The 57671-nt window shown below is 39.3% G+C and carries 50 protein-coding genes and 1 tRNA gene (1 of these 51 running past the window's edge); 27 read left to right on the top strand and 24 right to left on the bottom strand.

Annotated elements, in window-relative coordinates; all coding sequences use genetic code 11:
- Positions 1-139: 139 nt before the first annotated feature.
- Both ahcY and ACFFIP_RS06080 read right to left on the bottom strand, forming a co-directional pair.
- Positions 140-1459, bottom strand: a complete 1320-nt coding sequence (gene ahcY, locus ACFFIP_RS06075) for an adenosylhomocysteinase (protein ID WP_382386688.1) — start codon at positions 1457-1459, stop codon at positions 140-142.
- Between the two features lie 79 nt (positions 1460-1538).
- Positions 1539-2294: a biotin--[acetyl-CoA-carboxylase] ligase gene (locus ACFFIP_RS06080; RefSeq protein WP_382386689.1), complete on the bottom strand. Its 756-nt coding sequence runs from the start codon at positions 2292-2294 to the stop codon at positions 1539-1541.
- Positions 2295-2387: 93 nt separating this feature from the next.
- On the opposite strand from ACFFIP_RS06080, the gene rsfS reads away from it, so the two are divergent.
- From rsfS to ACFFIP_RS06100, 4 genes are all read left to right on the top strand, one after another.
- Positions 2388-2738 carry a ribosome silencing factor gene (gene rsfS, locus ACFFIP_RS06085; protein ID WP_382386690.1) on the top strand — a complete coding sequence of 117 codons (351 nt, stop codon included), beginning with the start codon at positions 2388-2390 and terminating at the stop codon, positions 2736-2738.
- Between the two features lie 63 nt (positions 2739-2801).
- On the top strand, positions 2802-4865 hold the full coding sequence (ftsH, locus tag ACFFIP_RS06090) for an ATP-dependent zinc metalloprotease FtsH (protein WP_382386691.1): 2064 nt from the start codon (positions 2802-2804) through the stop codon (positions 4863-4865).
- A 101-nt stretch (positions 4866-4966) separates the two neighbouring features.
- On the top strand, positions 4967-5728 hold the full coding sequence (locus tag ACFFIP_RS06095; RefSeq protein WP_382386692.1) for a UDP-2,3-diacylglucosamine diphosphatase: 762 nt from the start codon (positions 4967-4969) through the stop codon (positions 5726-5728).
- Positions 5725-6540 (top strand): hypothetical protein, encoded by an 816-nt coding sequence (locus ACFFIP_RS06100; protein WP_382386693.1) that lies wholly within the window; start codon positions 5725-5727, stop codon positions 6538-6540. Before ACFFIP_RS06095 ends, ACFFIP_RS06100 begins: the two co-directional genes overlap by 4 nt.
- A gap of 66 nt (positions 6541-6606) precedes the next feature.
- On the opposite strand, the gene ACFFIP_RS06105 is transcribed toward ACFFIP_RS06100, so the two are convergent.
- The gene (locus ACFFIP_RS06105) at positions 6607-7035 is read right to left on the bottom strand and encodes an FKBP-type peptidyl-prolyl cis-trans isomerase (RefSeq protein WP_382386694.1); all 429 of its coding nucleotides are present in this window, start codon (positions 7033-7035) and stop codon (positions 6607-6609) included.
- Between the two features lie 211 nt (positions 7036-7246).
- Between ACFFIP_RS06105 and ACFFIP_RS06110 the strand changes: the two genes are divergently transcribed.
- Together ACFFIP_RS06110 and ACFFIP_RS06115 are read left to right on the top strand one after the other, a co-directional pair.
- Entirely contained in the window at positions 7247-8629 is a 1383-nt protein-coding gene (locus ACFFIP_RS06110; RefSeq protein WP_382386695.1) for a sigma-54-dependent transcriptional regulator, read from the top strand.
- Entirely contained in the window at positions 8619-9962 is a 1344-nt protein-coding gene (locus ACFFIP_RS06115) for a sensor histidine kinase (RefSeq protein ID WP_382386696.1), read from the top strand. The genes ACFFIP_RS06110 and ACFFIP_RS06115 overlap by 11 nt, the downstream gene beginning before the upstream one ends.
- On the opposite strand, the gene ACFFIP_RS06120 is transcribed toward ACFFIP_RS06115, so the two are convergent.
- Positions 9952-10413 (bottom strand): hypothetical protein, encoded by a 462-nt coding sequence (locus tag ACFFIP_RS06120; RefSeq protein ID WP_382386697.1) that lies wholly within the window; start codon positions 10411-10413, stop codon positions 9952-9954. The two genes, ACFFIP_RS06115 and ACFFIP_RS06120, sit on opposite strands and share 11 nt — an antisense overlap.
- A gap of 228 nt (positions 10414-10641) precedes the next feature.
- Between ACFFIP_RS06120 and ACFFIP_RS06125 the strand changes: the two genes are divergently transcribed.
- The 4 genes from ACFFIP_RS06125 to rnhB all read left to right on the top strand — a co-directional run bounded on the left by ACFFIP_RS06125 (position 10642) and on the right by rnhB (position 16230).
- Complete coding sequence (locus tag ACFFIP_RS06125) at positions 10642-11493, top strand: UDP-2,3-diacylglucosamine diphosphatase (protein ID WP_382386698.1); 852 nt, start codon at positions 10642-10644, stop codon at positions 11491-11493.
- 2 nt (positions 11494-11495) lie between these two features.
- Positions 11496-12638 (top strand): glycosyltransferase family protein, encoded by a 1143-nt coding sequence (locus ACFFIP_RS06130; RefSeq protein ID WP_382386699.1) that lies wholly within the window; start codon positions 11496-11498, stop codon positions 12636-12638.
- Positions 12639-12983: 345 nt separating this feature from the next.
- Positions 12984-15656 (top strand): MGH1-like glycoside hydrolase domain-containing protein, encoded by a 2673-nt coding sequence (locus ACFFIP_RS06135; RefSeq protein WP_382386700.1) that lies wholly within the window; start codon positions 12984-12986, stop codon positions 15654-15656.
- Positions 15631-16230: a ribonuclease HII gene (gene rnhB / locus ACFFIP_RS06140; protein WP_382386701.1), complete on the top strand. Its 600-nt coding sequence runs from the start codon at positions 15631-15633 to the stop codon at positions 16228-16230. The genes ACFFIP_RS06135 and rnhB overlap by 26 nt, the downstream gene beginning before the upstream one ends.
- Here rnhB and ACFFIP_RS06145 read toward each other — a convergent pair.
- The 5 genes from ACFFIP_RS06145 to lepA all read right to left on the bottom strand — a co-directional run bounded on the left by ACFFIP_RS06145 (position 16227) and on the right by lepA (position 21398).
- Positions 16227-16766, bottom strand: a complete 540-nt coding sequence (locus ACFFIP_RS06145; RefSeq protein ID WP_382386702.1) for a DsrE family protein — start codon at positions 16764-16766, stop codon at positions 16227-16229. The genes rnhB and ACFFIP_RS06145 overlap by 4 nt on opposite strands.
- A gap of 40 nt (positions 16767-16806) precedes the next feature.
- Complete coding sequence (locus ACFFIP_RS06150; protein ID WP_382386703.1) at positions 16807-18153, bottom strand: hypothetical protein; 1347 nt, start codon at positions 18151-18153, stop codon at positions 16807-16809.
- Positions 18154-18378: 225 nt separating this feature from the next.
- Positions 18379-18461: transfer RNA gene (locus ACFFIP_RS06155), tRNA-Leu, on the bottom strand.
- 72 nt (positions 18462-18533) lie between these two features.
- Positions 18534-19418 (bottom strand): bifunctional 5,10-methylenetetrahydrofolate dehydrogenase/5,10-methenyltetrahydrofolate cyclohydrolase, encoded by an 885-nt coding sequence (locus tag ACFFIP_RS06160; RefSeq protein ID WP_382386704.1) that lies wholly within the window; start codon positions 19416-19418, stop codon positions 18534-18536.
- Positions 19419-19604: 186 nt separating this feature from the next.
- Positions 19605-21398 carry a translation elongation factor 4 gene (lepA, locus tag ACFFIP_RS06165; RefSeq protein WP_382386705.1) on the bottom strand — a complete coding sequence of 598 codons (1794 nt, stop codon included), beginning with the start codon at positions 21396-21398 and terminating at the stop codon, positions 19605-19607.
- A gap of 233 nt (positions 21399-21631) precedes the next feature.
- Here lepA and ACFFIP_RS06170 point away from each other — a divergent pair, with 233 nt between their 5' ends.
- A complete protein-coding gene (locus ACFFIP_RS06170) occupies positions 21632-22177 on the top strand; it encodes a DUF4924 family protein (RefSeq protein ID WP_382386706.1) in 546 nt (181 codons plus the stop codon).
- Position 22178: 1 nt separating this feature from the next.
- On the opposite strand, the gene ACFFIP_RS06175 is transcribed toward ACFFIP_RS06170, so the two are convergent.
- Positions 22179-24107, bottom strand: coding sequence for an AAA domain-containing protein (locus ACFFIP_RS06175; protein ID WP_382386707.1), 1929 nt, complete (start codon positions 24105-24107; stop codon positions 22179-22181).
- A 67-nt stretch (positions 24108-24174) separates the two neighbouring features.
- On the opposite strand from ACFFIP_RS06175, the gene ACFFIP_RS06180 reads away from it, so the two are divergent.
- Positions 24175-24768 (top strand): acyl carrier protein phosphodiesterase, encoded by a 594-nt coding sequence (locus tag ACFFIP_RS06180; protein ID WP_382386708.1) that lies wholly within the window; start codon positions 24175-24177, stop codon positions 24766-24768.
- Positions 24765-25250 carry a hypothetical protein gene (locus ACFFIP_RS06185; RefSeq protein ID WP_382386709.1) on the top strand — a complete coding sequence of 162 codons (486 nt, stop codon included), beginning with the start codon at positions 24765-24767 and terminating at the stop codon, positions 25248-25250. Before ACFFIP_RS06180 ends, ACFFIP_RS06185 begins: the two co-directional genes overlap by 4 nt.
- Here the strand turns inward: ACFFIP_RS06185 and ACFFIP_RS06190 are convergent.
- Positions 25222-26271: a porin gene (locus tag ACFFIP_RS06190; protein ID WP_382386710.1), complete on the bottom strand. Its 1050-nt coding sequence runs from the start codon at positions 26269-26271 to the stop codon at positions 25222-25224. The two genes, ACFFIP_RS06185 and ACFFIP_RS06190, sit on opposite strands and share 29 nt — an antisense overlap.
- Positions 26272-26322: 51 nt before the next feature.
- On the bottom strand, positions 26323-26862 hold the full coding sequence (locus ACFFIP_RS06195; RefSeq protein ID WP_382386711.1) for an inorganic diphosphatase: 540 nt from the start codon (positions 26860-26862) through the stop codon (positions 26323-26325).
- Positions 26863-27304: 442 nt separating this feature from the next.
- On the opposite strand from ACFFIP_RS06195, the gene ACFFIP_RS06200 reads away from it, so the two are divergent.
- Complete coding sequence (locus ACFFIP_RS06200; RefSeq protein ID WP_382386712.1) at positions 27305-27778, top strand: response regulator; 474 nt, start codon at positions 27305-27307, stop codon at positions 27776-27778.
- On the opposite strand, the gene ACFFIP_RS06205 is transcribed toward ACFFIP_RS06200, so the two are convergent.
- From ACFFIP_RS06205 to porX, 3 genes are read right to left on the bottom strand one after another with little or no spacing between them, the layout of a single operon-like run.
- Positions 27775-28977 carry an alanine dehydrogenase gene (locus ACFFIP_RS06205; protein WP_382386713.1) on the bottom strand — a complete coding sequence of 401 codons (1203 nt, stop codon included), beginning with the start codon at positions 28975-28977 and terminating at the stop codon, positions 27775-27777. The genes ACFFIP_RS06200 and ACFFIP_RS06205 overlap by 4 nt on opposite strands.
- Positions 28970-29413, bottom strand: a complete 444-nt coding sequence (gene tsaE, locus ACFFIP_RS06210) for a tRNA (adenosine(37)-N6)-threonylcarbamoyltransferase complex ATPase subunit type 1 TsaE (RefSeq protein ID WP_382386714.1) — start codon at positions 29411-29413, stop codon at positions 28970-28972. The genes ACFFIP_RS06205 and tsaE overlap by 8 nt, the downstream gene beginning before the upstream one ends.
- A 5-nt stretch (positions 29414-29418) precedes the next feature.
- Positions 29419-30978, bottom strand: a complete 1560-nt coding sequence (gene porX / locus ACFFIP_RS06215; protein WP_382386715.1) for a T9SS response regulator signal transducer PorX — start codon at positions 30976-30978, stop codon at positions 29419-29421.
- Between the two features lie 51 nt (positions 30979-31029).
- Here porX and ACFFIP_RS06220 point away from each other — a divergent pair, with 51 nt between their 5' ends.
- Genes ACFFIP_RS06220 through ACFFIP_RS06245 form a run of 6 tightly spaced genes read left to right on the top strand, consistent with a single transcriptional unit; the run spans position 31030 to position 36692 of the window.
- On the top strand, positions 31030-32268 hold the full coding sequence (locus ACFFIP_RS06220) for an HD domain-containing protein (protein WP_382386716.1): 1239 nt from the start codon (positions 31030-31032) through the stop codon (positions 32266-32268).
- 19 nt (positions 32269-32287) lie between these two features.
- Positions 32288-33310, top strand: coding sequence for a UDP-3-O-(3-hydroxymyristoyl)glucosamine N-acyltransferase (lpxD, locus tag ACFFIP_RS06225; RefSeq protein ID WP_382386717.1), 1023 nt, complete (start codon positions 32288-32290; stop codon positions 33308-33310).
- A gap of 39 nt (positions 33311-33349) precedes the next feature.
- Entirely contained in the window at positions 33350-34744 is a 1395-nt protein-coding gene (locus ACFFIP_RS06230; RefSeq protein WP_382386718.1) for a bifunctional UDP-3-O-[3-hydroxymyristoyl] N-acetylglucosamine deacetylase/3-hydroxyacyl-ACP dehydratase, read from the top strand.
- Entirely contained in the window at positions 34741-35520 is a 780-nt protein-coding gene (gene lpxA / locus ACFFIP_RS06235; RefSeq protein ID WP_382386719.1) for an acyl-ACP--UDP-N-acetylglucosamine O-acyltransferase, read from the top strand. The genes ACFFIP_RS06230 and lpxA overlap by 4 nt, the downstream gene beginning before the upstream one ends.
- A gap of 3 nt (positions 35521-35523) precedes the next feature.
- Positions 35524-36159 carry an ABC transporter ATP-binding protein gene (locus tag ACFFIP_RS06240; protein ID WP_382386720.1) on the top strand — a complete coding sequence of 212 codons (636 nt, stop codon included), beginning with the start codon at positions 35524-35526 and terminating at the stop codon, positions 36157-36159.
- 50 nt (positions 36160-36209) lie between these two features.
- On the top strand, positions 36210-36692 hold the full coding sequence (locus ACFFIP_RS06245; protein WP_382386721.1) for a hypothetical protein: 483 nt from the start codon (positions 36210-36212) through the stop codon (positions 36690-36692).
- 27 nt (positions 36693-36719) lie between these two features.
- Here the strand turns inward: ACFFIP_RS06245 and ACFFIP_RS06250 are convergent, their stop codons facing one another.
- Positions 36720-39107, bottom strand: coding sequence for an endonuclease MutS2 (locus ACFFIP_RS06250; RefSeq protein WP_382386757.1), 2388 nt, complete (start codon positions 39105-39107; stop codon positions 36720-36722).
- 6 nt (positions 39108-39113) lie between these two features.
- On the bottom strand, positions 39114-39452 hold the full coding sequence (locus ACFFIP_RS06255) for a DUF4296 domain-containing protein (RefSeq protein WP_382386722.1): 339 nt from the start codon (positions 39450-39452) through the stop codon (positions 39114-39116).
- A gap of 176 nt (positions 39453-39628) precedes the next feature.
- Here ACFFIP_RS06255 and ACFFIP_RS06260 point away from each other — a divergent pair, with 176 nt between their 5' ends.
- From ACFFIP_RS06260 to ACFFIP_RS06270, 3 genes are read left to right on the top strand one after another with little or no spacing between them, the layout of a single operon-like run.
- On the top strand, positions 39629-40507 hold the full coding sequence (locus ACFFIP_RS06260; protein ID WP_382386723.1) for a DUF58 domain-containing protein: 879 nt from the start codon (positions 39629-39631) through the stop codon (positions 40505-40507).
- 22 nt (positions 40508-40529) lie between these two features.
- Positions 40530-41402, top strand: coding sequence for a hypothetical protein (locus ACFFIP_RS06265; protein ID WP_382386724.1), 873 nt, complete (start codon positions 40530-40532; stop codon positions 41400-41402).
- Positions 41389-42435: a vWA domain-containing protein gene (locus ACFFIP_RS06270; RefSeq protein ID WP_382386725.1), complete on the top strand. Its 1047-nt coding sequence runs from the start codon at positions 41389-41391 to the stop codon at positions 42433-42435. Before ACFFIP_RS06265 ends, ACFFIP_RS06270 begins: the two co-directional genes overlap by 14 nt.
- Position 42436: 1 nt before the next feature.
- Here the strand turns inward: ACFFIP_RS06270 and ACFFIP_RS06275 are convergent, their stop codons facing one another.
- From ACFFIP_RS06275 to ACFFIP_RS06295, 5 genes are all read right to left on the bottom strand, one after another.
- Complete coding sequence (locus ACFFIP_RS06275) at positions 42437-43069, bottom strand: hypothetical protein (protein WP_382386726.1); 633 nt, start codon at positions 43067-43069, stop codon at positions 42437-42439.
- Between the two features lie 105 nt (positions 43070-43174).
- Positions 43175-44542, bottom strand: coding sequence for a cystathionine beta-synthase (locus ACFFIP_RS06280; protein ID WP_382386727.1), 1368 nt, complete (start codon positions 44540-44542; stop codon positions 43175-43177).
- A gap of 108 nt (positions 44543-44650) precedes the next feature.
- Positions 44651-45523: an ROK family protein gene (locus ACFFIP_RS06285; RefSeq protein WP_382386728.1), complete on the bottom strand. Its 873-nt coding sequence runs from the start codon at positions 45521-45523 to the stop codon at positions 44651-44653.
- An 88-nt stretch (positions 45524-45611) separates the two neighbouring features.
- Complete coding sequence (locus tag ACFFIP_RS06290; RefSeq protein WP_382386729.1) at positions 45612-47939, bottom strand: glucosamine-6-phosphate isomerase; 2328 nt, start codon at positions 47937-47939, stop codon at positions 45612-45614.
- Positions 47940-48198: 259 nt separating this feature from the next.
- Positions 48199-49659 (bottom strand): DUF294 nucleotidyltransferase-like domain-containing protein, encoded by a 1461-nt coding sequence (locus ACFFIP_RS06295; protein ID WP_382386730.1) that lies wholly within the window; start codon positions 49657-49659, stop codon positions 48199-48201.
- Between the two features lie 49 nt (positions 49660-49708).
- On the opposite strand from ACFFIP_RS06295, the gene gnd reads away from it, so the two are divergent.
- From gnd to katG, 3 genes are all read left to right on the top strand, one after another.
- Positions 49709-51622, top strand: coding sequence for an NADP-dependent phosphogluconate dehydrogenase (gene gnd / locus ACFFIP_RS06300; RefSeq protein ID WP_382386731.1), 1914 nt, complete (start codon positions 49709-49711; stop codon positions 51620-51622).
- Between the two features lie 23 nt (positions 51623-51645).
- On the top strand, positions 51646-53031 hold the full coding sequence (locus tag ACFFIP_RS06305; RefSeq protein WP_382386732.1) for an amidohydrolase family protein: 1386 nt from the start codon (positions 51646-51648) through the stop codon (positions 53029-53031).
- A gap of 534 nt (positions 53032-53565) precedes the next feature.
- A complete protein-coding gene (katG, locus tag ACFFIP_RS06310) occupies positions 53566-55788 on the top strand; it encodes a catalase/peroxidase HPI (RefSeq protein WP_382386733.1) in 2223 nt (740 codons plus the stop codon).
- Between the two features lie 260 nt (positions 55789-56048).
- Here katG and ACFFIP_RS06315 read toward each other — a convergent pair whose 3' ends face one another.
- Positions 56049-56243 (bottom strand): cold-shock protein, encoded by a 195-nt coding sequence (locus ACFFIP_RS06315; RefSeq protein WP_382386734.1) that lies wholly within the window; start codon positions 56241-56243, stop codon positions 56049-56051.
- Positions 56244-56332: 89 nt separating this feature from the next.
- Here ACFFIP_RS06315 and ACFFIP_RS06320 point away from each other — a divergent pair, with 89 nt between their 5' ends.
- Positions 56333-56827 (top strand): SixA phosphatase family protein, encoded by a 495-nt coding sequence (locus tag ACFFIP_RS06320; RefSeq protein ID WP_382386735.1) that lies wholly within the window; start codon positions 56333-56335, stop codon positions 56825-56827.
- Positions 56828-56898: 71 nt separating this feature from the next.
- Here the strand turns inward: ACFFIP_RS06320 and ACFFIP_RS06325 are convergent, their stop codons facing one another.
- On the bottom strand, positions 56899-57671 hold the 3' portion of the coding sequence (locus ACFFIP_RS06325) for an SDR family NAD(P)-dependent oxidoreductase (protein ID WP_382386736.1). It continues 4 nt past the right edge of the window; the window shows 773 of its 777 coding nt (coding positions 5-777); its start codon lies beyond the right edge, outside the window; it ends in the stop codon at positions 56899-56901.

Genomic DNA, 57671 nt, shown 5'->3' on the forward strand with positions numbered 1-57671 from the left:
TCGACCAGTATTATACGTGTCAAGGAAAAAATCTAATCAAAAATCCCCAATCATGACTTTAGATTTTCAAAATCAAAAAATTGCAGCATAAAAAAGGCTGCCCTTTTCGGACAGCCCCTTTTTTTTCAATTATTAAATCTTAGTATCTGTAATACTCAGGCTTAAATGGACCTTCCACTGTCACGCCAATGTATTGGGCTTGATCAGAAGTCAAAGTATCTAATTCAACTCCCAATTTAGCCAAATGCAAAGCAGCCACTTTTTCATCCAAGTGTTTAGGCAATACATAAACACCAGGCTCATATTGGCTTGTATTAGTCCAAAGCTCCAACTGTGCCAAAGTTTGGTTTGTGAAGGAATTGGACATCACGAAAGATGGATGACCAGTAGCACAACCCAAATTCACCAATCTACCCTCCGCCAATACAATGATCTGCTTGTCTTCAATGGTATACAGGTCAACCTGAGGTTTGATCACATCCTTTGTATGACCATAACTCTTATTTAACCATGCCATATCAATCTCGTTATCAAAGTGACCGATATTGCAGACAATCGCTTTGTCCTTCATTGCCCTGAAATGCTCTTCGGTAATGATATCTTTATTTCCGGTAGCAGTGACTACGATATCGGCTTCTTTTACGGCATCTACCATTTTTTTGACTGCAAAACCATCCATAGCGGCCTGAAGTGCACAGATTGGATCGATTTCGGTGACAATCACCCTGGCACCAGCTCCTCTTAGAGATGCGGCAGACCCCTTGCCCACATCACCATAACCTGCTACCACTGCCACTTTTCCTGCCATCATGACATCAGTAGCTCTTCGGATAGCATCCACTAGAGATTCTTTACAGCCGTATTTGTTATCAAATTTAGATTTGGTAACTGAATCATTCACATTGATCGCTGGCATCGGCAAAGTACCGTTTTTCATTCTTTCATAAAGCCTGTGCACACCTGTGGTAGTTTCTTCAGAAAGTCCTTTGATACCAGCAATCAATTCTGGATAATTATCCAAAACCATATTGGTAAGATCACCTCCGTCATCAAGAATCATATTCAAAGGCTCTTTTTCTTCTCCAAAGAAAAGCGTCTGCTCAATGCACCAGTCAAATTCTTCTGCTGTCATTCCCTTCCAGGCATATACTGAAATACCTGCTGCTGCAATAGCTGCTGCTGCATGATCCTGAGTAGAGAAAATATTACAAGAAGACCAGGTCACTTCAGCACCTAAAGCCACTAATGTTTCTATCAAAACAGCTGTTTGTATAGTCATGTGCAGACATCCTGCAATTCTGGCACCTTTCAAAGGCTGTGACGGACCATATTCTTCCCTCAAAGCCATCAAACCTGGCATTTCAGCTTCAGCCAACGTAATTTCTTTTCTTCCCCACTCAGCCAGGGAAATATCTTTCACCTTATATTTGATGAATTTGTCAGATTTAATTTCAGACATAAGTTATTTAATTAATGAATTGATTTTCAAAATAGAAGTACAAATTTAGCGCTTTTGCTTACAAAATAAAATTCGGAACTCACAAGTATTTAACCTCCTTGAACCCATAAAGGTTAAGTGATCCATCTCTTTTTTCCAGAATTAATTTACCTTCAGGGCTAATACCTTCTATTTTTCCATCAAAAACCTCTCCATCATCATACCTGGCCCATTCCCCGTACCTATATAAATTGGACAGATAGGATTCCCTAAGCCTTTTTCTATCCCCCTTCTTTAGTGAGACATAATATTTTTCAATTCGGGCAATCAATAATTTAAAAATTTCCCATTTATCCATTTGGCTTCCTGTAAGGGAAGAAAGTGATGTTGCAAATGGCAATTCTTTGATTTCCTGATTGATGTTTAATCCAATGCCCACTACCGAGAATTCAATTCCCTGATGGTTGATGATGTTTTCAATCAAAATCCCTCCAAGTTTTCCTTTCTCAATATGTAAAATATCATTGGGCCATTTAATGACAATACCGGGAACATATTCATCCAAAATTTCTTTTACAGCTAGTGAAACAACAATATTTAGGTCAAACTGCTCGGTAGCATTTAAAAAATACGGCTGTAAAACTAAGGAAAAAGTCAGATTTTTACCTGGCTCTGTCCACCATCGATTCCCCCTTTGTCCTCTACCTTTGGTTTGCGATTCTGTTAAGATAATACTGCCCTCCGCCACTTCTTTGGTTCTGATCTTTCCTAGTGCCAGATCATTGGTAGAGTGACACTCTGTCAGGAAATGAATATCTTTTCCAAGAAAAACCGTATTGGCAAGGATTTTATACATTCTTTTACTAGTTAATTTGTAAGGCAATAAAGATATTTAAAATCTGAATTGTCTTTAATCAATATAGAGGAAGTAAAATTAGTACATTATAATATGACAGCAGAAGAGCTGAGTAAAGTAATTATCAAAGGAATGGAAGAAAAAAAGGCTTCCGATATAATTTTGATGGATTTAAGGGGTGTAAAAAATGCATTTACGGATTTTTTCGTCATCTGTTCTGGTAATTCAGACACCCAATTAGAGGCAATTTCTGAATCTGTGGAGGAGGAAGTGATCAAAGCCAACCAAGGCCGGCCTTATAGGAGTGAAGGAAAAAACAACAACCAATGGATTCTCATGGACTATGTAGATGTCGTTGCCCATATCTTCCTTAAGGACAGAAGAACCTTTTATGGTTTAGAAGAGCTCTGGGGAGATGCCAAAATTACCCGAATCCAATCTTGAAACTTTGAACTTTCAGGATCAAAAATCGTTTTACATGTGAGTTTATGATATATAGAAATAGGAATGAGCGAAAATAACAAAAATAAAAAATTCATCCCCAAGACGCCTCAAAAACCTAATTTTCAACTTTGGTTGATTTTAACGGCAGTGATCGTTTTGGTGGGTATTACCTGGTTCAACCAGCGCAATACAGTAATCGACATCACTTTAAAGAAATTTGAGGACATGTACTTGGCCAATGATGTGGCTAAGGTAGTGGTGGTTTATAATCAAAATCTCGTTGAGGTTAGCTTAAAACCCGAATCTCTCGAAAATTCTAAATACAAAGATGAATTGGAGGCAAACAGTCCTTTCTTTACTCCAAGTGGTCCCCACTATCAGGTAAAGATTGCTTCTGTAGACAAGTTTATAGAGGATTTCCAAAAACTTGAAAATGCCAAACCTGACAGGGATAGGATTGGATATACTGCAAAAACTCAGGAATCTTGGACCAATTGGTTCTCAAGTTTCGGTTTTCTGATCCTCTTGTTCTTATTCTTCTGGATTATGATGAGAAGAATGGCAGGACCTAGTGGTCCAGGGGGCCAGATTTTCAATGTCGGAAAATCAAGGGCACAGCTGTTTGATGCAGAAAACAAAGTCAAAATCACTTTTGATAATGTAGCAGGTTTGGATGAGGCCAAGGAAGAAATTCAGGAAATTGTTGAATTCCTGAAAAACCCAGGAAAATTTACCAAGCTTGGTGGTAAAATCCCAAAAGGAGCTCTTCTAGTTGGCCCTCCAGGTACAGGTAAAACCTTATTGGCTAAAGCAGTGGCAGGCGAAGCTGGTGTTCCATTCTTTACCTTATCCGGTTCAGATTTCGTAGAAATGTTTGTCGGTGTAGGTGCGGCAAGGGTACGCGACCTCTTCAAACAAGCAAAAGAAAAAGCGCCTTGTATCATTTTCATTGACGAAATTGATGCCATTGGTAGATCCAGAGGTAAAGGCCAAATGCCAGGATCTAACGATGAAAGAGAGAACACACTTAACTCCCTATTGGTGGAAATGGATGGTTTCGGTACAGATTCAGGAGTTATTGTTCTGGCAGCAACCAACAGACCTGATGTATTGGACTCCGCACTATTAAGACCGGGACGTTTCGACAGGCAGATCAGTATTGACAAGCCGGACATTGTGGGAAGAGAAGCAATCTTCAAAGTGCACCTTCAACCCATCAAAATCAGTAATGATGTTGATGCTAAAAAATTAGCGGCCCAAACACCAGGTTTCGCGGGTGCTGAAATCGCAAACGTATGTAATGAAGCAGCTTTGATTGCTGCAAGAAGAAATAAAACCGCTGTAGATATGCAGGATTTCCAAGACGCTGTAGACAGGGTCATAGGTGGCTTGGAGAAGAAAAATAAAATTATTTCTCCTGAGGAAAAACAGATTGTAGCCTACCATGAAGCTGGACATGCAGTGGCTGGCTGGTTCTTGGAACATGCTGACCCATTGGTGAAAGTAAGTATTGTACCTAGAGGTGTAGCCGCATTGGGATATGCCCAATATCTTCCAAAAGAACAGTTCCTCTATCAGACTGAACAGCTCATTGATGAGATGTGTATGACCTTAGGTGGAAGAGCTGCAGAAGAAATTGTCTTTGGAAAAATATCAACCGGTGCATTGAGCGACCTGGAAAGAGTGACCAAAGTGGCCTATTCCATGGTTTCTGTATACGGCATGAATGATAAGATTGGTAATGTATCCTTCTATGACAGTAAAGGAAGTGAATACAAAATGACCAAACCTTATTCTGAAACTACGGCAGAAACCATTGATGAAGAGGTCAGAAAACTGATCAGCGAGGCATATCAAAGAACAAAAGATTTGCTTCAAACCAAGAGAGGTGAACTCGAAACCTTAGCCAAAGAATTGCTTGAAAAAGAAATCCTTTTCCAAACAGATCTTGAAAGGTTAATTGGAAAAAGACCATTTGCCAAGGAAACTACCTATGAAGCTTTCACCAGAAAAGTGGATGAAAAAGAATTGGCAGTATCCGAGGCCAAGAAAAAGAAAGAAGCAGAAGCGAAAGCTGTGGAAAATCCTTCTGAAGAAGAAACTCAAGTTGAAGAAAATAAGGGATAAATCATCCCTAACCATAAGTTGTAAAAGCCTCCCCTGTCTGGGAGGCTTTTTTTATGCATTTGATATGGATTGATTATCTTTGAAAGATTTACTTGTACTCCATGAATATTACACTTAGAGAAAAGAAAGTTTTTTTTGCATCAGATTTCCACTTGGGCGCACCTGATGACCAAAGCAGTAAGCAAAGAGAAAAAAAAATCATCAGATGGCTTAATGAAATAGAAAATGAAGCTGAGGCGATCTTTCTGGTAGGTGATATTTTTGATTTTTGGTTTGAATATGAAAAAGTTGTCCCAAAAGGCTTTATACGCTTTTTGGGTAAAATCGCAGACCTGCGTGAGAAGGGCATTCCCATTTTCTTTTTTACCGGCAACCATGACCTGTGGATGAATGATTACTTTACCCAAGAATTGGGCATCCCTGTATTTCACCATCCTATTGAAGTGGTGATTGCCAATAAAAAATTCCTGGTAGGACATGGTGACGGACTTGGACCTGGAGATGAGCATTACAAATTCTTAAAGAAGATTTTTACCAATCCATTCTGTCAATGGCTTTTCAAATGGCTTCACCCTGATTTAGGAGTACGACTTGCCCATAAATGGTCCAAAAACAGCCGTATCACCAATCTTCAAAAGAATGAAAATGAATTCAAAGGAGATGATGAATGGCTTTGGGCCTATTGTAAGCAAGTGGAAAAAAACAGACATTTCGATTATTACATATTTGGCCATAGACATTTGCCACTTGATTTGCCAGTAGGGCATACTGCAAGGTATTTCAATCTTGGGGAATGGGTCAATCAATATACTTATGGTGTATTTGACGGGAATACATTCGAAATCAAAACCTTGGAACCATGAAAAAATCAATGTTTGTCTTCCTTTTCCTTTTTTCTTTTTTCAAGGCAATGGGTCAGGAAATCGTATGGAACCTGGAGACAGTCATTGAATTTCCCAGACTTGGATTACTATCTTTGGACAATCAGGGCTTTCTATTCATCTCTGATCTTGAAGGCAACCTCTATCAATACAATAAAAATGGTAATCAGGTTAATAATTTTTCTCCCCAGCGCCAGGCAGCACTGACGCAACTTGAAGCTTCTTGGACAGTTAATATTTTTACATTTTCAACAGATCTTCAGGAATACAGAATATTGGACAGGTTTGTCAATCCAGTATCAGAAAACAGAATCCCAACGGATTTAATCAACCTTGCTAAAGTTGCCACTTTGGGCAATAATAATATCATGTGGATTTTTGACGAAGCTGATCTCTCTCTCAAACAGTTTGATTACCGAAGAAACAGGATCCTTCAGCATCAGCCGCTAAACTTGATTCTAGACAGGTCTTCGTTAGAGGTAATTGATATCCGGGAATATCAAAACTTGGTTTTTTTAAATATTGAGAGTGAAGGGGTATATATTTTGGACAATCAGGGAAATCTCATAAGAAAAATTGATATTGTTTACCCTCAAAAACTATCTTTTTGGAAAGAAAACATCCTTTTTCTTGATGATGGAAAAATAGCTGTCTTGGATTTCAAATCTGGAAAACTAAACAAGTATTTGCTTCCAGAGGAAATCAATCCAAAAGCGGTGATGATCAATCAGGAAAATATTTTCCTTTACAATGAGAATCAGGTTTGGATTTTCAGGAGATCAAATCAGTTTTAACTTAAAAAAACAGACCCGATCACACATTCATGAGATCGGGTCCTCAGGTTATAAATTGTGACTTAATTAAGCAATTTCTACTAGCGTGATATCAAAAATCAAATCTTGTCCAGCCAATGGGTGATTTGCATCCAAAACGATTTTCTCTGCATCTACATGCGTTACTTTTACTGGAACTGGCTGTCCTGCTTGATTTTGCAATGACAACTCCATTCCAATCTCAGGCTTGATATGAGGAGGGACTTGATCAATTGGAATATCCAACATCATATCTTCTCTTTTCTCACCATAAGCTTCTGCGCTTGGAATAGTGACACTTTTCTCTTCACCAATGGCCATGCCGTGAACAGCTGCGTCAAAACCTTTGATCATATTGCCATCACCAAGTGTGAATTGAAGAGGTTCTCTGTTAGCCGAGCTATCAAATACAGTTCCATCCTCAAGTCTACCGGTGTAATGAACTTTCACTGAATTTCCTTTACTTGCTACTGACATATTGTATGTTTATTTTGTTAAAGTCACAAAGTTAACACTTTTATTCCCCCTATAAAAGTATGTCCGTTTTCGACACGGACACTGTTCATTTTTGAGATAAAATCGTACGTTTTTGAACATATTTTTCCTTATATTGAGTGGAAATAGGCCTTAAAGGCTACTTTGAGGAAATGGCATCATTTTGTCATATACTTTCAAAAATGGAATGATCATGGAAAACCAACAATTAGGAAAGATACTCATCATAGACGATAATGAAGATTTATTGTTTGCTGCAAAAATGCTGTTGAAAAAATATGCAAAGGAAGTAACGATAGAAAAAGACCCAAGAAGGATCCCTTTTTTGGTAAACAACAACAGCTATGATGTCATTCTACTGGACATGAACTTTACAGAAGACACCACTTCCGGCAAAGAGGGGTTCCATTGGTTAAAACAGATTAAAGAAATCGATCCAAAAGCTGTGGTCATTTTAATTACCGCATTCGGAGATGTGGAAATGGCTGTTCAAGCATTGAAAGAAGGGGCAACAGACTTTATCCTGAAGCCATGGCAAAATGAAAAATTATTGGCCACGCTTACTTCTGCTAGTCGTCTAAAAGAAAGTTACGATGAAGTAGACAAGCTTTCCAAAAAGCAAAAACAGCTTCAAACGGATGCTAAAAAGCCTTATACAGATATCATAGGCAGCAGTGCTTCTATGAAAAATATATTTTCGATCATTGACAAAGTCGCGCAAACAGATGCCAATATCCTGATCTTAGGTGAAAACGGTACGGGCAAGGAACTCATTGCCAGAGCTATACATGACCGATCGCACAGGAAAGATGAGATTTTTGTAGGAGTCGATATGGGCGCGATTACCGAGACACTTTTTGAGAGTGAATTATTTGGGCATAAAAGAGGAGCTTTTACCGATGCGAAAGAAGACAGAGCAGGTAGATTTGAAATCGCTGATAAAGGCACTCTTTTCCTCGATGAAATCGGGAATTTAAGCATGCCTCTGCAATCCAAATTATTGACAGTACTACAAAAAAGAGAAGTCACAAGAATTGGCACCAACAAAGCCATACCTGTAGATATACGCTTAATCTGCGCAACCAATATGCATGTCCATGATATGGTCATGGACAATACTTTCAGACAAGATTTGCTTTATAGGATCAATACAGTGGAAATTTTCCTTCCTCCTCTCAGAGAAAGACAAGATGATATCCCTCTTTTGGCAGAACATTTTCTGAAAATCTATGCCCAAAAATACAGAAAGACATTTCATGGGTTCACGCCTTCCGCTATGCAATTGCTTCAAAGGTACAATTGGCCGGGCAACATTCGTGAACTGCAGCATGCCATAGAGCGTGCCATTATCATGGCTGACGGTAACGAACTGGACAGCAGAGATTTCTTTTTCCTTTCTGCCAAACCCATGAATGAGAAAATTGCCACTCCGGCAACTTTTAACCTGGATGAGGTGGAAAAAACCACCATTCAACGGGTAATAGATAAGAATGGAGGAAATATTTCCAAAGCAGCTAAAGAACTTGGTTTGACCAGGGCTTCTTTGTACAGAAGATTAGAAAAGTATGGATTATAAGGTTGGCCTGCTTGGAAGAATATTCCTTTTGGCCGTTTCAATTTTCGTTTTATCCTATTTCATCTTGAATGGTGCAGGAGTCTTTGCGATTTCTCTGTTCATCATTTTGGTCTTGGCCCAGATTATTTTTCTGATCGGATATGCCGAAAGCTCCTTTAAAAAAGTGCGGCAGTTTTTGGACAATATCAAGCAGGATAATTATACCAATGTCTATCCCGTAAAATTTGACGGTACTGAAACAGATGATCTTCATATTGAATTCAATGCCATTTTGGCAAAACTACAAGAAGACCAAGCAGAAAAAGAGGCGAATTATCAGTATTTCAGATCAGTTTTCCAGCATCTAAGCATTGGACTGATCACCTATGATGAGGTAGGTAAGGTACAGATTGTTAACACTGCTGCTAAAAGAATGCTGAACATTCAGCATCTGATCAATATTTCAGAAATCGAAAATATCAACAAGGAATTGCATCATGCCATTCACCACCTGAGAACAGGTGGTAGCGAGCTGATCAAAATCGCCCATCCGGACGGCATCATGCAACTTTCTGTTTATGTGATTGAGCTGATATTGAGGGACACAAAATTTAAGCTTGTTTCCTTGCAAAATATCCAAAGTGAGCTTGAAGAAAAAGAGATGGAAGCTTGGCAGAACCTGGTCAGGGTGTTGACCCATGAAATCATGAACAGCATCGCTCCTATCTCTTCATTAGCTGCTACCGTAAAAACTGACATCGAATCAAAAATGGATACAGACAATCCAGTAGCTGCTCATGATCTCGAAGATTATCTCATGGCTATCAGCACCATTGAAAAAAGAAGTGAAGGACTGATCAATTTCGTAAGTGATTTCAGAAGTCTTGCACATATTCCCAATCCCAAATTTACCGCGATCAGGATCAAAGAACTATTCATGCAACTGGAAACCCTGATGACGCGACAATTTGAAACCAATCAGATACATACCAAATGTACTGTCAAACCTGAAGATCTGATTTTATTTGGCGACAGGAACCTCATCGAACAGGTAATGATCAATCTTATCCATAATGCCATCCAAGCTATGGAGGAAACTTCCACCAAGCTTCTGACTATTGATGCTTTTATTGATGAATCCGGTAAAATCATCATTGAAGTTGCAGATACAGGCAAAGGGATTGAAGAGGAGGCTCTTTCCAAAATATTCATTCCTTTCTTTACGACCAAGAAAAAAGGTTCAGGCATAGGTCTAAGCCTTTCCAAACAAATTATGAGAAGACACAAAGGAAATATTCAGGTTAGTTCCACCTTAGGTGAAGGTACAGTCTTCAAATTAATCTTTAACGCTTAGCATATAGGAACAGAGGACCATCACAAGCTGTCGCAGAAGCGTTGAGCAATTGAAAATCTTTATTGACATATAAATTCTCAATAGGACCTTCACCGCAATTAGCTGCCATAGTTTCATTGGTGTCAAATTTAAGGACCAGTTCAAAAATCAAACCCTCTCCATTATGCTCAATTGGTTTTATGGTATAGGTCCCCAAGGCCTGATTGGGAACATCCAATGTCCTTCCTTCTTTGGATTGATTGGAAATTTTAATAAAACTGTTATCTGTATTAAAAATATATTTTTCCTCATGAACAAATTGTGTCCCATCAAATCCCGGTATTGTCCAAGAGGGCCTTATTTCCTTGAGATTCCAATATCCTAAAATATTGAAATCTGGATTTTTGTCATCCTGATTACAGGAATTTGAGAAAATGGCCAAAACCACTAAAAGTATGAGTTTATTTTTCATTGGGTAAATTTCATGAATTGTAAAGCCAAAATGCATTTTAAATTACTAATAATTTTTCAAAAACCAATTGGGTCTGTTTGTATGAGCGGTCAAAAAACTGTTTTAACATTACATTAACCTCGGCTTCATATTAATGCTGATTTTATTCAAATACTTATTAATTGAATAACACGCTGTTCATCATCAGTTTATAGCTGTACTATAACTTGCATGCAAAACTGATAGACTTTGAATACAACTTTCAAAACAATCGTCATCTCAGATGTGCATTTGGGCACCAAAGGGTCAAAAGCCAAAGAAGTTGCAAGATTTCTCAAGCAACACTCATGTGAAAATCTAATCCTTAATGGGGATATCATCGATGGTTGGCAACTCCGAAAATCCGGAACTTGGAAAAGAAAGCACACCAGATTTTTTAACCGAGTCCTCAAAATGATAGAACAGGAAAATACAAGAGTATTCTATTTAAGAGGAAACCATGATGATTTTTTGGACCAGATTCTTCCTCTTCAGATCGGTAACCTATCTATTCAAAAAGATATGGTTTACGAAAGCAATGGGAAAAAATTCTTCATCACGCATGGAGACATTTTCGACAGTATTACGAGTAATTTCAGGTGGATAGCCTATTTAGGGGATATAGGATATACTTTCTTACTTTGGCTGAACAGACAGGTCAACCATCACAGAAGAAGAAAAGGTCTCCCCTACTTCTCGCTTTCCCAATATGTGAAAGGCAAAGTGAAGTCAGCGGTATCTTACATAGATGAGTATGAGTCCGAACTGGCCAAAGTAGCCAAAGTAAAAGGCTGTGATGGTATCATCTGTGGCCATATCCACAAAGCAGAAAACAGAAAAATAGAAGGTATAACCTACCTCAATTCAGGGGATTGGGTCGAAACCATGAGTGCTTTGGCCGAAGATCATGATGGTAATTGGCAGCTGATTTACTATAATGAAATGGACTTCTCCAAGAAATCTGATGAGAAACTCAGGGAAATTGGTCCCCAATTAGATCTCAAAACTGTAGCTTTCGACAAACTTCCAGAAAATTTCAATCTTGGGAATTTTAGATTCTGAGCATGAGGTTTTTGTTTATCATTCAGGGTGAAGGAAGAGGTCATATGACCCAAGCTATTGCACTTGCACAATTATTGGATAAGATGGGCCATCAATTAAGTGCGGTGTGCATTGGCACAAGCAAAAGAAGATCTATTCCTGATTTTGTCAAAAATGCATTTACAGTACCCTTACACCAATTTGAAAGTCCGAATTTCATTACCGATAAGAAACAAAAGGGTATCAAAATCGGTAAAACCATTACAAACAATCTGGTAAAAACAAAGGATTTCATTTCAAGCATGGAAAAAATCCATGCTTTGGTCACAGAACATGAACCTGACATTATTTTGAATTTTTATGATATTTTAGGAGGGCTTTACAATTTTTTATACCGTCCAAAAGGCCAATTCTGGGTAATTGGACATCAATATCTTTCTGAACACCGTTCATTTGTTTTTGCCAAAGGTTTTCGGATTCAAAAATACCTGTTTAATCTCAATACACAGGTCACAGCACTCGGCGCTGATAAAAAGCTAGCCCTTTCATTTAGGCCATTGGAAGATGAGCAAAAAAAGAAAATTGTTGTCTTACCCCCTCTATTGAGGGAAGATCTGAAAAACCTGGCAACACAAGATGGGGATTTCTACCTGACTTACATGGTCAACCACGGCTACAGTGAAGAAGTGATGAATTTTGCACAAAGAAATCCTGAAATCAAAATCGAAGCTTTTTGGGACAAAAAAGAAGCTGGAAAAGAGTTCAAAGCTTTGGACAATCTTACTTTTCATCAGGTTGATGACAGGTTGTTTTTAGAGAAAATGGCAACATGCAAAGGTCTGGTCAGCACAGCAGGATTTGAGTCAATTTGCGAGGCCATGTATTTAGGTAAGCCTGTCATGTTTGTTCCCGTTCAAGGTCAATATGAACAGCTATGCAATGCTTTAGATGCAGAAATTTCAGGAGCTGGAGTGCAGCATACACACTTCGACTTTAAGTACTTCGACAAGATATTAGAAACAAGAAACTTTGGGACTGATCAGGCAAAAAACTGGATAGACAGTTTTCCCTTCATCTTCCAAAGACAAATTGAGCAAAGTTACGGGACAAGATTTAATTCAGCATACAGGGAGCAAACTATCACCTCTTCTGTTCCCAATTCCTAATATTTTTTACACAGATCAACATAGCTTGTTGCTGCCTCACTTTTAGAAAATTCATACCAAAATCGTTCAGACATTGGCATCTTAAATCAAACCATGTTTTTGATGGAGAAAAAGTGTACATATAAGATCATTTTTTTAAACTTATACCGCTTTTTGAAGGTTTGATTGACAGTTGAAATTCATTCAGGCATTTCTTAGAATAATGTACTTGGTTAATCAGATTTGAAAATTCTCATCTACTCGTATATTATCTTTTTCACTTTTTTTCCAAGCTAATAGAAAAAGAAATGTCTGACTTGTTCAAAAAATAGTAAATTCAAGGCTGCTTATTTGAATGAAAGATTCATGAATATAGAGAAACAAAGGCTTCAGGAAGACAGGGAGTGGAAGAAGCATTGGAAAAAGTGGGGACCTTACTTGACGGAAAGGCAATGGGGCACTGTGCGGGAGGACTATAGCCCTCATGGAGCTGCTTGGGATAATGTCACCCATGATGAAGCCAAAAGCAAAGCCTATCGATGGGGAGAAGAAGGAATCGGAGGTATTTCAGATTACAAGCAAAAGCTTTGTATTGCTTGGGCATTTTGGAATGGAAAAGATCCTATGCTCAAAGAAAGATTTTTTGGATTGACTGGGCCGCAGGGGAATCATGGAGAAGATGTAAAAGAGCTGTATTATTACTTGGATTCCACACCTACGCACAGTTATATGAAGATGCTATATAAGTATCCTCAGCAGGAATTCCCTTACAAAGACTTATTGGAAGAAAACCGGAAAAGGACAAAAAACGATCCGGAATACGAAATATTAGATACGGGAATTTTTGATAATGATGCCTATTTTGACATCTTTATCGAATATGCCAAAAATGATTTTGAGGACATCATAGGCAAAGCCACTATACATAATAGGGGTGAGGAGGACGCAGAGATTTGGGTAATCCCTACCATCTGGTTCAGAAAAATATGGTTTACAGGGCATGAACCTTTTATGCCCAAACTTTCAAAGGAAGGCACAAATAAAATCAAGGCCTTCAGCCCTAAAAGCGGTAATTATTTTTTCTCCTTTCAGGGAGAACCGGATCTGAAATTCTGCAACAATGAAACCAACCGGGAAAAATTATACCATATCCCGAACGAAAGAAAATATGTAAAAGACGCTATCAATGACTACGTAGTCAATGGTGATTCCACCCATATCAATGCTGATAATTACGGGACAAAAGCCGCTGCTATTTACAAGTTGATTATTCCGGCAGGAGAGTCCAGGGAAGTAAAATTCCGGATGATGCATCAAGATGCTGATGAAGCAATTACCGATTGTGAAGCTATCATCAATGAAAGAAAAAGAGATGCAGATGAATTCTACGCTGATATACAATCTAGAATTGTAGAAGATGATTTAAAAAACATCCAAAGACAGGCTTTCGCCGGAATGATGTGGAGTAAGCAGTTTTATTACTACAATGTTGAAAGATGGCTGGAAGGAGACCCAGGAAGGTACTCTCCTCCAAAGGAAAGGAAAAAAGGAAGAAACCATAATTGGCGACACCTTCACAATTATGATATCATTTCTATGCCCGACAAATGGGAATACCCCTGGTATGCGGCCTGGGATCTTGCTTTCCACTGCATTCCTATTGCTAGAATTGACCCTGATTTTGCCAAATCACAGCTAATCCTACTCCTCAATGACTGGTATATGCATCCAAACGGACAAATACCGGCTTATGAATGGAATTTCAGTGATGTCAATCCTCCTGTGCATGCTTATGCTGTACAAAGAGTCTATCAGATTGATAAGAAAATGAATGGTGGAAAAGGGGATCAGGAGTTCCTCGAAAGGTGTTTCCACAAACTGATGATCAATTTCACTTGGTGGGTCAATCAGAAAGACAGTGATGGCAAAAACATTTTCGAAGGGGGATTCTTGGGACTTGACAATATTTCTGTGATAGACCGTAGCCATGCCCATCATTATAGTGGCAAACTTGAACAGGCTGATGCTACTTCATGGATGGCGATGTTTTCATTGAATATGTTGAGAATTTCACTTGACCTATGTGAATTCAACAAATCTTATCAATTTACTGCAGGTAAATTTCTGGAACATTTCCTTTATATCGCTGGAGCCATGAATAATATTTCAGGTGAAAGCATCAGTCTTTGGAATGATGAAGAAAACTTTTTCTTCGACGTATTCCACCTGCCAGGCAAAGAACCAAAGGTCATGAAGGTAAAGTCAATTGTGGGTATCATTCCACTATTCGCAGTAGAATCAATCAGATTGGACATGTTTGACAGCTTACCTGAATTCAAAAAAAGACAGGAATTCTTCCTGAAAGAAAAGCCTAAACTTGCGTCACAGGTTTCCAGTTGGATTCAACCGGGCCATGAAAGCAGGAGACTTTTCTCCTTATTGAGGGGACATAGGATGAAAAGTATTCTTCACAAATTATTGGACCCAAAGGAATTCCTCAGTGAATATGGAATCAGGTCACTTTCCAAAGACCATGAAAAGAAACCATACAGCCTCAAAATCAATGGGGACACTTATACTGTGAAATATACCCCCGGTGAATCGGACTCTTTGATGTTTGGGGGTAATTCCAACTGGAGAGGACCTATTTGGTTTCCAATCAATCACTTGATCATAGAATCACTTCATAAATTTGATTATTACTACGGTGGAGAATTCTCTATCGAATATCCAACTGGATCCGGAAATTACCTTACCATGGACCTGATCGCCCGCGAATTATCCCATAGATGCATCAAGATCTTCAAAAAGGATGAAAATGGCAGACGACCAGTGTTTGGCAATAACAAGAAAATGCAGGAAGATCCTCATTTCAAGGATTATCTGCTCTTTTATGAATATTTTCATGGGGATAACGGCTCCGGACTTGGCGCCTCACACCAAACAGGCTGGACAGGATTAGTGGCGGAAATGATCCATAAATATTCAAAGAACAACATTAAAAATCAGGACAATGCTGAGGCCATATTTAGAATCTAACAGGATAGAAGCTGGTTGTGATGAAGTGGGAAGGGGCTGCCTTTGCGGACCGGTAGTAGCAGCTGCGGTCATTCTTCCTCCTGACTATGCCAATGAGTTTATCAATGATTCTAAAAAGCTAAGCAAATCCAACAGGAACAACCTCATCCAAGAGATAAAAACTTCTGCACTTGCATGGTCCATCGCTGAGGCAAGTGTAGAAGAAATTGATAGCATCAATATACTTAACGCTTCATTTCTTGCCATGAGCCGGGCGATTGAAGGATTAAAAGAAAAACCAGAGCATTTACTGATAGATGGTAACCGATTCAAATCACACTTAGACATTCCATTTTCCTGCATTGTAAAAGGAGACAGTAAATTTGCCAGCATTGCTGCAGCATCTATTCTGGCGAAAGTTTATCGGGATGATTTGATGGAAGATATGGCTGCTAAGTACCCTGGATATGGATGGGAGAAAAATGCGGGATACCCAACCAGAGCACACAGAGAAGGCATCATCAAACTGGGATTGACACCTATTCATAGAAAATCATTTAGGCATCTTCCAGAGCAAATGAAGCTGGATATTTAAAACCGCATCAGCATATAGCCCTGAGGCACATATTTGGTAAGCACAGTCAGCATAGAAAGTGCAATCTCCGCCCCTTCCCAAACATCTGTGGTTTTCATATCCCTTGCAATAAGGGATTGTCCGCACACATAAAATTCGACCCCTGCGGATTTCAAGGCCTCGTATACAGGTAGGTTTGGATTTTTTACGCCATATAATTTTTCATAAAATGCATCATTTAAGATACTGAAAACAGCCCCACCATGTACGGCTACTTTGACATGTAAATTATCTACAGACACCCCTCCTACTCCGTGTAAATTGAGCATTCGGGCTATATTGTCTACCATCCTGTTTATTTGTTTTGGATCTTCTGCTCCTGAAACCAAATCAATGATAATCTTAAATTCCCCATTGGGATCAGGTCTTTCTGTTGCTTCAGGAATTTCAAATACTTTACCATATCCAGTTACAATTGGATCTAAACCAACTTGCTGACTGAATCCTACTTGAAGAAAACCAATGGCTAAAACCAAAGAGACAAATAAATTTTTCATGCTGGGATTTTTTCAAAAAGTAGGTAAAATCGTTATACAATCAAACCTCAATTTTTTGAATGACGAAATATGGCTCTTCCCCTCCCATAATTTGGGGTGGAACTACCCCAAAAATTAAAAACTTATTATCATACCAATGTTGATATTTGGGGTCAGCAAGCTGATGAATTTTAGAATTTTTGCTTACCATGTTTTGAACCTGATTGATGGATGACAACTTACCGTTTTCTATGAGGAATACTTTTTCGCCGGGGAGATTACGCTTGTTGTCATTCCCTCTAAATAGAAAAAACACTTTTGCCTCTTGATTAGCCATTTGATAGGAGCCACTATAGATGGTTTGATTGTAAAACAACTTGATTGATTTATCGAAAACTTTCTTACCTTCTGCATCAATGCTTAAAAAATGAACAAATTTTCTGTTAGTTTTAATTGGTTGAGATGCCAAGGTGATATACTTGCCATCAGTGGTGGCCTCAATTAAACGCATCTCTCTATTAAAATTTTTTCCCCCAATTACTTTTCTATTTTTTTTATAATCATAGAAGCCATCAAAATCCTTGAAAGCATAGGCAGAAAAATTCTGGTCCAAAAATTCATTTATTTCTATTTGAAAATAACCTGAAAACCACTCTCCTGGTTTGAAGCTATATGTTCCGACAATTTTATACTCTTCATAGGGGCCATACAAAAGCTGAGCTTTTCTAATATACTTTTTTTTATCAGCCGGTAGTTTTACAGGAAGACGCAATGTCCTGTTAGCATCTTTGTCGTAGGATAGAATCTGCAATTGTTGAAAACGGCTTTTACCAGAACTGTATACAAGTACATCCAATTGATTATTCAACACCTGCATATCCCATATTCTAGTGTCTTTATCAAAAAAATCGGTAATCGAATGCAGGGTATTGTTCTGATAATTGAAAATCTCTAAAAAGTCCCCCTCCTTAATAGAGCCCATCATGACAATACCGTCTTCTATTGGCCTTATAGCCAAAGGGAAAACCATATTGGAACTAATAGGATAACTGGAAATGCCTCCTGTATTGAAATCAATCTTTAATAACAGCTTTTCATACCCTGTTTCTATCCCCCAAGAAATCATTATGTATGCATACCGGTCATCTGCTTCATACGTGACGTTATGCACATTTGGAGATAGTTTTTCTTCCTTAAAAGCTATAGTCTGCAGATTTTCATCTTGAACATAAAACTCAACTGTACCTGCCTTTCTATTGATTTTATAAACCAAGACCCGTTCCTCTGTTGTGAGGATGCCATATTCAGTAATACCCATTTCTCTTTCCCACAAGGTCAATTGTGCCAAAAGCTGATCCAATGAGGCAAAAAAACAATAGAAAATAAGCAATAGTAATTTTATTTTCATGGTATAATAACAACTGATTTGGAAAGCTGCATGCCTACGACCTGATCAAATGTTAGTATAAAACAAAAAGGCCAAAAAACATACAAATACAGGAAATCCATATATCAAACGATTAAACCCTTCAGAAAATGGGACTTAATCATATTATAAAATACGCTCTGAAAATGATTTTGTTAATAAATTGACAACAGAGAAAAAAAAAGCCCCGGAAATTCCGGAGCTTTGTGCGCACGAGAAGATTCGAACTTCCACACCCGTAAGGCACCACCCCCTCAAGATGGCGTGTCTACCAGTTTCACCACGTGCGCGGTTAAAGGTCTGCAAAAGTAGAAAGCTTTGCTGTTCGTTGCAAGTCAAAACTTCAACTTTCGTATAAATTTTTATTGGAACACTTTTCTTTCTGCTGCAAGCAAGGTGTTATAAAGCAATGAAGCAATAGTCATTGGACCAACACCACCAGGAACAGGAGTGATTGCAGAGGCTTTTGCAGCCACTTCATCAAATTTCACATCTCCAATTAATCTAAAACCAGACTTCTTAGTCGAGTCATCTATTCTATGGATTCCCACATCTATTACCACAGCATCTTCTTTAACCATGTCTGCAGTAACAAATTCAGGTTTGCCAATGGCCACTATCAAAATATCTGCAGTCTTGGTGATTTCCTGTAGGTTTTTGGTCCTGCTATGTGTTAAAGTAACTGTACAGTTACCAGGATAGTCGTTCCTGGCCATCAAGATACTCATCGGTGAACCTACAATATGACTCCTGCCTATGACCACACAATGCTTACCTGAAGTTTCAATTTTGTACCGTTTCAACAATTCAACAATACCATATGGAGTAGCTGCCACATAAGCCGGCCAACCTAAGGTCATACGGCCAACATTAGCTGGTGTAAAGCCATCCACATCCTTTTCAGGCTTAATCTTGTTCGTTACTTTTTCAACAGAAATATGTTTGGGTAATGGCAATTGCACGATCAATCCATCAATGGCAGTGTTCTGATTAATGTCTTCCACTACTTTCAACAACTCCTCTTCAGAAACATTCTCCTCCAATCTCACCAAGGTGGACTCAAAGCCTACCAGCTGACAGGCTTTCACCTTTGCACCTACATAGGTTTGACTTGCTCCGTCATTTCCTACCAAAACAGCAGCCAAATGAGGGATTTTACCACCTTCAGTTTTAATTTCCGCTACCCTTGCAGCTATTTCTGACTTGATTTGATCCGAGGTCTTTTTTCCGTCTATGAGTGTTGACATGATTGGAGTATCGTTATTAGGATATTGGTTAATTGGTGATTGGTTAACTGTTAAATGTTAATTTTTTAAAGGCTATTAGATTATAAAACTTTCTTATAACTTCCCGAAATTATAGTTTTCAAGTCCCTAGTCTTGCGTCTTTTGTCTTGAGTCTAATGTCTATACTCTAGATTCTCGCATCTCTTCTTAATCTAACTTCAATACCGCCATAAATGCCTCCTGGGGCACTTCGACATTTCCTACTTGTCTCATTCGCTTCTTACCCTTCTTCTGTTTTTCAAGTAATTTGCGTTTACGGGAAATATCACCACCATAACACTTAGCCAACACGTTTTTACGCATAGCCTTTACAGTCTCTCTAGCGATAATTTTGGTGCCGATTGCTGCCTGTATGGCTATTTCAAACATCTGCCTAGGCACAAGTTCTTTCAGCTTCTCGCACAATCTCTTGCCCCATTCATAAGCTTTGTCCCTATGCACAATGGCAGAAAGTGCATCCACTACTTCCCCGTTCAACATCACATCCAGTCTCACCATATGAGACTGCTTGAAACCGATCAATTCATAATCCAAAGAAGCATATCCTCTAGAAATGGTCTTCAACTTATCAAAAAAGTCAAACACAATCTCTGCCAACGGCATGTCAAAAGAAAGCTCAACTCTATCAGAAGTTAGGTAAACTTGGTTTTTGATCTGCCCCCTTTTTTCCATACAAAGCTGTATCACTGGCCCTACATATTCTGCAGCAGTGATGATCGTCGCTTTTACAAATGGTTCTTCTATATGTTTGAATCTGGTTGGATCCGGCATATCAGATGGCGCATTGATCAATTTGATCTCATCATTGGTCATCAGAGCCCTGAACTGTACAGAAGGCACAGTGGTGATCACTGTCATATCAAACTCACGTTCCAATCTCTCCTGAATGATCTCCATATGGAGCATACCCAAGAAACCGCAACGGAATCCAAAACCAAGCGCAGCAGACGTTTCAGGTTCCCAGACCAAAGACGCATCATTCAACTGCAATTTCTCCATGGATGCCCTCAACTCTTCAAACTCCGTGGTATCTACAGGATAAATACCCGCAAAAACCATAGGTTTAACATTTTCGAAACCTTTGATGGCAACATCACATGGACGTTTGATATGGGTAATGGTATCCCCTACTTTCACTTCTTTGGCTACTTTGATACCTGAAATCAAGTATCCTACATTACCGGCGGCAAGTGTCTGCTGAGGAATTTGGTTGATGCCCAAAATACCGATTTCATCTGCGTCATACTCCCTGCCTGTATTGACAAACTTAATCTTGTCTCCTTTATTGATGGTTCCGTTGAAAACCCTGAAAATTACCTCCACTCCTCTGAATGGATTGTAGACAGAGTCAAAAATCATCGCTTGCAGTGGTGCCTCAGGATCTCCTTTTGGAGCTGGGATTTTCTCAACCACTGCATTTAAGATTTCTTCGATACCGATCCCTTCTTTTCCGGAAGCCAAGACGATGTCCTCTCTATCACATCCTATCAATTCCATCACCTCATCTGCTACCACCTCCGGATCAGCTCCTGGAAGGTCAATTTTATTCAGAACAGGAATGATTTCAAGATCATGTCCTATCGCAAGATACAAATTGGATATGGTTTGGGCTTCGATTCCCTGAGAAGCATCTACAATCAGCAATGCCCCTTCACATGCTGCAATGGAACGGGATACCTCATAAGAAAAATCCACGTGTCCCGGGGTATCAATTAGATTGAGGATATATTCCTCACCTTTGTAATTATATTTCATCTGGATGGCGTGGGATTTGATGGTAATCCCTCTTTCACGCTCCAAATCCATATTGTCCAACAACTGGTCCTGCATATCGCGATCGCTTACCGTATTGGTAAACTGCAGCAAGCGGTCTGCCAATGTACTCTTCCCATGATCGATATGGGCGATGATACAGAAATTTCTAATTCTTTGCATATTCATACTGGCCGCAAAAATAGATAAAATTGTGGGTATTATTGATATTACATTTAAGTATCCCTTGAATTTTCGAGCTTGTTTTTTCGAAAAACTCTTCCTAGGCTTTTAAATGATTTGTAGAAACATAATGTTTTGGCCCATTATACCAGGATTGGGAACAAAATGCTTATTCTTACTTGGTATTTTTACTGTTTTTGAGGCTTTCTTGTTTTCTTTGTCACCAGAAATGATGCAACATGAAAGCCATAGCAGACAAGAAAAAGGAACAAAATATTGGAGAATACATCATCTACATGTACCAAATGGAGGACCTGTTAAGGGCCTTTCAGTTCAACCTGGATGAAGTCAATCAATACGTCATTTCCCATTACCCCATTTCAGAAGAGGAAAAGACAGAAACATTAGAATGGTTTCAAAACATCGCTGATACCCTCAAAAAAGAAGGAAAAGAAGAAAAAGGAAGGCTTGACAGCACCCAAGCATACGTAGCGGAGTTGGCCAAAATCCATTGGGAATTGCTTAAAACGGATAAATCCTATTTTGAACATTACCAAAAAGCCAAGCCTCATATTCTACAACTTGTAATCGATGCTGGGAAAGACGCTCCCTCAAATGAAATCCAGATCTGTCTGAATGCCATTTATGGTTTGTTGTTGGCCAAGCTGAGAGGTAGGGAAGTGCCTACAGGAATATTAGATGCTACAGACAGTTTTGGAAATGTATTAAGCTACCTCAATTTTGTCTATTTTCAGAAAGAAAATGAAAAGTTGCAAAGAAATTAACCTACTCTAGAAGCTCATATATGCTTTTGTAGCAACCATTAGCTTCTACATAATCCAAGAAAGCATTGTAAAAAGGGTGAGCGCTTAAAGTCGCACTATCTCCAATTACTATCAACTTCCTTTTGGCCCTGGTCAAGGCCACATTCATCCTTCTAGTATCAGAAAGAAAGCCGATTTCACCTTGGGTATTGGACCTGACCAAACTGATTACTATGATATCCCTTTCCTGACCTTGAAATCCATCAATAGAATCAATGGTCAATAATTCTGAAAAAGCACGCAGATTAGGGAATTCATAGCTATCAAATACGAGTTCATTGAATCTACGAACCTGCGCTCTATAAGGTGCAATCAACCCAATGTTCCATTGGCTGTTTTTGATCACTGCCACCCCTACCCTTTTGATCAATGACTCCAGGTATTTTAAAGCAAACCGGGCTTCCTCCAGATTAAAAGTACTCAGGGACTCTTCTTCTGTTTGCTCAACATATCCACTCCCTGCAGTATCAATAAATTCCAGTACAGGTTCTTCGGGGTTTAGGTAATGAAAATTGGTGTTTTCTGCAGCTTTCAGTCCATGATGATAAAAATACTCACTGGAAAAACCCATGATCAGTTCCGGCATCCTGTATTGCAAATCCAACATCTTAGAGGCGTACACCTGTCTCTTGATCACTTTCTCAAAAAGCGTTTCACGCAAACCAGCTTTCGCCGCTTCATAGGACTTGATTGTGGGCGGCAACTGGCAATGGTCCCCTGCCATTACCACTTTCTGAGCCTTTTGAATTGGAATCCAAGTGGCCGCTTCAAGCCCCTGAGCTGCCTCATCTATAAATACCACAGGAAATTTCATTCCTTTCATTGCCGAATTTGCCGCACCGACCAGAGTACAGGCGAACACCTGGGTCTGTTGAACAATATCATAAGTGATGTATTCTTCCAAATGTTCTGCTTCCACTTTGCAACGCGTAGCATCATCAAGCAACCTACGCCTTTGCATCCGCTCTTCATGGCCAAAATTCCTTTTGTATTTTTGTCCTAGTTTACGGTACTCTTCAGCAGTTTTTTTAAGCTTTTTGAGATCCTTATAACTATCATGAAGGGAAATTTTCGCATCCAATGTCTGGGACAATATGTGATCTTCTACCCTGGCAGGGTGACCTATTCTTAGCGTATGGACACCATTTTCATATAACTTCTCTACTAATAAATCAACAGCTGCATTGCTGGGTGCACAGACCAAAACCTGCTTGTATTGCTGCAATGACTGTTGGATTGCCTCCAATAGCGTCGTGGTCTTGCCTGTTCCCGGAGGACCATGGATAATGGCCACATCCTGTGCATTAGCAACTAATTTCAATGCTTCCTGCTGACTGGTATTGAGTTGATTTTCTATCAGGACTTCTTCCTCTTCAAAAACTGCTGACTTATCTCCCAATAGAATCTCCTTCAATTCAGCCAACCTCCCTTTTTCTGCCTTTATGACAGATTTTAGAGCGGACTCCATTTCTCTGTAGCTTGCTTCATCAAATAAAAGATCTATCCCGATTTTTCCTTTATGAAGCCATTCCGGCAGTTCTTCAACTTGAAGGGTTACCGTCATGATATCTTTTTTGACCTGATTGATGACCCCATTGATCCTCAAGTCAGGAGAACTGTGCATTTCCTGATTTGAAAAAATTGAAACTGATTTGCCTGACTGGAAAACATGACTTTGCTTGCTGTCAAACCTTTCCAAATCCACAATCCATCTTTCCCCATACCCTACGCGCGATTTTTTCAATTGAACAGGATACCAACAGATCCCCTCATTTTTCTTATCTGAAATTGAGGTATATAGAAATTTTTTTTTGAACTGCTGCAAATCCTCATCCCACTCCTGCTTCAAAAGTTTTAAAGAAATCTTTAATTCTTCGTGTATATTTGGCATCTTTAATTAAATTTAACGCAAATCTAACAGTTAAACTTCACCCAACTATTACTGTTTTTGATAACCTGTGAATTATCTAGCACACGCATATTTATCCTTTGAAGAACCCAAAATCCTGGTCGGTAATTTTATTGGTGACTTTGTAAGGGGTTCAATCGAAAAATCTTACGAAAAAGAAATTGTTTCCGGCATCAAACTCCATTGGGCTATCGATAAATTTACCGATAACCATCCCGTTGTAAAAGAAGCCCAGGAAATCCTAAAGCCTGAATATGGAAGATACTCCACCGTAATCACGGACATGTACTTCGATTACTTTTTGGCAAAATATTGGAAAAACTACCACCACCAACCTTTGGAGGATTACGTTCAAAACGTCTATGAAACCATCGATAGCTTTAGGGATATCGTCCCACAAAAGTTCCTGACGACCTTTGCCTATATGAGGTATTACAATTGGTTAGGTGGCTATGGAGAACTGGACGGTATACGCCGAGCAATGACCGGTATGGCAAAAAAAACCAGGTTTAAATCCAACCTCGACACTGCACACATCTTTCTTGATGAACATCACGAATTCTTGAGGTTGCACTTTGGTGATTTCTTTGAAGACCTCGTTAGCCATTCAAGAAGTAAACTACAAGAATTAAAGTCAACATGATCCAGTGTAAACCAAAAACCAAAACCTACATTGCTTTGGGTTTGGTATTAGTAGTTCTAATTTCCGGACTGATTTACATACTCAACCACTTTGCCACGCAGCGCACCTTTGGACTGTGGTTTTATTTACTTTCTGCCACGCTCATCACCTTGGTTACCCTTCTGCTTTTAGTTAAAATGATGGCAGCCTACAAATTTATTTCAGCCGGAAAAGAACAGATCATTACGAGATTACCTTTAAAAGGAATGACCAAGCACTATAATCTACCCCAGGTTTTGGTATGGGAGGAGGAAAAAATGATTTCCAATAAAAGGGAATTCAAACAATTGACCATCGTATTTGATGACAAAAATTCCTTCACGATCAGCAACCATGAACATGACAATTACGATCAGTTTGTCAACTACCTTAATAAAAAAGTAGCCTCCAAAAAGATTGATGCCGTAAAAAAATCTAAAAGCGCAAAGCAAAAGAACCGGTAATAGCCGTATTGCCTTTGCTAAACCTGCCGCCGGGCAAGGTAAAGACTGCCTCAGGACTGAAAAACTGCCTGGCCTCCAATCGGAATACGGCATTTTCCTGAATCTTATAATCGACATTTGCAGATAAACCTGAGATTTTCAAACCCTCATCCAGTATGATCCCCTTTGGATCAGAATATTGCTCCAATCTACCTGCCAGATGAAATCTATCTCCTAAAGCTCTTCGCAAAGAGGCTGTGATGCCATACCACTGATTGGGATTACCAAAATAGGCCTCCTGTATACCATAATCCCCACCAATCGTCACTCCCCATTTGCCAGGTTCATACTGAATGTAGAAATTGTTGAAAAAACGGAATAAGCGTACAGGGTCAGGCCCCTCATTACCGAAATAATTAGAATAATTAACCTTAAGACCATCTATTGGACTATAGTTGACGCCCAGCCCAAATCCTATCCCCTGCTTCCTTTCTTGTCTTTGGACATTTTGCCAGCCGTTTGTCAACCAAAAAGTCAGATCCATTTTGGCAGAAAGTTCATAAGTAAATCTTGCTCCTGTAAAAAAGTAGGGGGAATTATCAGCCAGCAAGCTTCTGCTCAAATGCCAGCCATCCATGCCATACCAACTTTCAAAACCAATATGTGAAGGCATGATGCCCACATCCAGCCAAAGTCTGGGATGGAGCCTTACCCCAACAGATGCTTCATTTAACAATCTTGCCCATGTAGGCTCATTAGCCAAATTGAATTGGGCATAGGTACCCCCCATTAAAGCCATATTGGCCCTGATATGCTCTGAAGAATACGCTGCCTTTATCAATGCAAGATTAAAACTAAATTCATTGTGTCTGGAAAAATTGTATAAAAAAGATGGCCTATTATGATCATCCGGGCGGTTAAAATCATAAGAATAATAGGTTTCCAAATACCCGGAAAAAGTAAAATCGCCAATCTCTTTTTGTTGGGAAAAAATCACCCCAATCACCATACTGAAAAACAGAGTTAGAAAAGCCTTTTTCATTTGCGATATTATAAACGTAAAAAGCCCGAAAAATTAATTTCGGGCTTTATTTTATCTCTGGGTTCTAAAATTACGGTCGTATAACTCAATACTTTCCTTTACAATTTTATAGGCTTCTTCTTTACCCAAGAAATCCTCCACTTTTACTTCCTTGTTTTCCAGCTTTTTGTAATCTTCAAAGAATCTGTGAACCTCTTTCATCAAATGCGGAGGCAGTTCATCAATATCACTGATATAGTTGACAGACTGATCGTCAGCCGCCACAGCAATGATTTTATCATCAGCCTCTCCACCGTCAACCATCCTCATCACACCAATGACTTTTGCTTTAACCAAGGTCATGGAAGGTATATCGATCTGGGAAATGATCAAAATATCCAAGGGGTCTTTGTCATCACAAAATGTCTGCGGGATAAAACCATAATTTGCAGGATAATGCACTGCGGAAAACAACACCCTGTCCAAAAGCAACATACCTGTTTTCTTATCGAGCTCATATTTCCCTTTGCTTCCTTTTGGAATCTCTATTACTCCCATCACGTACTCTGGAGCTTCTTTTCCTATTTGCACATCGTGCCATGGATTGATCATAATGAAAAACTTTAAGTTTTAAAACGGGCTGCAAATTACGCTCAAATCGTGTTTTAACAAAACATGAAGTTGTGTTTTTGACTTTAGAAACCCTACGCAGGCTTAAAGCTATATCAATTTATCATTTTAGTTTAGTTCAAACACATGAAACTTTGCACTAGGGGGGTAAAACCTCTACCTTCACTGTCATTAAACTATAAAATCTTTAAAACTTCTTGTTTGAATGCATGGTAGTAAAAGATTTTTTTTTGAAGGGCAACTGTCTGATAATTAAAGGAGAATCACCAAATCAGTTTGCTTTGGATGTAAACAAAAACTAAATTGTTTTTAAGCTGTAAAAATTTCTTTCGATATTTGATAAAACACCGTTGAGTTACTTTGCCCAATTTTCATGAAGTAATGCTTTATCAAAAATTTAAAGTACTTAAAAAAATAAAATCACATGTCTGATACCCCTCAAAAGCCAATAAGGATTTTATATATAGATGACGAAGAGATAAATCTGCAAGCTTTTAAATCGACCTTTAAAAGGGACTTCAAAATTCTTGTGGCTCTATCGGCAAAGGAAGCTAGAGAAATCTTAAAAGAGCAAGAGGTGGACATCATTATTACGGATCAAAGAATGCCTGTCGAAACCGGATTGGATTTCTTGGTTTCAATAATGCCTAATTACCATGATCCAATTAGAATTCTTTTAACTGCTTATACGGACATTCAGGTAGTATCAGACGCTATCCAAAAAGGGATTATCTATCATTATTTAACAAAGCCCTGGGATGAAGATTATTTGCGTAACATCATCCACAATGCTTATGAGGTCTATAATTTGAGACAGGAAAATCTCAAATTAAAAAGGGAGCTTGCTATAGCTAAGGATCAACTGGATAAAATTTCAGGGCAGAATCAACTATCCTAATACCTAGCAGCTAGTAAAAGCTGCAGCTCTTTATGAGGCATGGAGAATTTTCTGGCCAAATAGGCATTGGTCAAGCTTCCCCTGTAGGTATACACACCTTTCATAAACCATTTATAATTAAAGATCATCTCTTCCGCACCTCTGAGATCAGCCATTTGAAGCACAATTGGAGTAAATATATTGCTTAGCGCCACTGATGCTGTACGGGCAACCCTTGATGGAATATTTGGCACGCAATAATGGATTATCCCGTGCTTTGTGAAAGTTGGTTTGTCATGGGAAGTCATTTCTGCGGTTTCTATACAGCCTCCCTGATCAATGCTCACATCGATAATGATACTTCCTTCCATCATACCCGCCACCATCTCCTCACTGACCACAATCTTATTTTTACCTTTTTCAGCCCTCAATGCACCAATCACAACATCGGCTTCCTTGAGCGCTTGCCCCAAAGTATAATTATCAATGGTTGAGGTATAAACCTGCTGGCCTAATAACTGCTTTATCCTTCTTAACTTATAAATATGATTATCAAAAACCTTGATACTTGCTCCTAATCCAAGGGCTGTTCTTGCGGTATATTCTGCTACAGTTCCAGCACCTATGATGACCACCTCTGTAGGTGGCACACCGGTAATACCACCCAAAATCAGTCCTTTGCCGTCATTCACACTGCTCAAATATTCCGCTGCAATCAGCATCACCGTGCTACCGGCAATCTCACTCATAGCCCTTACAACTGGCATCCCACCCACCTTATCTTCCAGATTTTCAAAAGCTACAGAAGTAATTCGTTTTTTATTCAGCGCATGTACATAATCCGCATGTTGCTTTCCTAACTGCAAAGCCGAAATAAGGCAGGCTCCAGGCCTCATATATTCAATCTCCTCTGGAGTTGGCGGTTCAACTTTAAAAATCACTTCTGCATCATAGGCCTCTTTAGCTGAATAAACGACTTTTGCTCCTGCGTCGGAATATTCTTGGTCTGAAAACTTGGATAGGAGCCCCGCATTGGATTCGACTATCACCTGTTGGCCATTATTGACTAAAAGTTTAACAGCCTCCGGAGTAAATACTACTCTTTTTTCCTGAGCGGCTATTTCCTTTGGCAATCCTATCACCAAAGAATTTTTAGCTGATTTCACCTTTGCAGGTGCTTCCTTTGGGTAAATCCCAATTCCTTCTGTTAACTCAACCATACTTTTCGCCATTTATGACTCTTTCTAAAATGATTGTCCTGGATTCATCCTCTTCAGCTTTGATGCTAATAAGAATAAAATTTTCAGGAACATACTCCGGTATACGCTCTGCCCATTCCAACCAACAATTGTGCCCACTGTAAAAATACTCATCAATTCCGATTTCCAGTACTTCTTCCGATTCTTCTATCCTGTAAAAGTCAAAGTGGTAAAAAATCTTCCCTTTATCATTTCTATATTCATTGACAATGGAGAAAGTTGGGCTCGAAACAGGATCTACTATTCCATTTTTTTTTGCTATGGCTCTGATCAGTGTGGTCTTGCCTGCCCCCATCTGCCCCTTGAACACCCAAATCTTCTCCTCTCCACAGTAGGATATGATTTCTTGTGCAACAATATCAAGTTGTTGAAGGGATTGACAATGAATTGTTTTCAAGACTTTTAATTATTCTTTGGTACCAGATGGACAATCGGAACAATCATCTCCTCCAAAGATACGCCTCCATGCTGAAAGGTATCTTTGTAGAAATTTACATAATAATTGTAATTATTAGGATATGCAAAGAAATAATCTTCCATCGCAAAAACATAACTCGTGGAAACATTAAATTTGGGAAGCTTGGCTTCTTCAGGTTTGAGCACCTCAAAAACTTTACCTCTCTCGTAATTTAAATTTTTTCCCTGTTTGTACCTTAGATTGGTCGTAACATTCTTGTCACCAATGATTTTATAAGGTCTATTGACCCTTTTTGTTCCATGGTCGGTAGTTACAATCACCTCTCCTTTGACGTCATTGATCTTTTTGAATAATTCAAACAATGAGGAATGCTCAAACCAGCTTTTGGTCAGAGAACGATAGGCAGATTCATTAGGAGCAAGCTCTTTGATCATTTTCATATCTGTCCTTGCATGGGACATCATATCCACAAAATTGTAGACCAATACATTCAGGTCATTGTTCAATAAATTATGAAATTGGTCCACAACTGCCTTTCCCTGGTAAGCTTGAAGGATTTTATGATAACTGAATTTAATATTTAACCTGTTTTTATGAAGATTTTCACCCAAAAATTCCTCTTCATTATTGTTCTTACCTTCTTCCGTGTCTTCGCCTTCCCACAATTCGGGATGAAACCTCGCCATTTCTGAGGGCATCAGCCCGCTAAAAAGTGCATTTCTGGCATATGCGGTAGTTGTGGGTAAAATACTGAAATAAGTACCATCTTCCTGCACGTTGAAATAATTGGAAATCAAGGGTTTTAAAATCTCCCATTGATCCAATCTCAGGTTATCAATGACCACAAAAAACAAAGGTTTACCTTCCTTGACATGAGGAAAGACTTTTTCCTTCATCAGCTTATTGGATAGAATAGGCGCATTGGCTTTTGGATCATTAAGCCAATCCAGGTAATTGTTTTTGATAAACTTAGCAAAAGTGGAATTAGCCTCTGTTTTTTGAGTTTCCAAAACCTCCTGCATGCTTTTATTTTCCGTCTTGTCTATCTCCAGCTCCCAATAGGTAAGACGCTTATAAATATCTACCCATTCCTGATAAGTCGAAGCTTCATCACAGGCCATACTGATATGCATAAAATCCTGCCGATAAGACAAATTGGTCTTTTCGGAGATTAGCTGCTTGTTTTGAAGGATTTTTTTGACCGACAACAAAATCTGATTGGGGTTGATAGGCTTGATCAGGTAATCTGCGATCTGCCCTCCAATGGCATCATCCATAATGTGCTCCTCCTCACTTTTGGTAATCATAACTACCGGTATCTGAGGCTTAAGCATTTTGATCTGCTGAAGCGTCTCGAGTCCTGTCATTCCCGGCATCATTTCATCTAAAAAAATAACATCAAAGTTTTGCTCTTCAACCATATCTATGGCATCCAATCCACTATTGACTGTAACAATCTCGTAACCTCTTTGCTCCAAGAACAGGATATGAGGCTTCAAAAGATCTATTTCGTCATCTGCCCACAGTATTTTAGATTTTTGCATAAAATTTGGTTTATTTCTTTTAAAATTATAATTACTTTTGGAACCAATCAAATGTCAGCGACATTGAAAAGCCACAAAATTCTCAATGACCCTGTTTATGGGTTTATTTCGATTCCGAGCGAACTCATTTTTTCGATCATTGACCATCCTTACTTCCAAAGGTTACGTCGAATCAAGCAGCTTGGTTTAACTGACTTTGTCTATCCAGGTGCTTTACATACCAGGTTTCACCACGCCCTTGGGGCTATGCACCTGATGAGCATCACCCTGGACAATCTGAGGAATAAAGGAAATGAAATCTCTGATGAAGAATATGAAGCTTCATTGATTGCCATTTTACTTCATGATATTGGCCATGGCCCTTTCTCCCATGCCCTTGAATTCAGTCTGCTTCAAAACATCCCACACGAATCTCTATCTCTGCTCATCATAGAGGAACTGAACCGTGAGTTCAATGGACAACTGGATCTGGCTTTAAGAATTTTCAGAAATGAATATGAGAGAAAATTCTTCCATCAATTGGTATCCAGTCAGTTGGATATAGACAGGCTGGATTACTTACAAAGAGACTGTTACTTCACAGGCGTGTCTGAAGGCACGATCGGAGCAGACAGAATCATAAAAATGATGGATATCAAAAACGATCAATTGGTCGTTGAAGAGAAAGGATTGTACAGCATTGAGAATTTTCTTAGCGCAAGAAGATTGATGTATTGGCAGGTTTATTTGCATAAAACCACTGTCAGTGCTGAAAAAATGCTGATCAACCTGATCACCAGAGCCAAAGAAGTGCAGCAAACCAAAGGAAAGCTTAAAGCAACTGAAGATCTTCTTCATTTTCTGGAAAATGATTTCAGGTTATACGACTTCAAAAATTCTCCTGAATTACTCAAAATTTTCCTTGGGTTGGATGATTTCGATATATGGGGAGCAATCAAACTGTGGAAAAATGAATCAGATTATATTTTAAGGAATATTTCTGAAATGTTTTTGCAGAGAAAGTTGTTCAAAATAAATCTCAGAAACGAGGAATTTACGGAAACAGAACTTGAGGCTCTCCGTAAAAAAACAAAAAAGAAATTAGGGGTTCCAGATAATCACTTACATTACTTCTTTACCCACGGCAGCATCAGTAATCATGCCTATCTGGCTAAGGAAAGAATCCTCATTTTAACAAAAAAGGGGAAAATCATCGATGTCGCACAGGCAGCAGATTTACCGAACATTAAGGCCATGAGTAAAATTGTCAAGAAACATTATTTCTGCCAGGCCAAAAACTTAATTTTGTAGCAAAAAGCCTTCTTATCAAATGGAATTCACTTTAAATCAAATAGCGGCCATTCTACAAGGAAAAGTTGAAGGAGATGGAGACCAAATAGTAAACCGCTTGGATAAAATACAGGATGGGCAACCAGGAGGCATCAGCTTTTTGGCCAATGAAAAATATGAGCAATTCATTTATGAAACCGGATCTACTGCCGTAATTGTGTCTGACAAGTTCAAACCTAGTAAGCCAATTTCATGTAGTTTGATAAGGGTCAAGAATGCCTATACAGGTTTTACACAGTTATTGGAAGCTTATGCACAACTAACCAAAACAAGTAAAGTCGGCATCGAACAACCTTCCTATTTTGACACTTCCAGTACTCAGGGAGACGGTGCATATAGGGCTGCATTCTCATATGTGGGTAAAAATTGTACAATTGGCAAAGAAGTCAAAATTTATCCGCATGTTTCAATTGGTGATAATGTAAAGATAGGTGACCATACGATTATACATGCAGGGGTGAAAATATGTAATAGCACCATTATAGGCAGTTATTGCGAGATCCATCCAGGGGCAGTGATCGGCTCAGATGGGTTCGGTTTTGCACCTCAGGAAGATGGGAGTTACAAAACCATCCCTCAAATCGGCAATGTGATCATTGAAGATCATGTCAGCATCGGTGCCAATACAACCATTGATTGCGCTACCATGGGAAGCACCTTGATCAAAAAGGGAGCAAAAATAGACAATCTCGTCCAAATCGCCCATAATGTAGTGGTCGGCGAACATACCGTAATCGCATCCCAAACAGGCATCTCAGGATCAAGCGAAATTGGCAATCATTGCGTCATTGCAGGACAGGCCGGTATTGTGGGGCATATCAAAATAGCAGACCGTACTACAATTGGTGCTAAAACAGGAATTTCAAGGAACGTAACCACACCTGGCAAGACCCTCTTTGGGCTTATTGCATTTGACATTAAAGACTTTCTGAAATCCTACTCCATCTTTAAAAATCTTCCACAACTTCAGGATAGAATCAAAGAACTGGAAAAAAAACAATAACTTTACAGCCAAATTACCAAAGAATAGATTGAAAATCGGATGAGGGTAAAGCAACATACCATTAAGAAACAAGTAACTGTATCAGGTGTAGGCCTTCATACAGGAGTAATTTCAAACCTTACATTCCTTCCTGCACCACCTAATCACGGCTTTAAGTTCCAAAGAATAGATTTGGAAGGAAATCCAATAATTGATGCAGACGTGGACAATGTAGTCGATGTTTCCAGAGGGACAACTTTGGAACAAAGTGGCGCAAGGGTCTTCACTGTTGAGCACGTCCTGGCTGCATTAGTAGGATTGGAAATTGACAATGTCCTCATGCAGCTTGACGGTCCAGAACCACCAATCATGGATGGTTCATCAATACAGTTTATTGAAGTTTTGGAAGATGCCGGTCTGGAAGAACAAAATGCTTTGAGAAGATTTTTTGAAGTACCTGAAAGCATCACATACAGGGATCCTGCCAGAGAGGTAGAGCTTGCAGCCCTCCCACTTGATGATTATCGGGTAACAGTGATGGTTGACTACAATTCTCCAGTATTAGGAAGTCAACATGCCTCCATCACCAATATCAGTCAGTTTAAATCAGAGATCGCATCATGTAGGACTTTCTGTTTCCTTCATGAACTGGAAATGCTTTACAACCAAAATCTGATCAAAGGTGGTGACCTGAACAATGCCATAGTGGTCGTAGATAGGGTTGTAGAAGATTCTGAATTGGAACATTTGGCAAAAATGTTCAATAAGCAAAAAGTTGAAGTTAGAAAAGAAGGTATCCTCAATAATGTTGACCTAAGGTATAAAAACGAACCGGCAAGACATAAATTATTGGACGTGGTAGGAGATCTTGCTTTGGTAGGCAGACCGTTGAAGGCTCAGATTTTGGCAGCAAGACCTGGACATGCTGCTAATGTTGCCTTTGCCAAGAAGCTCAAAAGAGCTTGGGAAAAAATCGGACCTAACCATATCCCTCATTATGACCCGAAATTACCTCCGGTGATGGACATCAACCAAATCAGTAACATCCTTCCGCATAGGTATCCATTCCAACTTTTAGACAAAGTCATATATTTGGATGATACTGTCGTGGCAGGGGTGAAAAATGTTACCATCAATGAACCTTTCTTTATGGGGCATTTCCCAAACAACCCTGTCATGCCAGGAGTTCTACAGGTGGAAGCAATGGCACAAACCGGCGGAATTCTGGTTTTAAGTTCTGTTGAAGATCCTGAAAATTACTGGACCTACTTTTTGGGAATTGAAAGTTGTAAATTCAGAAAGATGGTTTTACCTGGGGACACCTTGGTTTTCAAATGTGAGTTACTTGCCCCAATCAGACGCGGTATAGCCAAAATGAAAGGCGAAGCTTTTGTAGGAAACACACTTGTTTGTGAGGCCGTTATGACAGCAAGTATTGTTAGAAAAGAATCATGATCAGTAATTTGTCTCATATACACGAAAAAACAATCCTTGGAAAAGGTGTACAAATAGACCCTTTCACCATGATACATGAAGATGTTGAAATTGGTGATGGCACTTGGATTGGATCCAATGTCACGATATATCCAGGAGCAAGGATTGGAAAAAACTGTAAGATTTTTCCAGGTGCTGTTATTTCAGCAGTACCTCAGGATCTCAAATTCCAGGGTGAAGATTCCACTGTAGAAATTGGGGATAACACTACTATACGCGAATGCGTGACAATCAGCAGAGGTACTTTGGACAAAAGAACTACCAAAGTGGGAAGCAATTGCCTGCTTATGGCATATGTACACATTGCCCATGACTGTATAGTAGGCAACAATGTAATTATCGCCAATGCTGTACAGGTAGCAGGACATGTATCCATTGACGACTGGGCAATTGTTGGAGGAAGCAGCGCCATACACCAATTCGTGAAAATCGGCATGCATGCGATGATATCTGGTGGTTCCTTGGTGCGAAAAGATGTGCCTCCCTTCACAAAAGCTGCCCGTGAGCCATTGAGTTATGCAGGTGTCAATAGTCTAGGACTAAGGAGAAGAGGATTTTCAAGCGAAACCATCAGCCATATACAGGAAGTATACAGGTATCTATTCCTCAATAGCCTGAACAACAGCCGTGCACTTGAGGAAATTGAAGTGAATCTTCCTGCTACAAAAGAAAGAGACGAAATCATCAACTTCATCAGGTCCTCTGAGAGAGGTGTTATGAAGGGCTATATCAGTTAACGCATGTTGGATGTTAAGCTGAAAGGTGCAGGAAAAAGATTTCAATACGACTGGATTTTCAAAAATCTTAGTTTTGACATCCAATCCGGAGAATCTTGCGTCATCACCGGTAGCAATGGATCTGGAAAATCCACCTTGCTGAAATCCATTTCCTGTATCTCTCCCTTGACGGAAGGCCAGATTGAATTCCGGCTAAATGGCGAAGAAATCAAAGAAGCAGAAATATACCACCATCTTGTCATCAGTGCCCCCTACCTGGAATTACCTGAGGAATTTACGCTTCTAGAATTGCTTAAATTCCATTTCAAATTTAAAAAACCCATCCAAAATTGGAATTTCGAACAGATGATGGAACGGATGTATCTGGCAGAACATCAGCATAAATCCATCAATCAATTCAGTTCAGGAATGAAACAACGCCTTAAAATCGGGCTTTGCTTATTTTCAGATGTGCCTTTGGTATTATTGGATGAACCTACTTCCAACCTAGATGAAAAAGGACTATTTTGGTATTTAGAGATGATCGGGGATTTTGGAGCAAACAGAACCATCATCATCAGTTCAAATGACCCAAGGGAATATGGATTTTGTAAGAAGCATATTTCGATAGAAAATTTTAAGCCACGTCCGATACTTTGATTTTTCCTACGATTGATTAATTTTACATCCTTACATTAAAAAAGCATCTCATGCAAAAACTCTTTTTTAACCTCGCTATTTTAGCACTTACTGTTTTCGGGACAATGTCTTGCAAAGAAAAAAAATCTGATCCCGAACCACAGAAAACTCCTGAAGAATTGGCAATTGAGGACTTGACCTCTGGCTCATCACAGGTTTGGACTGTGGCAGGTGGCGGTTCCGTTGTCCGGGATGGCAGATCGGAAACGAACATTTACCAAAATTTTGAAATTAATTTTGTGGCAACAGAAAGCAGCAAAACGTATCAGACTTTTAATAACAACAGCCTTTTTGACGGAAGTGGAAACTGGAATTTTGTGGGCTCTAGCATTGATAAAATTACCTTATCGGGATCCGCTCCAGCTTCAGGACAGGAAATTTCCTTTACCAGAAGCGGCAATGATCTGACTTTACAGTTTACCATTGCAGTACCTAATTCAAGAGTCAACGCTGTAGCAGGTTCATATAGGTTTAACCTAAAAAGGAAACAATAACAAAGGCCGGTTAACCGGCCTTTGTTATTAGGATTTTAATGTCACCAAGGTAACACCTGAACCTCCCCTATCTGCGTGTTCGTCTTCAATTTTCGCGACCGAATTCATGCCCCGCAATAGGTTTCTAGTAAGATCCCTGAGGATGCCATCACCTTTACCATGTACGATTCTGAGGTCTTTCAAGCCCAACATAAAACCGTCATCTATAAAATTCTGCACTAAAGAAAGGATTTCTTCTCCTCGCTTTCCCCTGATATCTAGATTGGGTGAAAAATCCATCATTTTAAGATTGGTATCGAAACCTGTTCTCTTCGCAAAGGTCTTCTTCTCTTTTTTCATTTCGTTGTGCGAAATTTTTTCCAATCGACTGAGCTTCACTTTCGATTTCAAGTCTCCTATACTGATCTCTGCTTCTTTTTTCCTGATACTCAAGACCTGGGCTATGGCACCATTATCCTTCAACCTTACATAATCACCTTCCTGGATTTCTCCTCCGATAATTTTTATTTCAGGTTGATGGATTTCTTTTTTATCTGGCTTTACCTGAGTTTTTAAAGTGTCAATTTCAGCTCTTACCTTTTTAGCAATAGCACTATCTGCCTTACTTTCCTTTATCTCCCTTATGGATGCCTCAATCTTTTTATTCACCTGATCCAAAAGCGCTTTGGCCTCAGCTTTGGCTTCCTGAATATATTGCTTTTTGTTTTTGTCAACTGTTTCCTTCAGTTCAGTGTACTCCTGAAGACGTTTATCCAGCAATCTTTCTTTTCTCTGGTTTTCAGCTATGATCTGCTCATATTTCACTTTTTCATTCTCGAGCTTGGTCAGTAACCTGTCATATTTCACCCTTTCCTCTCCTATATGCTCTTTTGCATAAGCCAGAATATCTTTTGAAATACCGATTTTTGAGGCGATTTCCAGAGCGAAAGAACTACCAGGCTTTCCGATTTCGAGTTGATAAAGTGGTTCGAGCTTGTCCACATCATAGCGCATGGCACCATTGACGAGGCCATGATTTTTAGAGGCCACCTGCTTGAGGTTACCATAGTGCGTAGTGATCACACCATATGCCCCAGTCTTATTAAGCGCAAGCAAAATACCCTCTGCAATAGCTCCTCCAAACTGCGGCTCTGTTCCTGTTCCAAATTCATCGATAAAAAGAATTGACTTTTTATCAGCAAACTGGGTAAAATACTTCATGCTCATTAAATGTGAGCTATAGGTACTGAGGTCATTTTCAATATTTTGCTCATCCCCGATATCAATGAAGAAATTATCAAAAATTGAACAAACGGAGGACTCGTCCAAAGGTACGAGCAGACCACACTGCAACATATATTGCACCATTGCCACTGTTTTTAAGGTAACTGACTTTCCTCCTGCATTGGGCCCTGAAATCACCAAAAGCCTTTTATTATGATCAAGTTGGATAGTCAAGGGTACAACTTTCTTACCTTGTTGCTTGAGTGCAAATTCCAATAATGGATGTCGGGCATTGGTCCAATTCAATTGCCTGCTTTTTTCTAAGAGAGGCCTGTTAGCATTAGTTTTGATCGCAAATCTTGCCTTTGCCCTGATAAAATCTACCATACCAAGAAAATGAAAAGCTTTTCTCAGTTCGGGGATATATGGCCTTAAAGTATCGGTCAACTGGGTTAAAATCTTTTGGATTTCCCGGCTCTCCATATACTCCAAGTCCTTCAATTCATTATTGATATCCAAAACTTCAGCGGGCTCTAAAAACACCGTCTGACCTGTAGCGGATTCATCATGGATAAAACCCTTGATTTTTCTTTTGTTTTCTGCCAAAACAGGAATCACCATTCTTCCTCCCCTAATGGTAATCGAGGCATCATCCGGAGTGAGTCCTTTGGAACGGGCTTCTCTAAAAATTCTTTCCAGCACTTTCCTCAACCTGTTTTCCTCATACAAAATCTGAGAGCGTATGAGGGACAGGTCTTTTGATGCATTGTTCCTGATTTTACCCTTTTCATCAATGATCCTTTCGATCGCTCTGAGCAAATCATTGTTGAGGTTCACCAATCCTAACAATTGGAATAACTGAAGGTACTCCTCTTCATGATCTAGGAAAAACTCAATGCATTTGCTCAAGGTAAAAAGTGAAAGTTTGACCTCATGAAATTCATCTTCATACAAAAAAGTGCCTTCAATTTTTGCCTTTTCCAGATAGGGATAAATATTGGTGAAATTGGAAGAAGGAAACAGCTCTCCTGACTCAATGATCCTTTTGAATTCATCGGTTTGATCCAAAAGTCTATTGACCAACTTGATATCTTTGGAATAACTCATTTTATCGACGAAGTCCATTCCCAAGGAACTGGTACATTCATCTTTGAGTAATTCTCTGATTTTATTGAAATTGATTTTTTCTTCCAGGTTTTTGGGGTACAGCATCATGTGTTATTGATCTCCTGATTTTTCTACGACATGAAGTGAATCAATGGTACGGGCATATATCCTATCCATCATTTTGGCATCTCTCATATAATAGGCAAGACTATTGATGAAAACTGAATCCGGGATTTGATGTTTAGCAAAAACCTCTTTTTCAAACAAGGGATAGAGCGCTCTCGATGAATCATAATGAATGGGAAAAGTAGCAACAAGTCCTTCTGCAAGATGGATGTCAATCAACATGGATACCATTTTATCTTCATCCAGGATTCCTTCCGGGACTTTATTCCTAGTGCAGGAGTAAAATGATAAAATGAGCAAAATTGAAATAAATGATTTTTTCACGCTGTAAAAATAAGGTTTATAAATTTAAAATCCCGACAGTTGAAGCCTCAGTAAGATTCTCTATCTTAAATTTCCTTAAATAAGACAAAATGTGAGAAGGAATATTCCCCCACTATCAAATACGCTTTTTATTATTCATCACAGTACCTTAAATTAGGCTCGCGAAAGTACATTCCATGAACCAACTCCTCAAAAAACTCCGCAAATACGAGATCATGATCAGAAAAGTAGCCAATAATCACCTGCAGGGTGATTATCAGTCTATTTTCAAAGGTGCCGGATTGGAGTTTGATGATCTGCGCCCCTACCAATATGGGGACGACGTGAGGACCATCGAATGGAAAGTATCTGCCAAAGGACATGGGACTTTTGTCAAAACCTTTAAGGAAGACAAAGATCAGTCCGTGTATTTTCTTCTAGACATTTCAGGTTCTCAGGATATTGGAGAAAAAGGCAGAAAGAAAATAGATCTTGGCAAGGAAATCGCAGGAGTCTTGACCTTGGCAGCAATATTCGAAGGAAGTCAGGTAGGCTTAATTTCATATTCTGACCAAAAAGAAAAAATCATTCTGCCGGGAAAAGGACCAAAGCAGGGCGTCAAAATCATTCAGGGAATCTTTAAACACGAAAATAAATCCCTGAAAACCAATCTCAGGGAAATGTTCAATTTCTCCCTGAACCTGATCAAGAAAAGGAGTATCATCATTATTATTTCTGATTTTATAGATGAGGGCTATGAAAGGCCTTTCAAAGCTTTAGCAGAGAAACATGACCTCGTCGCGATTCAGGTGACAGATCCACGGGAAGCGGCTTTACCGGCCTTGGGGATCATACCAGTTTACGACAAGGAAGAAGGGAGGACAACCTGGGTCAACACTGCCTTTGGTTCCTTCTCAAAAAAAATATCTGAGACCTTCACCACCGAAAGGACTCAATTGCAGGAAATCTGCAAAAAAAACCAAATCAATTATTTGGGCATCAGCACTAAAGAGGACATCGTTTTACCTCTTATTGAGTTATTTAAGAAACGTAACCGAACAATGAAACGTGGGTAAGGCAGTAAAATATCTGGTCACAATGATGACTGTTTTCTTTTTGAACACCTCACTTCAAGCGCAAAGCCCTGAGGTAGAGGGCTACTTTCTGCAGGATTCTGCCAAACTGGGGGAAAGGGTTGCCTATATTCTAAAGGCTAAATATGGTACTGGCCACAATATCGTATTTCCAGATTCCACTTATGATTTCACTCCTTTCGTCCTATTAGAGAAAAAAACTTACATGTCCACCACCGCTGAAGGCGTGACCCTGGACAGCGCTATCTATTTTGTTTCAAATTTCTCTTTGGATCCAGTTGTATATTTCACCCTCCCGATTTATGAGATTTTCAAATATGACAGTCTGGTTCACCGACCTTTGGAATCTTCCTTGGCCCTTCAATTAATGATTGACCCTTTGCCACAGGAACTCTCTTTTAGGGACAACAATGTCTACCAGCCTATTGATACAGACTTCAATTACCCTTTACTCATAGCCATCTTGATTGGAGTTACGGTCATGGCCTTGGTAATTGCCTTTTTCTTTGGCAAAAAACTGGGCAGACAGTATGAGATCTGGATGGAAAAAAGAAAATACAAACGATTTGTCCAAAGATGGAAAAAGGCAGAAATGGCATTCGCTGGCAGCCCTGACATGGATCATGCAGATGAACTTTTGGGCCTATGGAAAACCTATATGGAGCATTTAAAAGCCAAGCCTTTCAGAGAATGGACCACCTTGGAAATTTCGGATTTTCTAGAGAATAAAGATATCATCAAGGATTTCAGAGAAATTGAAATGATCATTTATGCTGGAAAATCAGGAAAAGACCTGCCTCAGGCTTGTCAAAACCTCTGGAACATTTGCAATGACACTTACCAACAAAAAATAAGTACCACCGATGATCGGAAATAGTATTGCAGACTTTTTCTCTTTGTATTGGTTTTATCCCGAAACTTTTAAAAGTTTTGAGTGGGAAAACCTATGGGCTTTGCATTTGCTTTGGTTAGTTCCTTTGCTTTTTATGCTTAGGAAATTTATCAAATTTCTTAAAAATCCAGTTTTAGAGCTTTCATTGCCCGGAAATGTTTCCAAAAGCAATCCCTGGACTTATCTAAGGTTAATCCCTGGACTATTTTTTTTATTAGCCATGTGGATGATTGTGGTCGCCCTTGCCAGACCACAAAAGACCAATGAAAGAGTGGAACAATATACTGAAGGTATAGATATTATGATTGTCATGGATATTTCTGAATCCATGGATCTTCAGGATTTCAAACCCAACAGACTGGAGGCGGCCAAAGAAACTGCTATAGACTTCATTAATGGAAGATTTGGAGACAGGATCGGTATGGTTATTTTTTCCGGAGAAGCCTATTCTCTTGCTCCTTTGACAACTGATTATGCTTTGTTAACTGATTTGGTTAAAGACATTTCTTTTAACATGATGGATGCTAAAGGAACTGCAATAGGCAGTGCCTTAGCTGCAGGAACAAATAGAATGAGAGAATCAGAATCAAAATCCAAAGTGATGATTTTGTTAAGTGACGGTGAAAATAATGCAGGGAACGTAGACCCTATTTTCGCTGCTCAATTGGCTGCAGCTTTGGATATAAAAATATATACCATTGCAGTGGGAAAAGACGGAATGGTGCCTTACGGGGTGGATTTTTTTGGTAGACCTCAGATGATTGAAAGTTATCTGGATGAAAGTACCCTTAGGGAGATCGCCGAAATTGGTAGTGGCCAATTTTTCCGTGCCTCTGATGACAATGCTCTGGAACAGATTTTTGATCAGATCAATAGTTTTGAAAAAGCAGAAATCATAGAATCCAGATACAAGGAAACTGTTGATTTTTACAGATCCTACCTATTCTGGGGCTTATTGTTTTTCTTCGCCTGGTTGGCCTTCAAAAGCACTTTCTTCAATAATTTCCTGCTCGATTAATTTACTCTCCAGCAAAAACATCCTTTGTAAGGTCTTCAAAAAGAATATAGGTGGCATAGAAAGTCAAGGGAATAGTAATCAGCAGGCCTAATCCAAGTGTCAATATTGTCAATAAATTGATTACAAGCAGTACAAGCGTAAAGACCAAAAATTTCCACCAACGAACAGTGATGAGTTTTCTGCTCTCTTCCAAGGCTGTCCAGAAATCAAAACCTCCAAAAATGGCCATCAGCACAGAGAAACTATAAGCCACAGCCAGATAAATCCCGGGAATGATAAATGCAATAATTCCAAGCCCTGTAATAAGTTGACCGATCAGCCATATCGAAAACACTGGCCAGTAATAATTAAATCCCATCAAAAAATCAGGGTAAGTAATCTGCTCCCTTCTTGAAATTTTATTCGCTACCAAGTAATAACCAGCATAAAGGGGTGGAGCCAACAAGAGGGCATAGAGAAACGCATAATCTTTAAGATATGCCACAGAAATCAATTGCAAAGAAAAAATCAATAAGGTATAAGAAATACTCAATAAAGGCTGTACCCAAAACATTTGCCAGGCCTTTTCAATAATCCCTGCGATATCAAAATCATAACCCCTTTCCCTGATTAATGCTAATCTATCTCTACTCATTTTTTTAAATGGATTAAAAGAAAGGCAAGGCCTTTTAAAACCTTGCCTTATATCAAATTTGGCTACTTATCGAGAATCCTTTTTTATACCAAAAGGTTCAGTCAATTATTTTGTCAATGCATCCAAAATATCATGCTTGGTGATAATATGGATCTGATGATGATCATCTCTGACCAATACAGCCTTTTCTTTATCCACCATCGAAGACAGAACATCCAAAGTACTATCCAATGCCACGAATTTCATAGAATCCTCCATGACTTCACCTACAGTGGCATCTTTGAGCTCAGGCTGCCCAATAATCTTGGAAAGCAGTTTATTATCAGTAAGACTTCCTACCACATGACCATCTTCCATCACTGGGATCTGCGACACGCTGCTTGTACTCATCAAAGCTATGGCATCCTTAACTTTATCGGTCTTTTGAGAAACCAACAATTGATAATCTCCATTTCTGGAAGCTATAATATCTCTAGCTGTTCCGTAACTTTTATCCTCCAAGAAACCATGGTTTCTCATCCAGTCATCATTGTAAATTTTACCCAAATAACGGGTACCGTGATCAGGAAGGATAATCACCATCCTATCCCCTTCTTTCAAATGTTCTTTGGCATATTCCAGTGCACCATGAACAGCCGATCCACAGGACCATCCTACAAATAACCCCTCTTCTCTGGAGAGCCTCCTTGTCATCACTGCAGCATCTTTATCGGTAACTTTGACAAAATGATCGATAACTGAAAAGTCAACATTCTTAGGTAAGATATCTTCACCAATACCTTCTGTCAGATAGGGGTAGATTTCATTTTCATCGAATACTCCTGTTTCTTTATATTTTTTGAAAACGGAACCATAAGTATCAATACCAACAGTGATAATATCAGGATTCTGCTCTTTCAGAAATTTAGCCGTTCCGCACATGGACCCACCAGTACCTACACCCGCGGCATAATGGGTGATTTTGCCTTCAGTATCATTCCAGATCTCAGGGCCAGTGGTTTCATAATGGGCCAAAGCATTGGAAAGGTTATCGTATTGGTTCGGATAAAAAGAATTTGGAATATCCTGGTTCAATTTTTTTGCCACTGAATAATAAGACCTTGGGTCTTCCGGGGAAACATTGGTCGGGCAAACAATCACTTCAGCGCCTACAGCTTTGAGTATATCTATTTTCTCTTTTGACTGCTTGTCTGCCATGGTAAAAATACATTTGTACCCTTTCGAAATGGCCGCCAGAGCAAGTCCCATTCCAGTATTCCCACTGGTACCCTCAATAATAGTACCCCCCGGCTTTAGTATTCCCGCCTTTTCTGCATCCTCCACCATTTTGACCGCCATACGGTCCTTCATAGAATTACCGGGATTAAAATATTCAACTTTTACCAGGATTTCACCTTTGATACCCTTGTTAACTTTGTTCAGTCGAACCATAGGGGTATTGCCAATGGTTTCAATTATGGAATTATAAATCATAACAATTTGGATTCTTTGCCATGCAAGTTACAAATAATTTCAGAGCTGAAAATTTGAAGCTTTCAAATTCCAAATATTATTTCGTTAACATTAAAAAGAATCAAGAGTTCAAATGGAAGTGACTGGAACAGTATACTCCTCTACTAAGGCCACTGCACCATGAATGGCAGTTTCATCAAGCTCAGAGATTAGGACCTGAAGGTTTGAACTGACAGAAGGATATTTGAATTCTGAAATACTGGCTTCCATACTATCTTTAAAAAAAGGATAGGCCTTACGGATAGAGCCTCCAATCACTATAGCCTGAGGAGCTAAAACAAACAAAATGTTTTTGACCAACTCACCCAAGTGTTTTCCAAAAGCATGAAATGCATCCATTGCTTCCTGATCACCTTCCAGTGCTCTTTTATATAGCGTCTTAGGCTTTTTACCATATTCTCTAATAAAAAATTTGCTGCTGCAATAATATTCAAAGTCATGCCCTAAATAAGGCACAGAACACCACTCACCTGCAGCACAATTATGACCAAAATATAGATGACCATTGGCAATGATTCCTGAGCCTAATCCTGTCCCCAGGGTAATTCCTACTACATGACTGAATTTTTGCGCAGCACCAAACTTATATTCACCTAATGCAAAGCAATTGGCGTCATTATTGATATAAACAGGTTTGCCGAATTTTTCCTGTATGTAATCTCTCAAAAACACTTTTCTAAATGAAGGGATATTCGATAGATTCAAAACCACTCCTTTTTCAATATCTATCAACCCGGGGATTCCTATCCCAATGGCAAAAAAATCATATCGAAGATACTCCGAAATAAACCCGGCAATCGTCTCAAGAACAGATTCCTGACTTTCCTGTGATGGTGTCGGAATGGTACGGATATCCTGTAACTGACCATTGATCAATACGCCAGCCTTGATATTGGTACCTCCAATATCCATTCCCAAAATAGGTTTATCGGTTTTAAACATATAGGTTAAAGTTGTTGGCTATAAAACAGGAAAAGAAGAATGAAATTTCCATTCTCCTTTCCCAGCATAGGTTGGTTTGAATTTAATATTATAACATTCCTTCAATCGACTTCTCGAGTTCCCTTGCATGAGCAAGGAATTCCTCAACATTCATATCTTTGAAGAAAATCAAGCCATGACTGGATCTTACTTTGGCAGTTTCGTGCAGATAGAAATAATTCTTGCCCAACAATAACTGTATATCATTCAATTGATTGACCCAAACTCTTTTGGCAACCGTACTGAATTTGCCATTATGAGAATAGCTTGGGAAGGAAGCATTTACCTGACTTAAATAGCAGTTTGCAAATGAGTCTTCCATCACAGACATATCCCCCAGCGAAACCGGCACGATCACATTGGCTTCATGCGGCTCAAACTTGAACCATACATTTCTATAGCCAATGATCCTCAATTTGCTCAGGTCTTTTTCTTCTCCCCACTGACGCACAGCTTCAGCTGTGGCCTGCAATACTTTATAGTGGGTATCAGGACCTGAACCTTCCGGATCTAAGGTCAAGCTGATCTTGGTCGGATTGATTTTCCTGAACATCTCTACTATCGGCTCAACATCCCTTTTCTTATCAGGCTGTTCAGTAAAGATATCGCCAGTATAAAACCCGAGACGTAAGTGGTGGACATTCTTGACCTGAACCCCAAAATGGGCCCAAACCAGCTCCTCCTCAAACTCACGGATCATACCTTTGAGCTTCTGGATTTTGGCAGGATTCTTTTCTCCATCATAACTGTTTCTCAGGATGCTGATGACATCATTGATGGTTTCCCTGAGTTTTTGCTTGTTCTTAACCTCAAAAATCTCCACCAAAGCCCTTACTACTCTGTGGCTAAGCCCCCTCATTCTTCCTTCAGAATCTTCTGCTGCTACTTTGGTAAGGTAATGGTAAACATCCTTATCTGTTTTCAGCTTATATCCTACAGTAAAGAAGTCTTCATAGTTAACCATTTGGATTTCACCTTCATCCAAAAGCTTTTTGGTATGAAGCAATGTGTCTATCACAAAAGTGTTGGTAACTGCTGTAAAACCGGACGTAAGCACTGAGAAATGAGCCTCGTTGGAATTCTCTTGCAACTGATTCGTAATGTGAGGCAATATTCCCAAAGAAATATCATCATGATGTGGCCCTGTATGTAACAAGACTTCATTTTTTTCCTTTGTCGTACCTCTGTTAAGTTTGGCAATCGCACTTTCAATCACCTGACTGACTGTTTCCTCAGAAAGGTTCGGGATTTTGGATGCGTATTTATCGCTCTTTAGATCTTCCAGTTTTAACCGATGCCCGTATTTCTTAAGTTTTTTGCACAACTCCATTACGGCCCTCTCAGTTTTTTCCCAAGTCCACTCTCCGTTGAAGTAGTAGCTGTCCACAGAATCAGTCAATCTCACCGCTGCACCTTTGGTCAAATAGAATCTGCCATTCTTCAGTTTTTGCAATGCAGTGGCAGGATAGATATTGTTAAGGCTATTTTCCAGTGAATCCTTTACAATCTGTGCTTTTGCCTCACCGGCGGCTATAATGATGGCAACTGCCTCAGGATTGAAAGTAATTGTTTCTAATCCAATGGTAATCACTAACCTATTTGCTGAGACTTCAATACCACCAAGATCTCCTGCTGCCACGGCTTGTGTCTCGAAATTTGTTTCAGTCAACCTGGTCGGAGAAAACAAATGGGATCCTCTGGTATTGAAGGCAATATGCCCATCTGGGCCAATTCCTCCCAAGAAGAAACCGATTCCTCCAAGATCTCTGATTTTTTGCTCATATTCTGCACACCATTGGTCTATCTTATAGATTGATTCCTGCTGCAGTTTTTCAAGATTTGTTTTGGGATCTCTGAACCTCAGAGACAAGTCCACCTTCAGGTCAGGAAAAATTTCCTTGTAAGTCTTACCTTCCGCTAATGGAATTTCATCCGAATTGATCAGAATGGCTTTTTCCTTACTCAGGCCAAATCCCTCCAAATAAAACTTATTGACATAATGGTAAAAGCTGTTGTTTTGGCTGGAAGAAATCGGATAGAATTCATCGATCTGCACAAAGGTCAAATCCTTCAGGACCGGCTTTTTGACATTCCCAAGGTTATACTTATCCCTAATCTCTTTTCCTTTTTTGGTATCCCAATTATCCAAAAGGAACTTGGTCCATTTGATAAAATACTCCGGAGTTTTACCTGTCGGTAAACTGATTACCCCATTTGGATTTTCAGAAGCCCATTCTAGAAATCTGCATGCGGTAATCAGTCCTAGTTTGGGGAAATTGTCAACAGTTAAATATGGAATCTTGGTACTGATAGCGCTTACTCCAGATTCCTTTAGAAATGCCTTTTCAACTTCTGATAGCGGATAATTACTGAGCATATGTATTTTTATTATCGATGACTTTTAATTATTCACAAAAACAAACCACCCCTAGAAACACTCTTAACCTTCAAGATTTAAAAAAAAGTTTGGTCAATACCGCATAAACGAATAAATCCACACACTTCCAACACAATGCTTAACCATTTATACGGACCGTTTCCCGAAAACAACTGGTTTATTTTTACACAAAATAAAAAATCTTTTACTTTAAATCATAGACTTTTTTAATTTTTTTAAAAAAGATAATTCCAATTTGCTAAAATATATTTTTCGTAAATTCAAGTTTAATCTTCAATTGAAACTCCTTGATTACTTTAAAGATCTCCACCAATGTCACCATTTGTACTTTGGTCAATTGGCTTACAGAAACATAATTAACTGGCATTTGTCCTTTCTCGATGATCTGCAATGCCTGCTTTTCCAATCTCAAAGACATCAGATAATAATAGGCGTGCAACAACTCTTTACTTTCTTTATCTGAAAATATCCCACGCTTATGCAAAATCTCGATCCTTTTGCCGGTGTTTGTTTCAAAAATTCTGTATTTCAAAGCAAAAGCCCTTGCCAAATCGACTATAGGGGCCATTGTCTTTTTGATGTTGAAATGTGCCTCACCCTCAATTTTAAATGTTTTGATATTTTGCCTGAAAAAAGTAAGCGGTGGCTCATATTGAAGTGCATTGATGCCTAAATTCATAAAAAAACGCTCTGTTGGATTCTGTAGCTGAACATCCATAAAAGCCTTCAGGTCTTCCAATAGACTAAAATCCCCGTAAATAGCCCTACAATCAAAGAAAGTAGCATATTTCATCATTGTCTCAGGCGTAGATGCCTGTATCCAACTTTCATAATTTCTTTTCCAGTGGGAAAGTGAATGTGTCCACTTAGGATTCTTCGCCATAAACCCTCCCTTACAAAAAACAATCCCAATACTATCTAGAGAGGCGGAAATCCGCTCGGCGAATTTCAAAAAATAGGCCCTCACCTCTTCCCTATGCTCATTGGCTTTGTCCTCGTAAATAATGGCATTATCCTGATCCGTTTTCAGTGTCTGTTCTCCCCTTCCCTCAGACCCAAGGACAAAAAACACAAATTTTGCCGGAGGTTCTCCTAGTTCTTTTACGGTAGATTCAATTACGCTAAGTGCAATTGCATCGCTTACGGCAGTAATAATCTGATTGATGATCTCTGCTTTTACGCCTCGTTCAATTAACTGATGCACCATTTGCGGAATCACCCTCCACTTTTGGGCTAGTTCTTCAATGTCTACTGCCTGCTTGACGGACTGTATAAAGATAAATGGCCCCTGGTATTGATCTGTTAAAATTTTGGTTCTGCTGATCCACCCCACAAAGTCTTCCCCATCCTTTACCAAGAGATACCTGATCTTAAATTGAAACATGAGCAAAAGTGCTTCATATAAGAAGGCCTCTTTTTGAATAGAAAAAATTTCCTTATCCATTACCTCATCCAAAGAAATAGCGGGAGAAAGGTTTTTCGCGAGCACCTTGTCCCTTAAGGTCAGGTCTGTCACAAAGCCTTTAATATCTTTTTCAGACTCTCCTACAAATAGACAAGAGATCTTTTCCTTTGCCATCAAAGCGGCGGCTTCATGGACCGCTGTACTCCCTTTACAAATTCGGATACCTTTAAAATGTAGGTCCCCGACTTTTTTGGAGTAAAAATGATCTGTTTCAAGTCCTGATTGAAGGTTCATAGGATAAAATATAACAAGGTGAAAATAATTAATTTTCTTAACTTCGACTATGATAATTATAGTAACAGGTGTTTCAGGAAGTGGCAAAACAACAGTTGGCTCACTTTTATCTGAGAAAACTCATTTGCCGTTTTTTGACGCAGATGATTTCCATCCTTCTTCCAATGTACAAAAAATGTCCCAAGGCATCCCCCTCACAGATCATGACCGTATGCCATGGCTTGAGCATCTTGGCAAAAACATTGTAGATTGGGAAAATAGCGGTGGTGGAATACTTGCCTGCTCGGCCCTCAAAGAAAGTTACCGGGAAATGCTTCAGTCAATTCCCAATATCATTTGGGTACATCTTCAGGGTGAAAAACTGCTTCTAGAAGAAAGACTAAAACAAAGAAAAAACCATTACATGCCACCTGGACTGTTAACATCCCAACTCGAAACTTGGGAACAGCCAGCCTATGGCCTCCACCTTGATATTTCTAAAAGTCCTGAAATTCTATGTAATGAGATCATCATGCACATGAAAGAACTCAATTCGCCTTCACATATCGGAATCATTGGAATGGGGGTTATGGGAAAAAGTCTGGCCCTCAACATGGTTGACAATGGTATCCCAGTTGCCGTATTCAATAGATACGTGGCAGGTAAAGAGGAAAATATCGCGTCAGATTTCGTTAAGGAAAATTCTAACTTCCCATTATTAGCAGGTTATGATGACCTTGAAAGTTTCCTGGATGCTTTGGGGACTCCCAAAAAAATCCTACTGATGATCCCGGCTGGTGAGGCCGTAGATCTGCAAATCAAGCAACTGCTTCCTAAATTAAAAAAGGGAGACATCCTGATAGATGGCGGTAATTCTTTTTATGAAGACTCAAACATAAGAGCAGATGCTTTAAGAAAAAAAGGTATTCATTTCATTCCTATGGGAGTCTCAGGAGGAGAGGAAGGGGCTCGAAAAGGCCCGTCTATAATGCCTGGAGGAGATGAAATTGCTTACGAACTTGTAGCTCCTTACCTCTCCAAAATTGCCGCGAAAGACAAAAAAGGAAGTCCCTGCGTGACCTACGTAGGACCCCAAGGAGCTGGCCATTTCATCAAAATGGTCCATAATAGCATTGAATACGGTGAAATGCAGGCCATTGCCGAGACAACCCATTTGATGCGGTATGGTCTCAAGCTCAGTCCTCCGGAAATCGCCAAAGTATTCAGATCCTGGCAAGGAGAAGGCCTAAAAAGTTATTTATTGGAAATCACTGCAGACATCATGGAAGTCAAAGAAAACAATGACTTCCTTATAGATAAAATATTAGACCAGGCTGGGCAAAAAGGAACAGGAAGCTGGTCTTTACTTACTGCAATAAAGTTTCATGTCCCCTACAGCCCTTTGGCAGAAGCGGTCTCCGCAAGACAGCTTTCTGCACAAAAATTAAAAAGAACTGAATTATCTAGGGACTATAACCACCGGTTCAGGGCGTTTTCCGAAGACAAAGTATTGATCCTGGAAAGATTAAAAAATGCTTACACCTTATGCAGGATCATCAATCATGAAACAGGTTTCAGCCTCATGAAAGCAGCATCTGATCAAATGCAATGGCATCTCAATTTTTCTGAAATTGCAAGAATCTGGACAAATGGCTGTATCATCAGGTCAACTTTGATGGAGGAATTGATTGAAATATTCAAACAAACTGATGAAATATTAAAAGACAAATCAATCATACACAAGGCAAAAGAATGTAGAAGCGACCTATCCTACATTGTAGGCATGGGACTTCAGCACGACTTTGCATTACCGGTAATGTCAGCATCTATCAACTATCTCCTAGGAAGAATCATCAATCACTCCTCTTCAAATATCATCCAAGCCCAAAGAGACTATTTTGGAGCACATACTTACTTGAGAAATGATGATCCAGACAATATCCCACGCCATACAGACTGGATTTCCTTCAAAAAAACGAATTAACCTATAATAAACTTAATCTGACCATGAAAATCAAACGGTTTCTGCTTTCAGGCATACTGACCAGTATCCTATTACTTTCTATCAATGTAAGCGGATCTGCGCAGGAATACCTCATCACCAATGTCCATGTCTTGGATATGGACAAAGGCCAATTTATAGAAAACCAACAGATTCTTGTCAAAAACGGCAAGATCCTGGATGTGCTCCCTCTTGGTAAAGATTTTTTCAAAAATGAAGGGATTCAGGCAATCGACGGCAAAGGATCATTTGCCATACCCGGTCTTGCTGAAATGCACTCACATATCCCTACCACTGACACAGGTGATTTTTCTTACATTCAAGATGTGATGTGGCTGTACCTGGCCAATGGGATTTTAAATGTACGGGGGATGATCGGGCACCCTTCTCATTTGGAACTGAAAAAGAAAATTGCCTCAGGAGAAATCACAGGGCCACGAATCTTTGCCGCTGGGCCTTCGCTCAACGGAACATCTGTGGAAAGCCCGGAAATGGGAATACAGATGGTGAAAGACCAAAAACTAAAAGGGTATGACCACTTGAAACTTCATCCTGGATTGGATATGCCCAAATTACTGGCCATCACACAGACAGCAAAAGAAGTGGACATCATGATCGGTGGACATGTATCCTTAGATGTTGGGCTTGAAAACTCACTTAACAATGGTTACCGATCTGTAGAGCATATGGATGGCTACATTGAGGCCTTGATTGCCGACAAGTCCAAGCTAGACCCACAGATTGCCGGACCTTTCAGTATGCTGTTGGTCAAAGAAGCTGATTTGAGCAGACTCCCTCAACTACTCCAGCTTACTAAAGATACTAAAGCTTGGATTGCTCCTACACTAACGCTTTTTGAAAGATTCTTCGGCTATATACCAGCTGATGAATTCCGCCTTGAACCAGAAATGAAATACATGCCAGGCATTCAAGTTCAGCAATGGGTTAACCAGAAAAAACTCCTGGAGAACCAAGGTGTATTAAAAGAAGAAAATGTAAAACCTTACCTGGAATTCAGGAAAAATCTACTCAAAACACTCTTTGAAGGAGGTGTGCCTATTATCATGAGTTCTGACTCACCCCAAGTATTTAACGTACCAGGCTTCTCAATACACAATGAGATCAGATCTTTGTTTGAAGCCGGAATACCTGCAATTGAAATCCTAAAGTCAGGTTCTGTTAATGTAGCCAAATACTTCGAAAAAGAAGGCGAGTTCGGTGTCATTGCAAAAAATGCAGCTGCAGATTTCGTTTTACTTTCAGGAAATCCTTTGACAGATCTCAATCAATTGAAAAACATTAAAGGTGTCATGGTTGAAGGCAAATGGATAAACAAAGAAAAACTAGATGAGGAACTCAAAAGAATTGAAAATAAAAATTTAAGAAAATAAAATAGGCAATATGATTTTTGAAAGGGTGGAATTTGATACCACCCTTTTTTTATTGCATCTTTTCAAAACAGAAGGAATAGGGCTATAAAAAACCTTGAAAGATATAAGGTATATGATTTTACTCAATTATGCCTGCAAAAAAAAATATAGAATTACGTTGTGACTTCGAACCAATCCATGAATAACTTGTCCGCCGTGATGGATTTAGCACACCTTCCTTTGAGAAGGAATCTGTAAATATCGGTTTGCTTATAATCCACTTTTAATATAATTAGTAGGGTAATTCCGAATATATAGGTTAGGAAAATATCAAATCCCCCTCTTTTAAGTCCTCTAATTGGAATTCCTGCAAGATTTCTTTCGAAGAAACAGCTTCATTTCCCAGAATCACTTTTAAAACGACCCAAATATCACTAAATTGATAGCATATAGGGATTAAAAAACATCAATAGATTTAATCTATTGGATTTTAATTTCTATTGAAAAATATTTTTATAATTTAGGGATTCATTAAAACAATAAACCACTTTAAACATGGATCATAACAAACATCAAAACGGGGGCGATATCAGCAAATGCCCATTCCACAACGGACAAATGAAGCAAGTTGCAGGAGGAGGAACTGGTAACCGTGACTGGTGGCCCAATCAGTTGAACCTAAATATCCTCAGACAACATTCAAACCTGGCCAATCCGATGGATCCGGATTTTGATTATGCAAAAGAATTTAAATCCTTAGACCTAGCCCAAGTCAAAAAGGATATTGAACAGGTACTAAAAACCTCTCAGGATTGGTGGCCAGCTGATTATGGACACTATGGTCCTTTCATGATCCGCATGGCTTGGCATAGCGCTGGAACATACAGGATACATGACGGAAGAGGAGGTGGAGGCACAGGCAATCAGCGCTTTGCACCTTTGAACAGCTGGCCAGACAATGTGAACCTTGACAAGGCAAGACTTTTACTTTGGCCCATTAAGCAAAAATATGGCAAAAAGATTTCCTGGGCCGACTTAATGATTCTTACCGGAAATGTTGCCTTGGAATCCATGGGACTAAAAACCTTTGGTTTTGGAGGTGGACGTGAGGATATTTGGCAGCCTGAAGAAGATATTTACTGGGGTTCCGAAACCGAATGGTTAGGAGATAAAAGATATACCGGTGACCGTGAATTGGAAAACCCTCTTGGTGCTGTTCAAATGGGACTCATTTATGTTAATCCTGAAGGACCAAACGGGCATCCTGACCCCTTGGCTGCGGCCAAAGATATCAGAGAAACTTTTGGCAGAATGGCCATGAATGATTATGAGACTGTAGCTTTGATAGCTGGTGGACATACCTTCGGCAAAGCTCATGGTGCTGCTGATCCGAGCAAATACGTTGAGCGGGAACCAGCTGCTGCAGGCATAGAAGAGCAAAGCATGGGTTGGAGGAATAATTTCGGAAGCGGAAATGCAGGAGACACCATTACTTCAGGCTTGGAGGGAGCGTGGACTACCACCCCTACCAAATGGAGTAATAATTACCTCTGGAACCTTTTCGGCTATGACTGGGAATTAACAAAAAGCCCTGCTGGCGCACATCAATGGATTCCAAAACACGGTATGGGAGCAGGAACTGTTCCTGATGCACATGATAAATCCAAAAGGCATACACCTATCATGTTTACCACGGACATTGCTTTGAAAATGGATCCCGATTATGAGCAGATCTCGAGACATTTTTTGGACAACCCAGATGAGTTTGCAGATGCTTTTGCAAAAGCCTGGTATAAACTTACCCACCGTGATATGGGGCCAAAAAGCCGTTATTTGGGACCGGAAGTTCCTGCAGAGGATCTGATTTGGCAAGACCCAATTCCTGCTGTTGACCATAAACTCATCAATAAGGATGACATAGCAAACTTGAAAGCAAGCATTTTGGGCTCTGGACTGACAGTTTCAGAATTGGTTTCGACCGCTTGGGCATCCGCTTCAACATTCAGAGGATCTGATTTCCGGGGAGGCGCAAATGGGGCAAGGATCAGATTGGAGCCTCAAAAAAACTGGGAAGCCAATAATCCTGCACAGTTGTTGAAGGTTTTGACCTCCCTAGAGCGCATACAAAAAGACTTTAACAGTAATCAATCTGGAGACAAAAAAGTCTCCATGGCTGATCTGATTGTTCTTGGAGGCTGTGCTGCAGTGGAGAAAGCAGCCAAAGACGCAGGATTCAACATTACAGTTCCATTTACACCTGGCCGCATGGATGCTTCTCAAGAGCAGACAGAAGTTGATTCATTTGCTTACTTGGAGCCTGTTGCTGATGGTTTCAGGAATTACATAATGGCCAAGTGCCCTGTAAAAGCAGAGGAACTTCTAATTGACAAGGCCCAGCTGTTAACTTTAACAGTTCCTGAAATGACTGTTTTGGTAGGTGGTATGCGGGCCATGAATGCTAACTATGACGGTTCTAAACATGGAATCTTTACTAGTAAGCCAGGAGCCCTCACTAATGATTTCTTTGTGAACCTACTTGATTTGGGAACTACCTGGAGAGCTACTTCAGATGCTCAGAATGTATTTGTGGGTAGTGATAGAAATACAGGAGAACCAAAATGGACAGCAACCCGTGCAGATCTCATTTTCGGATCGAATTCCGAGCTAAGGGCGATTGCAGAGGTTTATGCATGCGAAGATGGCAAAGAAAAATTTGTAAAAGACTTCGTCGCTGCGTGGAACAAAGTCATGAACCTCGATAGATTTGACATGAAATAATTCCCTAAGCTTCCCTAAAAATAAAAGGTGGCCTATAATTGGCCACCTTTTTTGTTCGTTAACATCAATCAATAATTCTTTGTAAAATTGCCGAAAAGCATTTATTAAAATTTTTCATCAAGACCTATTCTCCAGCAGTATATTTATAAAATTAGTTTTAAAATTTTCAGAAACTTTTCTTGAATGCTGAAAACTGTAAAAAAAAATAAAACTGCCCTGGAATTGGGCAGTTCAAAACTTACATAACCTAATGAATACTATTATTGTACTTTTTTAACATTTATAGCATTGGGGCCTTTTTTGCCATCTTTAAGGTCGTAGGTAACTTTGTCGTTTTGTGCTACTTTGTCTACTAGACCAGTGGCATGCACGAACACATCGCTTTGGGACTCATCATCTATGATGAAACCGAACCCCTTGGCATCATTGTAAAATTTGATTGTTCCGGTAAGCATGATAAATATTATAATTTTGTGGTTAAATGTATTTTAAATGTAAATATACTTCATCAAAAAACAAAAAATAATTTTGCTAAATTGGTAAAATGAAAAAGCTAGTACTTATCAGACATGCCAAATCCTCTTGGGATGATCCTTTTTTAGAAGATCACCGAAGACCTTTGGCTGAAAGGGGATATAGGGATGCGCCACAGATGGCTCAGCGGCTCAAACGACGTGACATAGAACCCGATGCCATATTGTCTTCACATGCAGAAAGGGCAAAAGCCACTGCTTTGATAACGGCAGAAATCCTACATTTCCCTAAAGAGGATATCAAGTTAACCGAAGAGCTTTACCATGCATCACCCAATAAAATCCTTGAGCTTGTCAGAGAAACCAAAAACAAGGTGGATACACTCCTGATTTTTGGACACAACCCTGGATTCAATGAACTGATAGATAAGCTAGGAGGAAGTATTGATAATTTACCTACTTCAGGTCAATTTGGGTTTAAATTTGATGTGGATAAATGGGAGGAAATCAGCCCCAAAAAAGCAAAGGTCTGGTTTTTCGATTACCCAAAGAAAAAAGACAATTAAGCTGTGTTAACGCTTTTATTTTAAAGTTTTACTGACAAATTTCAAACTTCAATAATCCTAAAAATCCAAACTCAAAACTCTCTCACATCTAATAAGACCTCATCAAATTTTTCTGCATTCTGAATCAATTCGATGATTTTCCCAGCTGCAAATGAGGGAGAACTCAATTGTTGTTTCTCTTTTAATTCAACAAATCTGGATAAAGATGAAAAAGAAGCAGCGTCTGCCGATCGAATATCTTGCTGCATAGCAGTATCCACCACTCCAGGTGCAACAGAAAAAACACGTATTCCAGTCTGATCCAATTTTGCCTCCGCAGCAGCAGCTTCACTTAACATATTCACCGCCGCTTTGGATGCTGAATAACAAGACCAGCCATCAATGGCTTTCTTCGCTGCTCCAGAGCTAACATTGACAATCATCCGATTTATTTCTTTTTGATTGCCATATACTTTTATAAAAGCATTCATTAAAACGGTGGGTATTATGGTATTTAGCATAAAAATCCTTTGGATACTTTCAGGTTCAATTTTTCCCAGATGCTGAATTTCACCGATCCATCCCGCATTATTCACTAATACTACTTCTTGGAAATCCCCAGCAGGAAAAAACTGTTTCAAATTAGCTAAAACCTCCTCAATTTTGGTCAGATCCAGTGATAAAGCCGTAAATCTTGGATTAGGAAGTGATTTTTGAGAGCGGGCAACACCAATTACGTGATTCTTTGGATCGCCCAATAATTGCCCCACCAATGCTTCACCAATCCCTTTACTGGATCCTGTAACAATATATAATTTATCCCTTACCATTTCTTTGATAATTTCTCCTTCAGCTAAACTAATGG

Origin of the sequence: Fontibacter flavus (genome assembly GCF_042432905.1) — a bacterium.
In the GTDB taxonomy this organism is placed as follows: domain Bacteria; phylum Bacteroidota; class Bacteroidia; order Cytophagales; family Cyclobacteriaceae; genus Fontibacter; species Fontibacter flavus.

Bases quoted from the DNA above. Each gene is read 5' to 3' on its own strand.
- katG (WP_382386733.1), top strand. From the start codon at position 53,566: ATGGATCATAACAAACATCAAAACGGGGGCGATATCAGCAAATGCCCA.
- ACFFIP_RS06160 (WP_382386704.1), bottom strand. From the start codon at position 19,418: ATGTCAACACTCATAGACGGAAAAAAGACCTCGGATCAAATCAAGTCA.
- ahcY (WP_382386688.1), bottom strand. From the start codon at position 1,459: ATGTCTGAAATTAAATCTGACAAATTCATCAAATATAAGGTGAAAGAT.
- ACFFIP_RS06220 (WP_382386716.1), top strand. From the start codon at position 31,030: ATGTCAGCGACATTGAAAAGCCACAAAATTCTCAATGACCCTGTTTAT.
- ACFFIP_RS06120 (WP_382386697.1), bottom strand. From the start codon at position 10,413: ATGAAAAATAAACTCATACTTTTAGTGGTTTTGGCCATTTTCTCAAAT.
- lpxA (WP_382386719.1), top strand. From the start codon at position 34,741: ATGATCAGTAATTTGTCTCATATACACGAAAAAACAATCCTTGGAAAA.
- ACFFIP_RS06245 (WP_382386721.1), top strand. From the start codon at position 36,210: ATGCAAAAACTCTTTTTTAACCTCGCTATTTTAGCACTTACTGTTTTC.
- ACFFIP_RS06150 (WP_382386703.1), bottom strand. From the start codon at position 18,153: ATGAAAATAAAATTACTATTGCTTATTTTCTATTGTTTTTTTGCCTCA.
- ACFFIP_RS06190 (WP_382386710.1), bottom strand. From the start codon at position 26,271: ATGAAAAAGGCTTTTCTAACTCTGTTTTTCAGTATGGTGATTGGGGTG.
- ACFFIP_RS06110 (WP_382386695.1), top strand. From the start codon at position 7,247: ATGGAAAACCAACAATTAGGAAAGATACTCATCATAGACGATAATGAA.
- ACFFIP_RS06230 (WP_382386718.1), top strand. From the start codon at position 33,350: ATGAGGGTAAAGCAACATACCATTAAGAAACAAGTAACTGTATCAGGT.
- ACFFIP_RS06280 (WP_382386727.1), bottom strand. From the start codon at position 44,542: ATGATTTATAATTCCATAATTGAAACCATTGGCAATACCCCTATGGTT.
- ACFFIP_RS06130 (WP_382386699.1), top strand. From the start codon at position 11,496: ATGAGGTTTTTGTTTATCATTCAGGGTGAAGGAAGAGGTCATATGACC.
- ACFFIP_RS06080 (WP_382386689.1), bottom strand. From the start codon at position 2,294: ATGTATAAAATCCTTGCCAATACGGTTTTTCTTGGAAAAGATATTCAT.
- ACFFIP_RS06105 (WP_382386694.1), bottom strand. From the start codon at position 7,035: ATGTCAGTAGCAAGTAAAGGAAATTCAGTGAAAGTTCATTACACCGGT.
- rsfS (WP_382386690.1), top strand. From the start codon at position 2,388: ATGACAGCAGAAGAGCTGAGTAAAGTAATTATCAAAGGAATGGAAGAA.
- ACFFIP_RS06185 (WP_382386709.1), top strand. From the start codon at position 24,765: ATGATCCAGTGTAAACCAAAAACCAAAACCTACATTGCTTTGGGTTTG.
- ACFFIP_RS06200 (WP_382386712.1), top strand. From the start codon at position 27,305: ATGTCTGATACCCCTCAAAAGCCAATAAGGATTTTATATATAGATGAC.
- ACFFIP_RS06270 (WP_382386725.1), top strand. From the start codon at position 41,389: ATGATCGGAAATAGTATTGCAGACTTTTTCTCTTTGTATTGGTTTTAT.
- porX (WP_382386715.1), bottom strand. From the start codon at position 30,978: ATGCAAAAATCTAAAATACTGTGGGCAGATGACGAAATAGATCTTTTG.
- rnhB (WP_382386701.1), top strand. From the start codon at position 15,631: ATGCTGAGGCCATATTTAGAATCTAACAGGATAGAAGCTGGTTGTGAT.
- ACFFIP_RS06170 (WP_382386706.1), top strand. From the start codon at position 21,632: ATGAAAGCCATAGCAGACAAGAAAAAGGAACAAAATATTGGAGAATAC.
- ACFFIP_RS06285 (WP_382386728.1), bottom strand. From the start codon at position 45,523: ATGTTTAAAACCGATAAACCTATTTTGGGAATGGATATTGGAGGTACC.
- ACFFIP_RS06115 (WP_382386696.1), top strand. From the start codon at position 8,619: ATGGATTATAAGGTTGGCCTGCTTGGAAGAATATTCCTTTTGGCCGTT.
- ACFFIP_RS06175 (WP_382386707.1), bottom strand. From the start codon at position 24,107: ATGCCAAATATACACGAAGAATTAAAGATTTCTTTAAAACTTTTGAAG.
- ACFFIP_RS06290 (WP_382386729.1), bottom strand. From the start codon at position 47,939: ATGCTCAGTAATTATCCGCTATCAGAAGTTGAAAAGGCATTTCTAAAG.
- ACFFIP_RS06205 (WP_382386713.1), bottom strand. From the start codon at position 28,977: ATGGTTGAGTTAACAGAAGGAATTGGGATTTACCCAAAGGAAGCACCT.
- ACFFIP_RS06315 (WP_382386734.1), bottom strand. From the start codon at position 56,243: ATGCTTACCGGAACAATCAAATTTTACAATGATGCCAAGGGGTTCGGT.
- ACFFIP_RS06265 (WP_382386724.1), top strand. From the start codon at position 40,530: ATGATGACTGTTTTCTTTTTGAACACCTCACTTCAAGCGCAAAGCCCT.
- ACFFIP_RS06145 (WP_382386702.1), bottom strand. From the start codon at position 16,766: ATGAAAAATTTATTTGTCTCTTTGGTTTTAGCCATTGGTTTTCTTCAA.
- ACFFIP_RS06095 (WP_382386692.1), top strand. From the start codon at position 4,967: ATGAATATTACACTTAGAGAAAAGAAAGTTTTTTTTGCATCAGATTTC.
- ACFFIP_RS06260 (WP_382386723.1), top strand. From the start codon at position 39,629: ATGAACCAACTCCTCAAAAAACTCCGCAAATACGAGATCATGATCAGA.
- lepA (WP_382386705.1), bottom strand. From the start codon at position 21,398: ATGAATATGCAAAGAATTAGAAATTTCTGTATCATCGCCCATATCGAT.
- ACFFIP_RS06295 (WP_382386730.1), bottom strand. From the start codon at position 49,659: ATGAACCTTCAATCAGGACTTGAAACAGATCATTTTTACTCCAAAAAA.
- ftsH (WP_382386691.1), top strand. From the start codon at position 2,802: ATGAGCGAAAATAACAAAAATAAAAAATTCATCCCCAAGACGCCTCAA.
- ACFFIP_RS06100 (WP_382386693.1), top strand. From the start codon at position 5,725: ATGAAAAAATCAATGTTTGTCTTCCTTTTCCTTTTTTCTTTTTTCAAG.
- ACFFIP_RS06275 (WP_382386726.1), bottom strand. From the start codon at position 43,069: ATGAGTAGAGATAGATTAGCATTAATCAGGGAAAGGGGTTATGATTTT.
- ACFFIP_RS06240 (WP_382386720.1), top strand. From the start codon at position 35,524: ATGTTGGATGTTAAGCTGAAAGGTGCAGGAAAAAGATTTCAATACGAC.
- ACFFIP_RS06195 (WP_382386711.1), bottom strand. From the start codon at position 26,862: ATGATCAATCCATGGCACGATGTGCAAATAGGAAAAGAAGCTCCAGAG.
- ACFFIP_RS06305 (WP_382386732.1), top strand. From the start codon at position 51,646: ATGAAAATCAAACGGTTTCTGCTTTCAGGCATACTGACCAGTATCCTA.
- ACFFIP_RS06135 (WP_382386700.1), top strand. From the start codon at position 12,984: ATGAATATAGAGAAACAAAGGCTTCAGGAAGACAGGGAGTGGAAGAAG.
- ACFFIP_RS06320 (WP_382386735.1), top strand. From the start codon at position 56,333: ATGAAAAAGCTAGTACTTATCAGACATGCCAAATCCTCTTGGGATGAT.
- gnd (WP_382386731.1), top strand. From the start codon at position 49,709: ATGATAATTATAGTAACAGGTGTTTCAGGAAGTGGCAAAACAACAGTT.
- lpxD (WP_382386717.1), top strand. From the start codon at position 32,288: ATGGAATTCACTTTAAATCAAATAGCGGCCATTCTACAAGGAAAAGTT.
- ACFFIP_RS06250 (WP_382386757.1), bottom strand. From the start codon at position 39,107: ATGCTGTACCCCAAAAACCTGGAAGAAAAAATCAATTTCAATAAAATC.